This window comes from Azotobacter salinestris (assembly GCF_009363155.1).
Taxonomy (GTDB): domain Bacteria; phylum Pseudomonadota; class Gammaproteobacteria; order Pseudomonadales; family Pseudomonadaceae; genus Azotobacter; species Azotobacter salinestris.
On sequence record NZ_CP045302.1, the window covers coordinates 4,324,221 to 4,380,579 of the forward strand.

The 56,359-nt window shown below is 66.6% G+C and carries 49 protein-coding genes and 2 tRNA genes (2 of these 51 only partly in view); 38 read left to right on the forward strand and 13 right to left on the reverse strand.

Features of this window, described 5'->3' with window-relative positions:
• The 17 genes from leuC to GCU53_RS20400 form a co-directional block, all read left to right on the forward strand.
• Positions 1-1,161, forward strand: partial view of a 3-isopropylmalate dehydratase large subunit gene (gene leuC / locus GCU53_RS20320; protein ID WP_152389202.1) — the 3' portion only. Its footprint begins 264 nt before the window's first position; the window shows 1,161 of its 1,425 coding nt (coding positions 265-1,425); its start codon lies beyond the left edge, outside the window; the stop codon is at positions 1,159-1,161.
• Between the two features lie 11 nt (positions 1,162-1,172).
• On the forward strand, positions 1,173-1,820 hold the full coding sequence (gene leuD / locus GCU53_RS20325) for a 3-isopropylmalate dehydratase small subunit (RefSeq protein ID WP_152389203.1): 648 nt from the start codon (positions 1,173-1,175) through the stop codon (positions 1,818-1,820).
• Between the two features lie 60 nt (positions 1,821-1,880).
• Positions 1,881-2,963 (forward strand): 3-isopropylmalate dehydrogenase, encoded by a 1,083-nt coding sequence (gene leuB / locus GCU53_RS20330; protein ID WP_152389204.1) that lies wholly within the window; start codon positions 1,881-1,883, stop codon positions 2,961-2,963.
• A 49-nt stretch (positions 2,964-3,012) separates the two neighbouring features.
• On the forward strand, positions 3,013-4,125 hold the full coding sequence (gene asd, locus GCU53_RS20335) for an aspartate-semialdehyde dehydrogenase (protein ID WP_152389205.1): 1,113 nt from the start codon (positions 3,013-3,015) through the stop codon (positions 4,123-4,125).
• Between the two features lie 141 nt (positions 4,126-4,266).
• Complete coding sequence (locus GCU53_RS20340; protein WP_152389206.1) at positions 4,267-5,277, forward strand: aspartate-semialdehyde dehydrogenase; 1,011 nt, start codon at positions 4,267-4,269, stop codon at positions 5,275-5,277.
• A 142-nt stretch (positions 5,278-5,419) separates the two neighbouring features.
• Complete coding sequence (locus tag GCU53_RS20345) at positions 5,420-8,317, forward strand: motility hub landmark protein FimV (protein WP_152389207.1); 2,898 nt, start codon at positions 5,420-5,422, stop codon at positions 8,315-8,317.
• Positions 8,318-8,320: 3 nt separating this feature from the next.
• Positions 8,321-9,187 (forward strand): tRNA pseudouridine(38-40) synthase TruA, encoded by an 867-nt coding sequence (gene truA / locus GCU53_RS20350; RefSeq protein WP_152389208.1) that lies wholly within the window; start codon positions 8,321-8,323, stop codon positions 9,185-9,187.
• A gap of 80 nt (positions 9,188-9,267) precedes the next feature.
• Positions 9,268-9,888: a phosphoribosylanthranilate isomerase gene (locus tag GCU53_RS20355; RefSeq protein ID WP_152389989.1), complete on the forward strand. Its 621-nt coding sequence runs from the start codon at positions 9,268-9,270 to the stop codon at positions 9,886-9,888.
• Between the two features lie 335 nt (positions 9,889-10,223).
• The gene (gene accD / locus GCU53_RS20360; RefSeq protein WP_152389209.1) at positions 10,224-11,153 is read left to right on the forward strand and encodes an acetyl-CoA carboxylase, carboxyltransferase subunit beta; all 930 of its coding nucleotides are present in this window, start codon (positions 10,224-10,226) and stop codon (positions 11,151-11,153) included.
• On the forward strand, positions 11,150-12,451 hold the full coding sequence (folC, locus tag GCU53_RS20365; RefSeq protein WP_152389210.1) for a bifunctional tetrahydrofolate synthase/dihydrofolate synthase: 1,302 nt from the start codon (positions 11,150-11,152) through the stop codon (positions 12,449-12,451). Before accD ends, folC begins: the two co-directional genes overlap by 4 nt.
• Positions 12,435-13,049, forward strand: a complete 615-nt coding sequence (locus GCU53_RS20370; protein WP_208845344.1) for an SPOR domain-containing protein — start codon at positions 12,435-12,437, stop codon at positions 13,047-13,049. The genes folC and GCU53_RS20370 overlap by 17 nt, the downstream gene beginning before the upstream one ends.
• Positions 13,050-13,184: 135 nt before the next feature.
• Positions 13,185-13,697, forward strand: a complete 513-nt coding sequence (locus GCU53_RS20375; RefSeq protein ID WP_152389211.1) for a CvpA family protein — start codon at positions 13,185-13,187, stop codon at positions 13,695-13,697.
• Between the two features lie 77 nt (positions 13,698-13,774).
• On the forward strand, positions 13,775-15,280 hold the full coding sequence (purF, locus tag GCU53_RS20380) for an amidophosphoribosyltransferase (protein ID WP_152389212.1): 1,506 nt from the start codon (positions 13,775-13,777) through the stop codon (positions 15,278-15,280).
• A gap of 70 nt (positions 15,281-15,350) precedes the next feature.
• Positions 15,351-16,562, forward strand: coding sequence for an O-succinylhomoserine sulfhydrylase (locus GCU53_RS20385; protein ID WP_152389213.1), 1,212 nt, complete (start codon positions 15,351-15,353; stop codon positions 16,560-16,562).
• Between the two features lie 11 nt (positions 16,563-16,573).
• The gene (locus GCU53_RS20390; protein WP_208845531.1) at positions 16,574-17,341 is read left to right on the forward strand and encodes an SDR family oxidoreductase; all 768 of its coding nucleotides are present in this window, start codon (positions 16,574-16,576) and stop codon (positions 17,339-17,341) included.
• Positions 17,342-17,571: 230 nt separating this feature from the next.
• Positions 17,572-17,647: transfer RNA gene (locus tag GCU53_RS20395), tRNA-Val, on the forward strand.
• Between the two features lie 35 nt (positions 17,648-17,682).
• Positions 17,683-17,759 (forward strand) — tRNA-Asp (locus tag GCU53_RS20400).
• 254 nt (positions 17,760-18,013) lie between these two features.
• Here the strand turns inward: GCU53_RS20400 and GCU53_RS20405 are convergent.
• Positions 18,014-18,970 (reverse strand): hypothetical protein, encoded by a 957-nt coding sequence (locus tag GCU53_RS20405; protein ID WP_152389215.1) that lies wholly within the window; start codon positions 18,968-18,970, stop codon positions 18,014-18,016.
• 293 nt (positions 18,971-19,263) lie between these two features.
• Between GCU53_RS20405 and GCU53_RS20410 the strand changes: the two genes are divergently transcribed.
• Together GCU53_RS20410 and GCU53_RS20415 are read left to right on the forward strand one after the other, a co-directional pair.
• Positions 19,264-20,451: a chromosome partitioning protein ParA gene (locus GCU53_RS20410; protein ID WP_244306887.1), complete on the forward strand. Its 1,188-nt coding sequence runs from the start codon at positions 19,264-19,266 to the stop codon at positions 20,449-20,451.
• A 6-nt stretch (positions 20,452-20,457) separates the two neighbouring features.
• Positions 20,458-21,399, forward strand: a complete 942-nt coding sequence (locus GCU53_RS20415) for a 1-aminocyclopropane-1-carboxylate deaminase/D-cysteine desulfhydrase (protein ID WP_152389216.1) — start codon at positions 20,458-20,460, stop codon at positions 21,397-21,399.
• Between the two features lie 7 nt (positions 21,400-21,406).
• Here GCU53_RS20415 and GCU53_RS20420 read toward each other — a convergent pair whose 3' ends face one another.
• A complete protein-coding gene (locus GCU53_RS20420) occupies positions 21,407-22,402 on the reverse strand; it encodes a DUF1853 family protein (RefSeq protein WP_152389217.1) in 996 nt (331 codons plus the stop codon).
• 41 nt (positions 22,403-22,443) lie between these two features.
• Between GCU53_RS20420 and GCU53_RS20425 the strand changes: the two genes are divergently transcribed.
• The 3 genes from GCU53_RS20425 to GCU53_RS20435 are packed head-to-tail and all read left to right on the forward strand — an operon-like array spanning position 22,444 to position 25,155.
• The gene (locus GCU53_RS20425) at positions 22,444-23,331 is read left to right on the forward strand and encodes an NAD(+) kinase (protein ID WP_152389218.1); all 888 of its coding nucleotides are present in this window, start codon (positions 22,444-22,446) and stop codon (positions 23,329-23,331) included.
• Positions 23,332-23,333: 2 nt separating this feature from the next.
• Positions 23,334-24,311, forward strand: coding sequence for a metallophosphoesterase (locus tag GCU53_RS20430; RefSeq protein ID WP_208845532.1), 978 nt, complete (start codon positions 23,334-23,336; stop codon positions 24,309-24,311).
• Entirely contained in the window at positions 24,301-25,155 is an 855-nt protein-coding gene (locus tag GCU53_RS20435; protein ID WP_208845346.1) for a rhomboid family intramembrane serine protease, read from the forward strand. Before GCU53_RS20430 ends, GCU53_RS20435 begins: the two co-directional genes overlap by 11 nt.
• Positions 25,156-25,164: 9 nt before the next feature.
• On the opposite strand, the gene GCU53_RS26860 is transcribed toward GCU53_RS20435, so the two are convergent.
• On the reverse strand, positions 25,165-25,380 hold the full coding sequence (locus tag GCU53_RS26860) for an OprD family porin (RefSeq protein ID WP_244306889.1): 216 nt from the start codon (positions 25,378-25,380) through the stop codon (positions 25,165-25,167).
• A 231-nt stretch (positions 25,381-25,611) separates the two neighbouring features.
• Between GCU53_RS26860 and GCU53_RS20445 the strand changes: the two genes are divergently transcribed.
• From GCU53_RS20445 to GCU53_RS20485, 9 genes are all read left to right on the forward strand, one after another.
• The gene (locus tag GCU53_RS20445; protein ID WP_152389993.1) at positions 25,612-26,298 is read left to right on the forward strand and encodes a thermostable hemolysin; all 687 of its coding nucleotides are present in this window, start codon (positions 25,612-25,614) and stop codon (positions 26,296-26,298) included.
• Positions 26,282-27,742 carry an AMP-binding protein gene (locus tag GCU53_RS20450; protein WP_152389221.1) on the forward strand — a complete coding sequence of 487 codons (1,461 nt, stop codon included), beginning with the start codon at positions 26,282-26,284 and terminating at the stop codon, positions 27,740-27,742. Before GCU53_RS20445 ends, GCU53_RS20450 begins: the two co-directional genes overlap by 17 nt.
• A 10-nt stretch (positions 27,743-27,752) precedes the next feature.
• A complete protein-coding gene (locus tag GCU53_RS20455) occupies positions 27,753-28,406 on the forward strand; it encodes an iron-containing redox enzyme family protein (RefSeq protein WP_152389222.1) in 654 nt (217 codons plus the stop codon).
• 10 nt (positions 28,407-28,416) lie between these two features.
• Complete coding sequence (locus tag GCU53_RS20460; RefSeq protein ID WP_152389223.1) at positions 28,417-29,208, forward strand: SDR family oxidoreductase; 792 nt, start codon at positions 28,417-28,419, stop codon at positions 29,206-29,208.
• Between the two features lie 33 nt (positions 29,209-29,241).
• Complete coding sequence (locus GCU53_RS20465; RefSeq protein ID WP_152389224.1) at positions 29,242-29,898, forward strand: tetratricopeptide repeat protein; 657 nt, start codon at positions 29,242-29,244, stop codon at positions 29,896-29,898.
• Between the two features lie 21 nt (positions 29,899-29,919).
• The gene (locus tag GCU53_RS20470) at positions 29,920-30,579 is read left to right on the forward strand and encodes a response regulator (protein ID WP_152389225.1); all 660 of its coding nucleotides are present in this window, start codon (positions 29,920-29,922) and stop codon (positions 30,577-30,579) included.
• Positions 30,579-31,997 (forward strand): ATP-binding protein, encoded by a 1,419-nt coding sequence (locus GCU53_RS20475; RefSeq protein WP_152389226.1) that lies wholly within the window; start codon positions 30,579-30,581, stop codon positions 31,995-31,997. Before GCU53_RS20470 ends, GCU53_RS20475 begins: the two co-directional genes overlap by 1 nt.
• 117 nt (positions 31,998-32,114) lie before the next feature.
• Positions 32,115-32,540, forward strand: a complete 426-nt coding sequence (locus GCU53_RS20480) for an HIT family protein (RefSeq protein WP_152389227.1) — start codon at positions 32,115-32,117, stop codon at positions 32,538-32,540.
• A complete protein-coding gene (locus tag GCU53_RS20485; protein ID WP_208845533.1) occupies positions 32,537-32,752 on the forward strand; it encodes a SlyX family protein in 216 nt (71 codons plus the stop codon). The genes GCU53_RS20480 and GCU53_RS20485 overlap by 4 nt, the downstream gene beginning before the upstream one ends.
• A 41-nt stretch (positions 32,753-32,793) precedes the next feature.
• Here the strand turns inward: GCU53_RS20485 and GCU53_RS26610 are convergent, their stop codons facing one another.
• Complete coding sequence (locus GCU53_RS26610; RefSeq protein ID WP_152389229.1) at positions 32,794-33,411, reverse strand: cold-shock protein; 618 nt, start codon at positions 33,409-33,411, stop codon at positions 32,794-32,796.
• Positions 33,412-33,677: 266 nt separating this feature from the next.
• Here GCU53_RS26610 and GCU53_RS20495 point away from each other — a divergent pair, with 266 nt between their 5' ends.
• From GCU53_RS20495 to GCU53_RS20510, 4 genes are all read left to right on the forward strand, one after another.
• On the forward strand, positions 33,678-33,941 hold the full coding sequence (locus GCU53_RS20495; protein WP_152389230.1) for a YeaC family protein: 264 nt from the start codon (positions 33,678-33,680) through the stop codon (positions 33,939-33,941).
• Positions 33,941-34,768 (forward strand): DUF2797 domain-containing protein, encoded by an 828-nt coding sequence (locus GCU53_RS20500; protein WP_152389231.1) that lies wholly within the window; start codon positions 33,941-33,943, stop codon positions 34,766-34,768. The genes GCU53_RS20495 and GCU53_RS20500 overlap by 1 nt, the downstream gene beginning before the upstream one ends.
• A gap of 72 nt (positions 34,769-34,840) precedes the next feature.
• A complete protein-coding gene (gene pepN, locus GCU53_RS20505; protein WP_152389232.1) occupies positions 34,841-37,498 on the forward strand; it encodes an aminopeptidase N in 2,658 nt (885 codons plus the stop codon).
• A 179-nt stretch (positions 37,499-37,677) separates the two neighbouring features.
• Complete coding sequence (locus tag GCU53_RS20510) at positions 37,678-39,174, forward strand: acetyl-CoA hydrolase/transferase family protein (protein ID WP_152389233.1); 1,497 nt, start codon at positions 37,678-37,680, stop codon at positions 39,172-39,174.
• A 425-nt stretch (positions 39,175-39,599) separates the two neighbouring features.
• On the opposite strand, the gene GCU53_RS20515 is transcribed toward GCU53_RS20510, so the two are convergent.
• From GCU53_RS20515 to GCU53_RS20540, 6 genes are read right to left on the reverse strand one after another with little or no spacing between them, the layout of a single operon-like run.
• Positions 39,600-41,237 (reverse strand): BatD family protein, encoded by a 1,638-nt coding sequence (locus GCU53_RS20515; protein WP_152389234.1) that lies wholly within the window; start codon positions 41,235-41,237, stop codon positions 39,600-39,602.
• Positions 41,234-42,976 (reverse strand): VWA domain-containing protein, encoded by a 1,743-nt coding sequence (locus GCU53_RS20520; RefSeq protein WP_152389235.1) that lies wholly within the window; start codon positions 42,974-42,976, stop codon positions 41,234-41,236. The genes GCU53_RS20515 and GCU53_RS20520 overlap by 4 nt, the downstream gene beginning before the upstream one ends.
• Entirely contained in the window at positions 42,973-43,980 is a 1,008-nt protein-coding gene (locus tag GCU53_RS20525; protein ID WP_152389236.1) for a vWA domain-containing protein, read from the reverse strand. The genes GCU53_RS20520 and GCU53_RS20525 overlap by 4 nt, the downstream gene beginning before the upstream one ends.
• On the reverse strand, positions 43,973-44,467 hold the full coding sequence (locus tag GCU53_RS20530) for a DUF4381 domain-containing protein (protein ID WP_208845348.1): 495 nt from the start codon (positions 44,465-44,467) through the stop codon (positions 43,973-43,975). The genes GCU53_RS20525 and GCU53_RS20530 overlap by 8 nt, the downstream gene beginning before the upstream one ends.
• A gap of 5 nt (positions 44,468-44,472) precedes the next feature.
• The gene (locus tag GCU53_RS20535; RefSeq protein WP_152389238.1) at positions 44,473-45,426 is read right to left on the reverse strand and encodes a DUF58 domain-containing protein; all 954 of its coding nucleotides are present in this window, start codon (positions 45,424-45,426) and stop codon (positions 44,473-44,475) included.
• Positions 45,427-46,386, reverse strand: coding sequence for an AAA family ATPase (locus tag GCU53_RS20540; RefSeq protein ID WP_152389239.1), 960 nt, complete (start codon positions 46,384-46,386; stop codon positions 45,427-45,429). It lies immediately after the preceding gene.
• Positions 46,387-46,763: 377 nt separating this feature from the next.
• On the opposite strand from GCU53_RS20540, the gene GCU53_RS20545 reads away from it, so the two are divergent.
• Entirely contained in the window at positions 46,764-51,632 is a 4,869-nt protein-coding gene (locus GCU53_RS20545) for an NAD-glutamate dehydrogenase (protein ID WP_152389240.1), read from the forward strand.
• A gap of 33 nt (positions 51,633-51,665) precedes the next feature.
• Here GCU53_RS20545 and GCU53_RS20550 read toward each other — a convergent pair whose 3' ends face one another.
• The 3 genes from GCU53_RS20550 to GCU53_RS20560 form a co-directional block, all read right to left on the reverse strand.
• Positions 51,666-52,040: a hypothetical protein gene (locus tag GCU53_RS20550; RefSeq protein ID WP_152389241.1), complete on the reverse strand. Its 375-nt coding sequence runs from the start codon at positions 52,038-52,040 to the stop codon at positions 51,666-51,668.
• A gap of 249 nt (positions 52,041-52,289) precedes the next feature.
• Complete coding sequence (locus GCU53_RS20555; protein WP_152389242.1) at positions 52,290-53,315, reverse strand: alpha/beta fold hydrolase; 1,026 nt, start codon at positions 53,313-53,315, stop codon at positions 52,290-52,292.
• Between the two features lie 19 nt (positions 53,316-53,334).
• On the reverse strand, positions 53,335-54,225 hold the full coding sequence (locus tag GCU53_RS20560; RefSeq protein ID WP_244306890.1) for a DUF6685 family protein: 891 nt from the start codon (positions 54,223-54,225) through the stop codon (positions 53,335-53,337).
• Between the two features lie 205 nt (positions 54,226-54,430).
• Between GCU53_RS20560 and GCU53_RS20565 the strand changes: the two genes are divergently transcribed.
• Both GCU53_RS20565 and GCU53_RS20570 read left to right on the forward strand, forming a co-directional pair.
• Positions 54,431-55,576 (forward strand): aldo/keto reductase, encoded by a 1,146-nt coding sequence (locus tag GCU53_RS20565; RefSeq protein ID WP_152389244.1) that lies wholly within the window; start codon positions 54,431-54,433, stop codon positions 55,574-55,576.
• Positions 55,577-55,712: 136 nt separating this feature from the next.
• Positions 55,713-56,359: the 5' portion of a quinone-dependent dihydroorotate dehydrogenase gene (locus GCU53_RS20570; RefSeq protein ID WP_152389245.1), read on the forward strand. It continues 397 nt past the right edge of the window; 647 of the gene's 1,044 nt are visible here — the first part of the coding sequence; it begins with the start codon at positions 55,713-55,715; its stop codon lies beyond the right edge, outside the window.

A 56,359-nucleotide genomic window follows, 5' to 3' on the forward strand; every position in this document is an offset into this window, starting at 1 on the left:
CAGACCCTGGACGAGAACTGCGACGAGTTCGGCATCGTCGAATTCAAGATGAACGATCCACGCCAGGGTATCGTCCACGTGGTCGGCCCGGAGCAGGGCGCCACCCTGCCGGGCATGACCGTGGTCTGCGGCGACTCGCACACCTCCACCCACGGCGCCTTCGGCGCGCTGGCCCACGGCATCGGCACTTCCGAGGTGGAGCATGTGCTCGCCACCCAATGCCTGGTCGCCAAGAAAATGAAGAACATGCAGGTGCGGGTGGAGGGCAGGCTGCCCTTCGGCGTCAGCGCCAAGGACATCGTGCTCGCCGTGATCGGCAAGATCGGCACTGCCGGCGGCACCGGCCACGCCCTGGAGTTCGCCGGCAGCGCCATCCGCGAGCTATCCATGGAGGGCCGCATGACCCTCTGCAACATGGCCATCGAGGCCGGTGCCCGAGTCGGCATGGTGGCGGTCGACGAGAAGACCATCGAATACGTCAAGGACCGTCCCTATGCGCCGAAGGGTGCCGACTGGGACAAGGCGGTCGCCCAGTGGAGTGAGCTGGTGTCCGATGTCGACGCCAAGTTCGACACCATCGTCGAGCTGAAGGCCGAAGAGATCAAGCCGCAGGTCACCTGGGGCACCTCGCCGGAGATGGTTCTGCCAGTCGACGAGCGCGTGCCGGATCCGGCCCTCGAGAGCGATCCGGTCAAGCGCGACTCCATCGTCCGCGCCCTGAAATACATGGGGCTCTCGGCCAACCAGCCGATCGGCGAGATCAAGGTCGACCGCGTGTTCATCGGCTCCTGCACCAACTCGCGGATCGAGGACCTGCGTGCCGCCGCCGAGGTGGCCAAGGGCCGCAGGGTCGCTGCGAGCGTCAAGCAGGCACTGGTGGTGCCGGGCTCCGGACTGGTCAAGGAGCAGGCGGAGAAGGAAGGCCTGGACAAGATCTTCACCGAAGCCGGCTTCGAGTGGCGCGAACCGGGTTGCTCCATGTGCCTGGCGATGAACCCGGATCGCCTGGAGAGCGGCGAGCACTGCGCTTCCACCTCCAACCGCAACTTCGAGGGGCGTCAGGGCGCCGGCGGGCGTACCCATCTGGTCAGTCCGGCCATGGCTGCCGCCGCGGCGGTCGCCGGCCACTTCGTCGATGTGCGTGAAATGCTCCAGGCCTGAGGAAATAACCGATGAAAGCCTTTACTCAACACACCGGTCTGGTCGCGCCTCTCGATCGCGCGAATGTCGATACCGATCAAATCATTCCCAAGCAATTTCTCAAGTCGATCAAGCGCACCGGCTTCGGTCCCAACCTGTTCGACGAGTGGCGCTATCTGGACGTCGGTCAGCCGGGGCAGGATTGTTCGGGCCGTCCGCTGAACAAGGACTTTGTGCTGAACCTGCCGCGCTACCAGGGTGCCAGCGTGCTGCTGGCCCGCGAGAACTTCGGCTGCGGCTCGAGCCGCGAGCACGCCCCCTGGGCGCTGGAGGAGTACGGCTTCCGCACGGTGATCGCGCCGAGCTTCGCCGATATCTTCTTCAACAACAGCTTCAAGAATGGCCTCTTGCCGATCATCCTGCCGGAGGCGGAGGTGGACGAGCTGTTCAAGCAGTGCGAGGCGAGCGAGGGCTACCAGCTGACCGTTGATCTGGCCGCGCAGACCGTGACCCGTCCGGACGGCAAGGTGCTGTCCTTCGAGATCGATCCTTTCCGCAAGCACTGCCTGCTCAACGGCCTGGACGACATCGGCCTGACCCTGCAGGATGCCGATGCCATCCGCGCGTTCGAGGAAAAGCACAAACAGACCAGCCCCTGGCTGTTCGGCGCTATCAAGTAATCCCTTTCCACTGGGGGCGGCTTCGATCCGCTCCCAGGGTTCGACATTCAAGGACATGCAATGAGCAAGCAGATTCTGGTTCTTCCGGGCGACGGCATCGGCCCGGAAATCATGGCCGAAGCGGTCAAGGTCCTGCAGCTGGCCAACGAGAAGTACCAGCTGGGCTTCGTGCTGAGCTACGACGAGCTGGGTGGCGCTGCCGTCGACAAGTACGGTGTGCCGCTGGCCGACGAAACCCTGGAGCGTGCCCGTGCCGCCGATGCCATCCTGCTCGGCGCCGTCGGCGGTCCGAAGTGGGACACCATCGATCCGGCCATCCGTCCTGAGCGCGGCCTGCTGAAAATCCGCTCGCAGCTGGGCCTGTTCGGCAACCTGCGCCCGGCGCTGCTCTACCCGCAGTTGGCCGAGGCTTCCACCCTCAAGCCGGAAGTGGTCGCCGGCTTGGACATCCTCATCGTCCGCGAGCTGACCGGCGGCATCTACTTCGGCCAGCCGCGCGAAACCAAGGTGTTGGAGAGCGGCGAGCGCATGGCCTACGACACCCTGCCGTACAGCGAGAGCGAGATCCGGCGCATCGCCAGGGTCGGTTTCGACATGGCCCGCGTGCGCAACCGGAAACTGTGCTCGGTGGACAAGGCCAACGTGCTGGCCTCCAGCCAGCTGTGGCGCGCGGTGGTCGAGGAGGTTGCCAAGGACTACCCGGATGTCGAGCTGTCGCACATGTACGTCGACAACGCCGCCATGCAGCTGGTGCGTGCGCCCAAGCAGTTCGACGTGATCGTCACCGACAACATGTTCGGCGACATCCTGTCGGACGAAGCCTCCATGCTCACCGGCTCGATCGGCATGTTGCCGTCGGCCTCGCTGGATGCCAACAACAAGGGCATGTACGAGCCGTGCCACGGCAGTGCGCCGGACATCGCCGGCAAGGGTATCGCCAACCCGCTGGCCACCATCCTCTCGGTGTCGATGATGCTGCGGTACAGCTTCGGCCAGACCGAGGCGGTCAATGCCATCGAGCAGGCGGTCAGCAACGTGCTGGACCAGGGGCTGCGTACCGGCGACATCTGGTCGGAAGGCTGCCGGAAGGTCGGTACGACCGAGATGGGCGATGCGGTAGTCGCGGCGCTCGCCAAGTTGTAAGCTTTCGGCTCGCCTTTATGCGGGCCACTTCTATACAGGTGCAGTTGCAATGAAACGTGTAGGTCTGATCGGTTGGCGCGGCATGGTCGGTTCCGTGCTCATGCAGCGAATGCTGGAAGAGCGGGACTTCGACCTGATCGAGCCGGTGTTCTTCACCACCTCCAGCGTGGGCGGCCAAGGGCCGGCGATCGGCAAGGAAACCGCGCCGCTGAAGGATGCCTACAGCATCGAGGAGCTGAAGAGTCTCGATGCGATCATCACCTGCCAGGGCGGCGACTACACCAGCGAAGTCTTCCCCAAGCTGCGCGAGGCCGGCTGGCAGGGCTACTGGATCGACGCGGCCTCCAGCCTGCGCATGGCCGACGATGCAGTCATCGTGCTGGATCCGGTCAACCGTCGGGTGATTGACCAGTCGCTGGATGCCGGCGTCAAGAACTACATCGGCGGCAACTGTACCGTCAGCCTGATGCTGATGGCCTTGGGCGGTCTCTACGAGGCCGGCCTGGTCGAGTGGATGAGCGCCATGACCTATCAGGCCGCTTCCGGAGCCGGCGCGCAGAACATGCGTGAACTGATCCGTCAGATGGGGACCATCAATGCGGCGGTGGCCAACGAACTGGCCGATCCGGCCAGCGCCATCCTCGAGATCGACCGCAAGGTCGCCGAAGTTCAGCGCAGCGCCGAGTTTCCGGTGGATCACTTCGGTGTGCCGCTGGCCGGCAGCCTCATCCCCTACATCGACAAGGAGCTGCCCAACGGCCAGAGCCGTGAGGAGTGGAAAGGGCAGGCCGAGACCAACAAGATTCTCGGTCGCATCAAGAACCCGATCCCGGTCGACGGCATCTGCGTGCGGGTCGGCGCGATGCGCTGCCATAGCCAGGCGCTGACCATCAAGCTGAACAAGGACGTGCCGATCGCCGACATCGAGGGGCTGATCAGCCAGCACAATCCCTGGGTGAGGCTGGTGCCGAACCATCGCGAAGCCAGCATGCAGGAGCTGAGCCCGGCGGCGATCACCGGTACCCTGACGGTTCCCGTCGGGCGCCTGCGCAAGCTCAACATGGGCTCGCAGTACCTGGGGGCCTTCACTGTCGGCGACCAGTTGCTGTGGGGCGCGGCCGAGCCGCTGCGGCGCATGCTGCGTATCCTGCTGGAGCGTTGACGGCTTTCCGATCTTCGGGGCAGACGAAAAGCGCCGCGGCAATACCGCGGCGCTTTTCGTTATGCCCCCCTTTGTGGCGAGTCGCCGTCTGCCTGCTCTTGATCTACGCCTAGAGTGCGCTTCCGTTTCAGGAGAGTCCTTATGAGTTCAGTCATCGATATCGCCGTAGTCGGTGCCACGGGCACCGTCGGCACAGCGCTCGTCGAAATTCTCGAAGAGCGCGGCTTCCCGGTCGGCCAACTGCACCTGCTGGCCAGTGCGGCTTCCGCAGGCAAGTCGGTATCCTTCAGGGAGCGGAATCTGCGGGTCGGGAATGTCGAAGCCTTCGATTTCGGCCGGGTGCGCCTGGTCTTCTTCGCTGCCGGCGAGGCCGTGACCCGGCAATATGCGTCACAGGCCCGGGCCGCCGGCTGTGCGCTGATCGACCTGAGCGGTGGCCTGCCGCTGCGGCAGGCGCCTCGGGTGGTGGCAGAGATCAATCCCCATGTGCTGCAGGGGCTCGAGGCTCCTTGGCAGTTGAGCAGTCCGGCCTCCCCGGCGGTCGCTATGGTGCTGGCGCTGGCACCGTTGCGCCCGCTTGTACAGTGGCGGCATCTGGGGGTGACGGCCTGTCTGCCGGTGTCCAGCCTTGGTCGCGCGGGAGTGGCGGAGTTGGCCAGACAGACCACTGAATTGCTCAATGGGCGTCCGCTCGAGCCACGCCTCTTCGACCGGCAGATCGCTTTCAATCTGCTGGGCAGGGTCGGCGAGACCGATGCGGCAGGGCATGCCAGACTGGAGAGACGTTTGGTCGAGGAGCTGAGGCAGGTTCTGGAGGTGCCGGAGCTGAAGGTTGCCGTCACCTGCGTGATGGCGCCGGTATTCTTCGGTGACAGCCTGAGCCTTGCCGTTCAGGCGTCGCAGGCGATCGACCTGCCTGCCGTGCAGGCTGCTCTGCAGCAGGCACCGGGCCTTGAACTGATCGAGCCGGACGATTGTCCGACGGTGATCGGAGATGCGGTCGGACAGGATGTTGCCTATGTCGGTCGAGTGCGCACTGGAGTGGATGACGCATGCGAACTCAATTTGTGGATTACGTCAGATAACGTGCGGAAAGGCTCCGCACTTAATGCCGTGCAACTGGCCGAGTTATTGATAAAACAGGGTCTCTAAAAGATACTGACCCGCATTCGAAGACCTATTACTGCGTGGCACAACTGATGTAGCCGGCGTGCGGCCGGGCGCAATCAAGGTGCGCGGGGTATCAAGTATCAGGCTCCTTTCTCTGCTCGGGAAATCACTCAAGGGAAGCGTTATGGTTCGGGTTCGCAAACTGGCACTGGCAATCGCGGCGGCCTCGGCGCTGTCTTCGGGCGTAGCCCATGCATTGGGCCTTGGAGAGGTGACCCTGCGTTCTGCGCTGAATCAGCCCCTGGTTGCCGAAATCGAACTGCTGGAGGCGCGTGATATTGATTCAGAGGAAGTCATCCCGACCCTTGCCTCTCCCGAAGAGTTCAATAAGGCGGGTGTCGATCGTCAATATTTTCTGAGCGATCTGAAGTTCACGCCAATAATCAGACCCAATGGCAAGAGTGTCATTCGGGTGACCTCCACCAAGCCGGTGCGCGAACCCTATCTGAATTTCCTGGTGGAGGTTCTCTGGCCCAGCGGTCGGCTGTTGCGTGAATACACGCTGTTGCTCGATCCGCCGCTGTATTCATCGCAGACGGCCATGTCCGCCGCGCAGAAGCCCTTGACGGAGCAGCAGGCCGGTGTCGTCTCGCGTGCTCCGGCAGCCGCTACAGTACCTCCGGCCAAGGCCACCCGGCCGGCTTCTCCCAACCCGGAGGCTGCCGGCACGCCGGCCAAGGAGTACAGGACCGCCACTAACGATACGTTGTGGAAGGTCGCCGAGCGTGTGAAGACCTCGGGCACCATTCATCAGACCATGCTGGCAATCCAGGATCTGAATCCGCAGGCCTTTCTCGATGGCAACATCAACCGGCTGGTGAGCGGACAGGTATTGCGCCTGCCTGATGAACAGCAGATTCGTCGTCGTTCCCCAAGCCAGGCGCTGACCGAGGTTGCCGAGCAGAACGCAGCCTGGCGCGAGCGTCGCTCCCGTCCGTCCGTCGCCTCGGCTCGACAGTTGGATGCGACTCGCCGCACCGAGGCTGGTGCCGCGCCGGCGCGCGTGGAGACTGGCGACAGCTTGCGTCTGGTCGCTGCCGACAGCGGCAAGGCAGCTGCCGGCAGCGACCAAGGGGCAGATGGCAAGGCTGCTGCCGACAAGCTGGCACTGGCCAAGGAGAATCTCGATGCGACCCAGCGCGAGAATGTCGAGCTGAAGAGCCGCATGGATGATCTGCAGAGCCAGTTGGACAAGTTGCAGCGCCTGATAGCACTGAAGGATGAGCAGTTGGCCAAGCTGCAGGCGAATCTGGCTCAGCCGAGCAAGACTGGCGAAGCCGCTGCCGAGGCTGCTGTCAGTGCGTCCGCAATGCAGGGCGAGCCTGCTGCTGTTGTCGCACCGGCATCCAGGGAGCCCAGCCAGCCGGAAGCCGCGAGTGTCACCGCTCCTGCCCTGAAGCCGGCTGGATCCTCCAGCGAGGGCGCGTCCATTCCGGCAGAGCCGGTAGACTCCGTACCTGTCCAGCCCGAAACCGCCTCGACGGCTCCCGCCCAGACGGCGGCCGTCGTCGCATCCTCCATGCCGCCGGCAGCCGAATCGCTCGCCAATAAGCCGGCAGTGCAGTCTGTCCCGCTGCAGCCTGCACCGGCCAGGCCGGCGGCTCCGCAACCGCCGCGGCCGGCTGTCGTACCGGAGCCGATGGGCCTGGTCGACTCTATCCTGAGCAGTCCGCTGTTGCTCCCGTCGCTGGGGGGAAGTGCCGCGGCAGCGCTGCTGCTTGGCTTGCTGGTTGCTCGTCGGCGCGCCGCGAAGAAAACGGATCTCCAGGATGAGGATGACGAGGTGGCCATGGTCGATACCCGGCTGGATACCGGCTTGTCGCGGGCGCCCATCGAGCCCACTCTGCTGGATGAGATCCCCGGGGGGCGGGATCGGGATGTGCTGAGTGACGCCGAGGAGCATATTGCCTACGGCCGCTTCAGAGAGGCCGCCGAGTTGCTGGAGGCTGCCTGCGTCGCGGAGCCCAAGCGCAGCGACCTGCGCCTGAGGCTGATGGAGGTGCATGCCGAGCTTGGTGATCGTGAAGGTTTCACCCGTCAGGAAAAGGTGCTGCGCGAAATCACTGGCACCCAATCCCAAGTCGATCACCTAAGGATGAAGTACCCGGCCATGGCCGGTTTCGCCACCGCAGCCTTGTCAGGCGCAGCCCTGGCTGCCGGGCTGGAGGCGCTCGAGGAGAAGAAAGGCTTGCCCTCGGTAACGGAAGAGGCCGAGCCGAGTCCCCCCGTCTTTGCTGCCGATATCAATCTAAGCCTGGGTGATCTGGAAGCCGAATTGGAAAGGGATCTTCAGGGCTCCACCCAGAGCAATGCCGCCTTGAGCCTGGATGATCTGACGCTGGACGAAGCGTTACAGCCGCCTCTGCCGGCGGAGGAGCCTTTGGCCGAGGACTTCTCGTTCGATCTGGAGTTCTCCAGTGAGGCTACAGGCTTCGACCGGGAGGGCGATCTGAACCTGAAAGGGCTCGCCTTGGAGCTGGATATGCCGGACGGACCGGCCTCGGTTGGGGGCGAGGATCCTCTCTGCCTGGATCTGGGCAGTCTTGAGGCTCCCATCGCAGCATCGGGCGAGACGGCCTCTTCGGAGAGCGCGCTTCTGGAGGAGGGATTGTTCGACAGCTTCGAGCTGGCTGCTGATGGTGATTTCTCCATCGACTCGGATCTGGTCGCTCCAAAGCTCGAGTTGCCATCGACCGATGATGCATCGGCGGACGAGGAGGCGTCGGGCCTCATGGTCCAGTTGGACGAGCTGGGTGTCGAACTCGAACAACTGGCAGTAGGGCTGGGAGAGAGCGACGGCGACATGCAGCCGGCAACGCATGCGCTGGGCGGCCTGGAGGAGGGCGAAGACTTCGACTTCCTGGTCGATGCGGACGAGATCGCCACCAAGCTGGATCTGGCTCGCGCCTATATCGACATGGGCGACACCGAGGGTGCCCGGGATATTCTTGAAGAAGTATTGAGTGAAGGGAATGAAGCCCAGCGGCAGGAAGCGCGTGAAATGTCTGCCCGTTTAGCCTGATCGATGACCGAAGAAATTGTACAGCCAGCGGCAGCCGAAGTGGCTGCCGCTGGCTTTTGCAGGGTGGCTCTCGGGCTCGAGTACCGGGGCGCTCGCTATCATGGTTTCCAGCGCCAGAATCCCAGGGTACCCTCGATACAGTCGGCGCTCGAGTCGGCCTTGTCCACGGTTGCCGGTGGTGTTCCGCTGAGTGTGGTATGTGCCGGGCGTACCGATGCCCTGGTGCATGCCAGTGGACAGGTTGTGCATTTCGATACTCCCATCGAGCGCACCATGCACGCCTGGACCATGGGCGCCAACATGAACCTGCCTGCAGATATCAGCGTTACCTGGGCCCGGGAAATGCCGGCGCATTTCCATGCGCGCTTCAGCGCAAAGGCCCGGCGTTATCGCTATGTCATCTACAACGACCCGATCCGTCCGGCACACATGTCCGAGGAGGTCACCTGGAATCACCGGCCGCTCGATATCGAGCGCATGCGTCAGGCTGCCCGGGCGCTGGTCGGCTGCCATGATTTCAGCGCCTTTCGCGCCAGCCAATGCCAGGCCAAGTCGCCGATCAAGACGATTCATCACCTTCAGTTGATCCAGCATGGCCGCTTGATCGTGCTGGACATTCGGGCCAATGCCTTTCTGCATCACATGGTGCGCAACATCGCGGGCGTGCTGATGACCATAGGGGCCGGCGAGCGTCCCGTCGAATGGGGGCAGGAGGTGCTGGAGAGCCGCCAGCGTCGCAAGGGAGGAGTGACGGCGCATCCCTATGGCTTGTATCTGGTACAGGTCGACTATCCGGAGGAGTTCGAGCTGCCGCAGCGCTACCTGGGGCCGCATTTTCTATCGGGCCTGCCGGATTGTCGGCAAGGCTGACTTATTGTTCGGGGGCGATCGGGCTTGCAGCGGGAGCTTCTTTTGTTACCATTTGGAACCTTTCCTTGGGTGTAGACAAATTGGCAGCCGTTCGCAGCAAAATCTGTGGGATTACCCGGGTCGAGGATGCTCTCGTGGCCGCCGAGGCCGGCGCCGATGCCATCGGCCTGGTGTTCTATCCGAAAAGTCCGCGGGCAGTGACGCTGCAGCAGGCGAAGGCAATCGCTGCCGCCTTGCCGCCGTTCGTGACCACGGTCGGCCTTTTCGTCAATGCCAGTCGTTACGAAATCAGCGAAATTCTTGATGAGTTGCCACTTGATCTTCTGCAGTTTCATGGTGATGAAACGTCAGCCGACTGCGATGGCTATCGTCGTCCCTATATCAAGGCGCTGAGGGTCCGTCCAGGAGAGGATATCGCCGCTCGCTGCCTGGAGTACCGCAATGCCAGCGGGATTCTTCTAGATGCTTATGTTCCCGGAGTGCCGGGGGGAACCGGGGAGTCCTTCGACTGGTCACTGGTACCGCGAATCCTGTCCAAGCCGGTGATCCTGGCCGGTGGGTTGACCGTGCAGAACGTGCGTGCCGCAATCGCCCAGGTCGCTCCCTATGCGGTGGATGTCAGTGGCGGTGTCGAGGTGGAGAAGGGGGTGAAGGATGCCGAGAAGATTCGCGCTTTCATCCGCGAGGTACACAACGCCTGAAGGGAAGCAGGGACTGCGCTTTCCGGGCTGAGTAGGGGGTGGTTGAACTGCCATGTGACGGCAGACGATTCAACACCGTCCATTAGCGAGCTGCCGATGCGGCGAGACTGCCTTCCGCTGCGTATCGGTTCTGCTGTTCATGACGGCGCCATCTCGTCTGGTGCCCGTCGCTCAGGTAACTGCTGGCTGGCGCGGCAGTGGGTTTCGACCCGGCAAAAGACCGCCGGGATTCGGATCCCGTCGGCAGGCGGATACATTCGTGAATTTGCTCAAAACAGGCGTGGGGCCATGGGACGTTGTGCGTCGGGTCCCCAAAGCTGCGGAGAACGTAAAGCATGAGCAACTGGTTGGTAGACAAGCTGATCCCCTCGATCATGCGTTCCGAGGTGCGGAAAAGCTCGGTGCCGGAAGGCCTCTGGCACAAGTGTCCGTCCTGCGACGCAGTGCTGTACAAGCCCGAGCTGGAAAAGACCCTGGAGGTCTGCCCCAAGTGTGATCACCACATGCGTATCGGTGCGCGCACTCGGCTGAACATCTTCCTCGATGCCGAGGGGCGCGAGGAAATCGGTGCGGAGCTGGAGCCGGTGGATCGACTCAAGTTTCGCGACAGCAAGAAGTACAAGGACCGCCTTGCGGCAGCGCAGAAGCAGACAAACGAGAAGGATGCGCTGATCTCCATGAGCGGCACCCTGCAGGGCATGCCGGTGGTTGCCTGTGCCTTCGAGTTTTCCTTCATGGGCGGCTCCATGGGCGCCATTGTCGGCGAGCGCTTCGTGCAGGCGGCCAATGTGGCCCTCGAGCGGCGCTGTCCCTTCATCTGTTTCGCGGCATCCGGTGGAGCGCGCATGCAGGAGGCGCTGATCTCCCTGATGCAGATGGCCAAGACCTCGGCGGTTCTGGCGCGCCTGCGCGAAGAGGGGATTCCGTTCATCTCGGTGCTGACCGACCCCGTCTACGGCGGTGTCTCCGCCAGCCTGGCCATGCTCGGCGATGTCATCGTCGCGGAGCCCCAGGCACTGATCGGCTTCGCCGGCCCGCGGGTAATCGAGCAGACTGTGCGCGAGAAGCTGCCCGAGGGCTTCCAGCGCAGCGAGTTCCTGCTTGAGCACGGCGCCATTGACCTGATCATCCCTCGCCAGGAGCTGCGTCCGCGTCTGGCCCGTCTGCTCGCCCAGTTGACGCACTGGCGGGACTCCGTGACGGCCATTCCTGAGGCAGACAGGGACATCGCCGCCGACATGGCCATGGATACCGCCACGGCATGATCGAGCGCAGCCTCGCCGACTGGCTCGCCTATCTCGAGCGGTTGCACCCGGTGGCCATTGACATGGGGCTGGAGCGTTCGCGCGAGGTGGCGCGCCGGATGGGTCTCGGACGGCCGGCATCGCGGGTGGTGACGGTCACCGGGACCAACGGCAAGGGTTCCACCTGTGCATTTCTCGCCGCATTGATAGGTGCTCAGGGGCTCAGGGTCGGTGTCTACAACTCTCCCCACCTGCTGCGCTACAACGAGCGGGTGCGAATCGATGGTCGCGAGGTCGACGACGCCGCCCTGTGCCAGGCCTTTGCCGTGGTGGAGGCGGCGCGCGGCGAGATCTCCCTGACCTACTTCGAGATGGGCACCCTCGCAGCCTTCTGGTTGTTCGAGCGGGCCGGGCTGGATGCCGTCGTGCTGGAGGTGGGCCTTGGGGGTCGGCTGGATGCTGTCAATCTGGTTGACGCCGACGTGGCTGTGGTTACCAGTATCGCCCTGGATCATGCCGAGTGGCTGGGCAATACCCGCGATTCGGTGGCTTTCGAGAAGGCTGGGATCTTCCGTGCCGGGCGGCCGGCGGTCTGTGGCGAGCCGGACCCGCCGGCACCCCTGCTGGATCAGGCTGCGTCGCTGGGCGTGCCGCTCTACAGGCGAGGCCCGGATTATGAGCTGATTCTCGGGGAAGATACCTGGGGCTGGCGCGGCTGCAGTGCCACAGGCGACGGGCTTGAGTTGGAGGGTTTATCGCCACTCGATCTGCCGGTCGAGAGTGCCGCTCTGGCGCTGCAGGTCTATGCCTTGCTTGATCTGCCCTGGGAGGTCGGATCCATTGTGCAGGCTTTGAGCACTACGCATCTGAGCGGTCGTCTCGAGCGGCGCCAGATGTGCTGGCAGGGCAAGCATCTGTCGTTCCTGCTGGATGTCGGGCACAACCCCCATGCCGCCACCTATCTGGCCCGGCGCCTGGCCGCGCGGCCGCTCGAAGGGCAGCGGCTGGCGGTTTTCGGCCTGCTCGCCGACAAGGATCTGTCAGGCGTACTGGAGCCCCTGTTGCCACAGGTCCGGTATTGGGCGGTGGCGCCGCTGCCGACCCCGCGAAGCCTTCCGGCCGAGGGGCTGACGGTCGCCCTGCGGGGGCGTGGGGCGCTGGTTGTCGCGTGCGCCGATGTCGCCGAAGCGTTGCAGGTGCAATGCCGGCGAGCTGCCGAAGGTGATGAAATCCTGGTGTTCGGTTCTTTTTATTGTGTGGCCGAAGCGCTGGACTGGTTGCGTCGGCAGGAGGAAAAACGGGATGGCCTGGCTGGATAAGAGGCTCAAGCAGCGGATGATCGGTGCCCTGGTGTTGTTGGCACTGGCGGTGATCTTTCTGCCGATGCTGTTCACCCGCGAGGACGAGGTTCGGCAGGTGGTGGTCGAGGCGCCGCCCATGCCCAAGGCCCCGCCTGCGCCGCGTGTCGAGCTGGAGCCGGTTGCGGTTCCGGAGCCGGTGATTCTGCCTGAGGAGCCGCAGCCCTCCTCGGCGGTTGCCGATGCGCCGGCTGCTGCCGTGCCGAGTGCTCCCTCGGCTGCTGCCCATGCCGCTCCGGCTAAGCCCCAGGCGGCCAATCCCGCTCCGCCTCCGGCACAGGCCAAGGCAGCCGAGGCAAGCCGCCTGGATGCCAACACCTTGCCGGTCAGTTGGTCGATCCAACTGGCCAGCCTGTCCAACACTGCCAATGCCCAGGCCCTGCAGAAGACCCTGCGCAGCCAGGGCTACAACGCGTACATCCGTCATGTCGACGGGATGAATCGGGTATACGTCGGGCCGGTCATCGAGCGGAGCGAGGCCAACCGCCTGCGCGATCAGCTCAAGCGGCAGCACAATCTCAGCGGCTTTGTCGTGCGCTTCCAGCCTGAACGTGGCTGAGCACCCGATTGCCGGCCATGCTGCGGACGCCTTGGGTTGGGGCTGTATACCGAGGGCGGCCAGTGGATTCAGGTTCTTACTCGAACAGGAGGGGCTCTGCTAGAATGCAGGGCCTTTCCATTCATGGGTTGAACCGTGGCATTCACCTGGGTCGATTGGGCGATCATCGCGATCGTCGCCGTTTCCAGTCTGATCAGCTTGACGCGAGGCTTCGTCAAGGAAGCCCTGTCGCTGGTCACCTGGATCATCGCCGGCGTCATTGCCTGGATGTTTGGCGGAGCACTCTCGCAGCATCTGGTCGGCTATATTGCCACGCCCTCGCTGCAGGTCATTGCCGCCTGCGCGATTCTTTTCGTGGCGACCCTGCTGGTCGGTGCGCTGGTCAACTTCCTCATTGGCGAGCTGGTGCGCGTCACCGGCCTGTCCGGTACAGATCGCGTGCTCGGCATGGTCTTTGGTGCTGCCCGGGGTGGGCTGCTGGTGGTACTGCTGGTCGGCCTGCTCAGTCTGGCACCCGTGCAGCAGGATCCCTGGTGGCAACAGTCGGCCCTGCTGCCGCACTTCCTGATAGTCGCCGACTGGTCGAAAAATCTCATCCTGGGATTTTCCGGCCAATGGCTTGCCGGCGGGATAAGCGTGCCGCGCTGAGCTTCCAAGAGACAGATGGGGCCGGCCTCGGGCGGGCGCCCGGAATTAGCCTGAACTACTAGCAGGGGTTGCGTCACATGTGTGGCATCGTCGGTATTGTCGGTAAGTCCAACGTCAATCAAGCGCTGTATGACGCGCTTACCGTCCTTCAGCATCGCGGCCAGGACGCTGCCGGTATCGTCACCTGCCATGAGGGCCGCTTGTTCCTGCGCAAGGACAACGGTCTGGTGCGCGATGTGTTCCAGCAGCGGCACATGCAGCGCCTGGTCGGTCACATGGGCATCGGTCACGTGCGCTACCCCACGGCCGGCAGCTCCAGTTCGGCCGAGGCCCAGCCGTTCTACGTCAACTCTCCCTACGGGATCACCCTGGCGCACAATGGCAACCTGACCAACGTCGATCAGCTGTCCCGCGAAATCTACGAGTCCGACCTGCGTCATGTGAATACCAGCTCCGACTCCGAGGTGTTGCTCAACGTCTTCGCCCATGAGCTGGCGGTGCGCGGCAAGCTGCAGCCGACGGAGGAGGACGTGTTCGCCGCGGTTTCCGGCGTGCATCGCCGTTGTCGGGGCGGCTATGCCGTGGTGGCGATGATAACCGGCTACGGCATCGTCGGTTTTCGCGACCCCAATGCGATTCGCCCCATTGTCTTCGGCCAGCGTCAGACCGACGAGGGCGTGGAGTACATGATCGCCTCGGAAAGCGTCGCCCTCGACGTGCTCGGCTTCAGCCTGATCCGCGACCTGGCGCCGGGCGAGGCGGTCTACATCACCGAACACGGCAAGTTGTTCACCCGCCAGTGCGCGGAAAGTCCGAAATACTCGCCGTGCATCTTCGAGCATGTCTATCTGGCGCGTTCCGACTCCTTCATGGACGGCGTGTCGATCTACAAGGCGCGGCTGCGCATGGGCGAGAAGCTGGCCGAGAAGATTCTTCGCGAGTACCCCGCGCATGATATCGACGTGATCATTCCAATTCCCGACACCAGCCGTACTGCAGCCCTGGAGCTGGCCAACCATCTGGGTGTGAAGTTTCGCGAGGGCTTCGTCAAGAACCGCTATATCGGCCGCACCTTCATCATGCCAGGGCAGGCGGCGCGCAAGAAGTCCGTGCGCCAGAAGCTCAATGCCATCGATCTCGAGTTCCGCGGCAAGAACGTCATGCTGGTGGACGACTCCATCGTGCGCGGTACCACCTGCAAGCAGATCATCCAGATGGCTCGCGAGGCCGGCGCCAAGAAGGTCTATTTCTGCTCGGCGGCTCCGGCAGTGCGTTATCCCAATGTATACGGCATCGACATGCCCAGCGCCCACGAGCTGATCGCTCATGGACGCAGCACCGAGGAGGTTGCCGAGCTGATCGGTGCCGACTGGCTGGTCTATCAGGATCTGTCCGATCTGATCGATGCGGTGGGGGGTGGCAAGGTGAAGATCGACAACTTCGACTGCGCCGTCTTCGATGGCAGATATGTCACCGGCGATATCGACGAGGCTTATCTGGATCGCATCGAGAAAGCCCGCAACGATGCCAGCAAGGCCCGCAGCAATGCGGTCAGCGCAATCATCGATCTGTACAACAACTGAGCGGCAGGCGAGAAGGCCTGGGGCTTCGCTCCGAGCGGCAACGGCCGCTCTCATGCTAGGGGAAAGGATTATGACGATCGAGTGGGATGCTGGACGGCTGGACAGCGACCTGGAGGGGGCCGGTTTCGACACCCTGGCCGTGCGTGCCGGCCAGCACCGTACTCCCGAGGGTGAGCATGGCGAAGCCCTGTTCATGACCTCCAGCTACGTGTTCCGCAGCGCCGCCGATGCGGCTGCGCGTTTCGCCGGCGAGCAGCCGGGCAACGTGTATTCCCGCTATACCAATCCTACTGTGCGCATCTTCGAGGAACGCATCGCTGCGTTGGAGGGCGCCGAGCAGGCGGTCGCCGCGGCCTCCGGCATGGGCGCCATCCTGGCCATGGTGATGAGCCTGTGCAGCGCCGGCGATCATGTGCTGGTGTCGCGCAGCGTATTCGGCTCGACCATCAGCCTGTTCGACAAATACTTCAAGCGCTTTGGCATCGAGGTCGATTATCCGCCCCTGGCCGACCTGGACGCCTGGGCCGCGGCCTGCAAGTCGAACACCAAGCTGTTCATCGTCGAGTCGCCGTCCAATCCGCTGGCCGAGCTTGTGGACATTGCCGCCTTGGCCGACATCGCCCATGCCCGTGGCGCCCTGCTGGCGGTGGACAACTGCTTCTGCACGCCGGTGCTACAGAAGCCGCTGGCTCTTGGCGCCGATATCGTCATCCACTCGGCGACCAAATACATCGACGGCCAGGGGCGTTGCCTCGGCGGCGTGGTGGCTGGCAGTTCCAGGCTGATGCAGGAGGTGGTGGGTTTTCTGCGCACCGCAGGCCCGACTCTCAGCCCCTTCAATGCCTGGCTGTTCCTCAAGGGGCTGGAAACCCTCAGGGTTCGCATGCAGGCGCACTGTGCCAGCGCTCAGGCGCTGGCCGAGTGGCTGGAGCTGCAGCCGCAGGTCGCCAAGGTCTACTACGCCGGTCTGCCCAGCCATCCGCAGCATGAGTTGGCCAAGCGCCAGCAGAGCGGCTTCGGTGCGGTGGTCAGCTTCGAGATCAAAGGCGACCGGGCAGCTGCCTGGCGGGTCATCGACAACACCCGGATGATCTCCATCACCACCAATCTGGGCGACACCAAGACCACCATCGCCCACCCGGCCACCACCTCCCACGGTCGTCTGACTCCGGAGGCGCGGGCGGCGGCCGGGATCAGCGACAGTCTGATTCGCGTGGCGGTCGGTCTGGAGGACATCGAGGACATCAAGGCCGACCTGGCCCGTGGATTGGCCGCGCTGTGATCGACCTGAGCCTGGCGGCCGGCAAGCCGCAGAGCAACGGCAAGGTCGCCCTGGTCACCGGGGCGGTGCGTGGCATCGGACTGGGCATCTCCGCCTGGCTGATCGCCGAGGGCTGGCAGGTGGTGCTGGCCGACATCGACCGCAAGCGTGGCCCCAAGGTGGCCAAGGCGCTGGGCAGCAGTGCCTGGTTCGTCGGAATGGATGTCGCTCAGGAAAGCCAGGTGGCGATGGGAGTGGCCGAGGTGCTCGGCCAGTTCGGTCGCCTCGATGCCCTGGTCTGTAATGCCGCGATTGCCGATCCCCGCAATCGCCCGTTGGCCGAGCTGAAGCTCAGCCACTGGAGTCAGGTGCTGGGCGTGAACCTGACCGGTCCGCTGTTGCTGGCCAAGCACTGCTCGGCCTACCTGCAGGCGCATCGCGGCGCCATGGTCAACATCGCTTCGACCCGTGCGCACCAGTCCGAGCCGAATTCCGAAGCCTACGCGGCCAGCAAGGGAGGGCTGCTGGGACTTACCCACGCACTGGCGGTCAGTCTCGGGCCCGATGTCCGGGTAAACGCCGTCAGTCCCGGCTGGATCGATTCGCGCAGCCCTAGCGAGCGCCAACAGGCGCCGCTATCCGCCCAGAGTCATGCCCAGCATCCTGTCGGTCGCGTGGGGACGGTCGAGGATGTCGCCGCCCTGGTCGCCTGGCTGCTGTCGGAGCGCGCCGGCTTCGTGACCGGTCAGGAGTTCATCGTGGATGGCGGCATGGCGCGCAAGATGATTTATCTGGATTGATTGTCGTCCGGTCATCAGATTTCCGTTTCGCACGCAGGAGGCCATGCGCCGTTCTGGTGCCGTTCCGAGCTACCTTGCGCCATTGCGCATCTTTCTTTCATCGGAACATGAGACATGGCGCCTTGCCATGCTCCAGCGCTTCCCGATTTGCCAGCGTGAAGAAAAAATCAGGCTGGCTGTTGACTTAGCCCTGATTCGTGGGTAAATTGCGCGCCACCTCGCAAGGCGATGGCTGATTAGCTCAGCTGGGAGAGCACCTGCATCACACGCAGGGGGTCGGCGGTTCGATCCCGTCATCAGCCACCAGAGTTTGCGAAATTGGACGAAAGTCCAGCCGACATGCAGCGGTAGTTCAGTCGGTTAGAATACCGGCCTGTCACGCCGGGGGTCGCGGGTTCGAGTCCCGTCCGCTGCGCCACATTCGAAAGCCTCCAGGCAGCAATGCCCGGAGGCTTTTTTGTTGAACTTGCGTTTTAATTCAATGGTCATCTGATTCGTCTAGGCTTTTTGGCATGGACTTTGTTTATTGTCTTTCCAAATAACCAGCCGATCAGGAGCTTTTTCCTATGGATGACTATCAAGAAGAACTTCTCGAATTCCACGCTGCCGAGCGGGACCCTGCAGAGCCGGCGGAAGACGCCACCGAGATGTAAGTGCTCCGGCATGCGAAGGTTAGTGGTCCTCTGCCGGCAACTCTGCAAGGGGGGGCGAAGCTCCCTGGATGCTCAGCAGATGGCTGCCAGACCCGGTGCTTTCCTGAACGAAGGCCGATGCCCCGCAGCAGTCCGTCAGGTCTTCGAGCGGCCACAGGCGGCCCCGAAGAAACAGCGCCATTCCGCTCTGCATGCCGGCTGACTTCACTAAGCTGGGTGCTCGACATCCCTCGCGGCTGACCAGCACTTTCATGTTTTGTACGTGAATCTCCTGTACCGCAACCTGCCCGGCGACCCTTGCCGGGCAGGCCTGTGCCTGGGGATTGCCGAGCAGATTGCCATCCGGCCCAAAGACCGGGGCGAAGTTGTGCAACTGCCCTTTGCCTGTAAGCAGTCTGCCGTTCTCCACGCGTGGCTCGGGCAGGAGCAGGGAACCTGCCAGCAGGGTGATGCGGTATTCCCTGGCCAGGGAGCCAAACAACTGCTGATAGTCGCGGGCCATCTTTTCCGCCTTCATGCGCAGCAGGGTTTCCCCCACTCCGGGAAAGCCCTCGCTCTGCAGCCAGGTCCAGGCCATGCGGTGAGGATTGTCCAGAAGCAGCCATGCCTGTGCTTCGGAAAGACTCCGGGCGCCATAGAGCTCGCTCCTCTCGCCACCGAGCAGCAGCCAGGTGCCGATCTGATCGGGCAGGGCGACCACGCTGTGTTCGTTGAGCAGGCCGTTGTCATGCGCCCTGTCCAGAATGGCCGCGAGCTTCAGGCGTAGATGGTCCGGGCTCCGATAGTCGCTGGGAAACAGCTCGGGGCGCACGATCAGCAGATTGGCCCTGGCTTCCACCGTTCCCTCTGCGTGAATGAGTGTACTGCGCAGGTCGGCGAGATAATGTCCGCCCGCGCGTGGTGCGCGCCAATTCGCATGGATGCCGAGAAGCAGGGCGAGGATCAGCAGGACCGGGGTGAACTGGAGTTTGCGCATGACTTGGAGCGAAGACAGGAAAATTCGCTCAGCGTAGGGAGGGGCACCACGAATGCCAAGTCATCCGTGATGTTTGTGGAACCGGAAAGGCTATTTTGTGTCAAAACGCCACCACTGAACGTTTCACAGTTTTTCCCGGCAGCCATCGGATACGTATATGGCTCCGAGCGACTGCCGATTGTGTCACGTTGGCGCCTGGCTTCTTTTACCTAGACTTGGCCTGCCTTGTGAGGCGGCCGGTGCGGTGGGCCGCGGTCATGACTCAGGAAAAAATACGATAAGGGACCAGAGCCGTGCAGAAAAGACTGAAAATGGTTGAGGCCGTAATGTTCTTCAATGAGCAGGGCATCTGCCGGGAAATGCTCTTGCCGGAGTTCGAAGCCGTACTCGACGGGGTCGTCAGCCTGCCGGATCTGGCCGATCAGCAGGTGCGTCTTGCGTATCTGCTGATCTCCCCTCGGCTGGAGGTGCGCGCCGCGGTCTTCTTCTATCTGGATTTTGACGAGGATGGCGCAGCCGATCCTGGTTGGAATCTTCCCCTACGGCAACTATCCGAGCGCGCAGCTCCGGGGATCGATCTGGGCGCCGGGCCGATCCGTCTGGTCAGCCGCAGTCGGTGCCCGGCAGCTCGGCATCAGATGCACTTGTGGGATCCCGAATTGCAAGATCTCCTGGCGTTGCGTGATGCGGCCAAGCGCAACCAGCTTGGTCTGCTCTGCGAGGAGGAGGGAACGCCAGCAGTGGGCAGATCGTCGTCAGGCCTGCAGGCGGCCGATGGTCAGGAGCCTGCCAGTGCCGTGCGAAACAAGGACTGGAGTGACGGGCAGCGCCAGAAAACGGCCCACCTGATCAAGCGACAGCGGCTGCATATCCGCAATCTGAGCCGCTACCTGGAAGAGGCCCAGGGGAGGCTGAAGCAGGCTGCCGAGCTTCAGGCCAGAACCCTGCAGGCCGAAGTGCAGGGGCTGCGCGAACAACTGAACCGGTATCAGGCGCTGCATGCCAGCCTCGAGGCGCAATTGCAGACGCAGTCCGAGTCCCACGCGCACACGGAAGCCGAGCTGGCCGCTCGCGCAGAGCAAGAGAGGCTGGGGCGGGAAGAAATTCTCAGGCTCAGGAATGAGCATGAGCAACTGGCCGCGCAGAATATCGAGCAGGCACTCGAGGGGCTGGCCAGCCTGGGCTTGACTTTCGTGGTCTACCATCCCGGCGCGGGCCACCTGACCATTCCGTTGCAGGACATCGTCCGCTATCGGGAGAGTCCCATAGCCTATGCTGCGGCCAAGTGTTCGGTCAGTGAAGAGCAATACCGCCTGTGGTTGAGACACTTCCAGCAGCCGGTCTGTGAATGCGAGTTGCCCGGCGGCAGGCGCTGCGCGCTGCCGATCGACCGGATCGACAGCCCCCAACGTTTCGTGGCGGGGGAGTCCAACTGCTGTTCGCGGCACAAGTCGGGCAGCCGCCTGCGCAGCGCCAGCTGATTTCCGGTGCTGGACATCCACTGGGCGCCTCGGGCGCCACTTCAACCCCTCGTGCTCGGCTGGCTGGCTGCGGCCGGCATCGAGGTCGGCGTTTTGCGGCTCGATCTGGTCGATCCGCTGATTTCCGGCAACAAATGGTTCAAGCTGGCCCCCCATCTGATGGAGGCAGTGCGTCAGGGAGCCAGGGGGCTGATCAGCCTGGGCGGTCCGCACTCCAACCACCTGCATGCGCTGGCTGCGGCCGGGCGGCGCTTCGCCTTTCCCACGGTGGGGCTGCTGCGCGGCGAGCCCAGGGAAACCCCCACCGTACGCGATCTGCAGGCCTTCGGCATGCGCCTGCACTGGCTCGGCTACGGCGGTTACCGGGTGCGTCACCAGGCGGGCTTCTGGAACAGCTGGCGTGACTGCTATCCCGACCTGCATCCGGTGGCGGAAGGCGGCGGCGGCCTGACCGGTGCGCAGGGCTGCAGGGTGCTGCGGAAGATGCTGTTGTCCCAGTTGCCGACGCTCGGTTGGTCCGACTACCACGGCTGGTGGCTGGCCGCCGGTACTGGAGCCACGCTGGCCGGCCTGGTTCTTGCCGAAGGCGGTGAGCGTCCGGTGCATGGTGCCCTGGCTGTACCGGCCAGTCACGGCGTGGCGCCACAGGTACGGGCGATCCTCGCCGAAGCCGGAGTGGCCGATGTCGGCTATCGTCTGCTGGACGCCAGCCGCGGCGGGTTTGCCCGGCTCGACGCGGAGCTGGCGCGTTTCATCCTCGATAGCGAGCGCGAAGGGGGCATTCCCCTGGATCCCGTCTACACCGGCAAGGCCCTGCTGGCGTTGCACGAACAGGTCGCGTGTGGCGGCATTCCCCATGGCAGCCGGCTGATCTTCGTGCACACCGGTGGAATGCAGGGGCGGCGGGCACTGGCCGACCGTCTGCAGGAGCTGGGAGCGCGCGGCTGATTCCTGGCTAGAGAGGGAGCGGCCAGCTGTCGCCGACCAGGAATATCCGCTCTGCCTCGACCCATTCGCCCGCTTCGTTGGCTGTCAGCCGGACCAGCAGATGTGCCGGTGTGGCAGGTTCTAATCCTGCGTACCAGGCTTGCAGGACTCCCAGGGGCCACAGATCCGCAGCCTCGACGCGGGCCGGGGCCAGCCAGGCGTGGCGTGGCAAGGGCTGCCAGTGGCCGGCGGGAGCGCTGGCGAGAAACTCCGGCCAGTCGCGTCGGGCCAGCCAACGCCCGCGCAGGTGCGCCGGGTTGGCACCGGCTGGAGATGGACAGCCATTCGGCCAGGGATAGAACAGATAACCACCGAGCCAGTAGCCAGCCTGCAGCTCGGCCATGTCGAGCCCGAGTCGATCAAGAGCTGGCCGTGCCGCCGAGCTGCGCGATAGCGGCAATTGATGCCGCTCCAGTCGCTCCAGCTTGCCGTCGAGTCGGTCATGCCGCCCGGGGCCGATCCAGCGAGGTGGCTGCTGCCCGGAGCTGCCGGTCGATCCGAGGTAGAGCTTGACTGCCAGCTCCAGGTGATGAATCCCTTCGAGATCCTCCAGCAGCAGGTCCAACTCGCCCAGGGTACTGCTGCCCTGGCGGATCGGCAGGTTGGCGGCAAGCAGGCGAACGCCCGGGGCCTGGTGCAGGGCGAACTGCCAGAGCCGCTCGTAGTAGAGCCCCAGGCGGCGTGTCGGATGCTGCGCCAGCCAGGCATCCAGCGGGGTGCTGCAGGCATCCAGCGCCTGCAGCCAATCGGCCAGGCAGGTCGGCTCGTACGCCCAGTGGCTCGCTGCCAGCGGATGGCGCCGCGGCCAGGCTGTGCCGGCGAGCAGCGGGGGCGACAGCAGGGTCCAGGCGAGGTCGCGCACCTGGGGCCGGCGAAGACGCGCAGGGAGGCCGGCGAGGCTGCCAAAAGGGCCTGCTTCCCCCCCACAGGAGGTGGTTTGCCGCTCTGGCCGGCTTTCCCGCATAATCGCCTCTTGCCTGTAATCGCAGCCCCCGCAGGAGCCCCATGGAGCACTTTCGCAATATTGGCATCATCGGTCGCCTGGGTAGTACCCAGGTGGTGGACACCATCCGCCGACTGAAGAGGTTTCTTCTCGACCGACACCTCCATGTGATCCTCGACGAAAGCATCGCCGAGCTCTTGCCCGGGCATGGCCTGCAGGTGTCCTCGCGCAAGCAGCTGGGCGAGGTCTGCGACATGGTCATCGTCGTCGGCGGCGACGGCAGCATGCTCGGCGCGGCGCGTGCCCTGGCCCGCTACAAGGTGCCGGTGCTCGGCATCAACCGCGGCAGCCTGGGCTTTCTCACCGACATTCGTCCCGACGAGCTGGAAACCCGGGTCGCCGAGGTGCTCGACGGCCAGTACACCGTGGAGAGCCGTTTCCTGCTGGAAACCCAGGTGCGCCGCAAGCTGGAGCCGATCGGTCAGGGCGATGCGCTGAATGATGTAGTACTGCATCCGGGCAAGTCGACGCGGATGATCGAGTTCGAGCTGTACATCGACGGGCAGTTCGTCTGCAGCCAGAAATCCGACGGCCTGATCGTTTCCACGCCGACCGGCTCCACCGCCTACGCCCTGTCGGCCGGCGGGCCGATCATGCATCCCAAGCTGGATGCCATCGTCATCGTGCCCATGTATCCGCACACCCTGTCGAGCCGGCCGATCGTGGTTGCCGGCAACAGCGAGCTGAAGATCGTGGTATCGCCGAAGATGGACATCTATCCCCAGGTTTCCTGCGACGGGCAGAACCACTTCACCTGCTCGCCCGGCGATATCGTCACCATCAGCAAGAAGCCGCAGCGGCTGCAGTTGATCCATCCGCTGGACCACAACTACTACGAGGTGTGCCGGACCAAGCTGGGCTGGGGCAGTCGTCTGGGTGGTGGCAGCTGATGCTGGTCGATCCGCTGCGCAGCTATGACCTGATCGGCGACGTGCATGGCTGCGGCCATAGCCTGGAAGCTCTGCTCGAACGCCTCGGCTACCGGCGCCAGGGGGGCGTATGGCGCCATCCATGGCGAATGGCACTGTTCGTCGGCGATATCGTCGATCGCGGCCCGCGCATCCGTGAGGCCCTGCACCTGGTGCACGACATGGTCGAGGCTGGCCAGGCCCTGTGCGTCATGGGCAATCACGAGTACAACCTGCTGGGCTGGTCCACCGAGGCACCGCCTGAGAGCGGCCTGCAGTACGTACGCGAACACACGGCGCGCAACGAGCGGCTGATCCACGAAACCCTGACGCAGTTCGCCAATCATCCGGGCGACTGGCGGGCCTTTCTCGACTGGTTCTACGAGCTGCCGCTGTTCATCGACGCCGGTCGCTTCCGCGTCGTGCATGCCTGCTGGGATGCCAGCCTGATCGAGCCGTTGCGCCGGCAATATCCGGAGGGGCTGATCGACGAGCCCTTCCTGAAGGCTTCCGCGGCGCCCGATACCTTCGCCCACCAGGTCTTCGAACGAATGCTGCGCGGCATCAACATGCGCCTGCCCCACGGCATGACGCTGACCGGAAGGGACGGCCTCGTCCGCGAGACCTTCCGCAGCAAGTTCTGGGCGGACGAGCCGCAAACTTATGGCGACATCGTCTTTCAACCCGACGCTCTGCCCGAGCCCGTCGCGCGGATGCCCATCTCCCTGGCGCATCGGACCGAGCTGCCCTTCTACGATGCCGACCAGCCGCCGCTGTTCGTCGGGCACTACTGGCGCCAAGGGCAACCGTCACTGATCCGCCCCAATCTGGCCTGCCTCGACTACAGTGCGGTGATGTTCGGCAAGCTGGTGGCCTATCGGCTGGACCAGGAGACGGAGCTCGATCCGAACAAGTTCGCCTGGGTCGAGGTGGAGCGCCCGGAGGCTCCCCATGAAAATTGAGGCGCTGCGCCTGCCGCTGGGGACTGACCTCAGCGGCTTCATTGCCCTGTTGCGGCGTCTGGGTGTGCCTCACCGGGTCAGCGAGGAGGGGGGCGAGCAGGTGCTCTGGGTACCCGATCCCCGGCTGGCCCAGGAAGTGAACCTGCTCTATGTGCGCTTTCCCGAGGGCGATCCGCTGGGCGCGCATCCGGCGGCGGCGCAACGCACCTCCGGCATTTTCAGCCAGCTGCGCCACAGCCCGCTGACCTCCCTGGTGCTGCTGGCAACCTTGCTGGTGGCGGCGCTGACCCTGCTCGGGGAAAACCTCGCCGCCGTCGGCTGGCTGACCTTTCAGGAGTTCCATATCCAGGGTGACTACCTGTATTTCGTCCCCCTGTCCGAGAGCCTGTCCGCCGGGCAGTGGTGGCGCCTGCTGACGCCGATGCTGATCCACTTCGGCTGGCTGCACCTGGCGATGAACGGGCTCTGGTACTGGGAGCTGGGGCGGCGCATCGAGGCACGCCAGGGCGCTCTGATGCTGCTGCTCCTGACCCTGCTGTTCGGCCTGGCATCCAATGCCGCGCAATACCTGTTCGGCGGCCCGGCGCTGTTCGGCGGCCTGTCCGGCGTGCTCTACGGCCTGCTCGGCCACTGCTGGATCTTCCACCGGATCGCGCCCGCCGCCGCCTATCGCCTGCCGCCGGGCGTGGTGGTGATGATGCTGATCTGGCTGCTGGTCTGCCTGTCCGGCCTGGTCACCGCCCTGGGGCTGGGCGCCATCGCCAACGCCGCGCACGTCGCCGGACTGGTCGCCGGCTGCCTGACCGGAGCCATCGGCGGCGCCTGGGCGCGCCGCCGCAGCTGAGTTCAGGGTTCAGAGCAGATCCAGCGGATATTCGACGAACAGCCGAATTTCGTTCAAGTCGCATCTGGTGCGGTAGATTGAGCCATAGAGGTTGCTCGACAGGTCCCTGGCTGCATCTGCCGGCCCCCGGTTCCGCGGCTGGTCGTGAAACTCCCGCTCGTTCGTCATGCCGCTCCGGCCGGTGTCGATCCGATTGCTATGCACGAAGCCGGCCTTCCAGCTCAACCCGGGCACCCGGTAGTCGATGAGGTCCAGCTCGAGCCGAGCTGCCTGGAGCGTTCGTCCTGGCGTTTGAGGTTGCCGGCGGAGCGCTGCCAGGCGATGACCATGGAGTAGCCGAGGCGGGCAGACGAGCGACCAGATATATCTTCAGGGGCAGACCCAGCCGCTTAAGCCTTTGTTAAGGGTGGGAGCACGAGAATGTTCCCAATCTCCCCACCCGCCGAGGTCTGCAAGATGGAGCTGTCATGGGAACAGCATGAGCCGCTGGCGCTGATCGGGCGTCAGCGGGCGCTGAGTGTACGCCTGGTCAGGCCCTGTTCGGGCTCGACCCGCCGCCACGCGCTGGAGGCCTTCATTCACGCCCGCTTCGCCGACTACTATGCGGCGCGCATCCATCACTTCATGCCTTGCCTGCTGGGCTTCGAGGACGAGGACGGCAAGGTGCAGGCGGCCGCCGGCCTGCGCCCCGCCAGGGAAGCGCAGGCGCTGTTTCTCGAGCGTTATCTGGACGCGCCCATCGAGCGCGTGGTCAGCGATCGGGCAGGCCTGCCGGTCGCCCGCAAGGACATCGTCGAGGTGGGCAACTTCGCCGCCCAGGGGCCCGGCGGCGCGCGCTTGCTGATCACCGCCCTGACCGACCTGGTCGGCGCCCAGGGCTTTCGCTGGGTCGTGTTCACCGGGACGGCGATGCTGCTGAACAGCTTCCAGCGCCTGGGGCTGCCGCTGATCGAACTGGGGGCGGCGGACCCGGCCCGCATGGGCGCGGATCTGGCCGACTGGGGACGCTACTACGATACCCATCCCCAGGTCATGGCGGCGAACGTCGCCGAAACCCATAAGCGCCTGCAGGGTTCCGGCGTCTATCAGCGCCTGGGCTACCGACCGCTGTATCGGGAGGTCGCCGATGTCGCTTGCGGTTGAGTCCTTCTGGCAGGCCCTGGCGGCCCATGGCGAGCGGCCGGCCTTGCAGGAGGGCGAGCATCGACTGAGTTACCGTCAACTGCTTGACGAAGTCGGGATACGGGCCGGATACCTGCGGCGGATCGGCGTCCGGCGCCTGGCGCTGGAACTGGACAACGGCATCGAGTGGGTCCTGTGGGATCTGGCGGCGCTGCGAGCCGGCATCGTCTGCATTCCGCTGCCGGGATTCTTTTCCGCCGATCAGCAGCGTCATGTGCTGGACAGTGCCGGCGTCGACACGCTGATCGCCGCCGATCTTTCCCGGCATGCGTACCTGGGTTTCGCGCCGCTGGCCGGGCACGTCGCGCAGCGCCGGCCGGCACAGACCGCGGAGCTGCCGGCAGGAACCCTGAAGATCACCTACACCTCCGGCACCACCGGCCAGCCGAAGGGCGTCTGCCTGGATGCCGGCCTGCAGCTGCGGGTGGCATCCAGCATCTGGCAGGCCTGCGGGCCGAGCGGGATCGAGCGTCACCTGTGCGTGCTGCCGCTGGCGGTCCTGCTCGAGAACGTCGCCGGTCTCTATGCGCTGCTGCTCGGCGGAGCGCTGGTCGAGCTGGCGCCTTTGGCCCAGGTGGGCCTCGAAGGGGCCAGCCGCTTCGATCTGCCGCGCTTTCTCGGAACCTTGCAGCGCAGCCGTCCGAACAGCCTGATCCTTCTGCCGCAACTGCTCCTGGCCTGGGTGGCGGCCCTGGAAAGCGGCCAGGCGCTACCCGATTCCCTGCGCTTCGTCGCGGTCGGCGGCGGGCGGGTCGCACCGCAGCTGCTCGAGCGCGCCGAGGCCCTTGGTCTGCCGGTGTTCGAGGGCTACGGGCTGTCGGAATGTGCCTCGGTGGTCTGCCTGAATACGCCCGGTCAGCACCGCATCGGTACCGTGGGCCGGCCCCTGCCGCACCTGGAACTGCGCCTGGCCGACGACGGCGAGGTCGAGGTGCGCGGTGCGCAGATGCTCGGCTACCTCGGCGAACCGGCGCCGGACGGCGATTGGCTGGGCACCGGCGATCTCGGCCACTTCGAGGGCGATTTCCTGGTCCTGCACGGGCGCAAGAAGCACCAGTTCGTCACCGCCTTCGGACGCAACGTCAATCCGGAGTGGGTGGAGGCCGAGCTGGTGCAGCAGTTGCCGATTGCCCAGGCCTGGCTGCACGGCGAGGCCATCGCCGCCAACGTGGCGGTGCTGCAACCACGCTCGGCCGAAGTCACCGACGAGGCGCTGGGGCAGGCCGTGGCACGGGTCAACGCCGGCCTGCCGGACTATGCGCGCGTCCACCACTGGCTGCGCGCCGAACAACCGTTCAGCGTCGCCAACGGTCTGGCCACCACCAACGGCCGGCTGCGCCGGGCGGCACTGCTCCAGCACTACCGGGCGGCCATCGAGCGTGTGCTGGCCACCCATATTCCCTGAAGGAGACATCATGGATTTCCATACAAGGCTGCAAGAGCAGACCTCGGCCGAACGCGATTACCTGCTGGCGGCGCCGCTCATCGGGCAGGCGCTGCAGGGGCAGCTGAGTCTGAACAGCTATCTGGCGTTTCTCGGTCAGGCCTATCACCACGTCAAGCACACCGTACCGCTGCTGATGGTCTGCGGCGCGCGCCTGCCCGAGCGGCTGGAGTGGCTGCGCGAGGCGATCGCCGAATACATCGAGGAGGAGTACGGCCACCAGGAGTGGATTCTCAACGACATCCGCGCCTGCGGCGGCGATGCCGAGGCGGTGCGCCGCGCCACGCCCAACCTGCCCACCGAGCTGATGGTCAGCTACGTCTACGACCGCATCAGTCGCGGCAATCCGGTCAGCTTCTTCGGCATGGTCCAGGTGCTCGAGGGCACCAGCGTGGCCGTCGCCAGCCGCGCCGCCGATTCCCTCCAGGCGGCCCTGGGGCTGCCACCGCAGGCGTTCAGCTACCTGACTTCGCACGGCAGTCTCGATCTCGAGCACATCGAGCTGTTCAAGGGGCTGATGAATCGTCTGGAGGATGGTGAGGATCGGGCCGCGGTGGTACATACCGCGAAGGTGGTCTATCGCCTGTACGGCGACATGTTCCGCAGCCTGCCGTTGAACGCCTGAGGAGGGGGATATGCAGTTGTCCGATTGTCGAGGATTGATTACCGGAGCCAGTGGCGGCATCGGTCAGGCACTGGTGGTCCGGCTTTGCGAGGGGGGGGGCCGGCTGCTGCTGGTCGGTCGCCACCTCGAGCCCCTGCAGGCGCTGCAGCAACGCTATCCGGCACAGCTGGAAATCGTCCAGGCGGACATCGCCGAGGCGGAGGGGCGTCAGGCGGTGCTGGCCGCGGCCAGGCGTTTCGGTGGACTGAACACCCTGATCAACGCCGCCGGGGTCAACCGCTTCAGCCTGCTGGAGGATCACGACGAGGAGGGGATCGCCGAGCTGATCGGCCTCAATGTCACCGCCACCCTGCAACTCACCCACCGCCTGCTGCCGCTGCTACGCCTGCAACCGCGCGCCCTGGTGGTCAACATCGGTTCGACCTTCGGCTCCCTCGGCTATCCCGGCTTCAGCGCCTACTGCGCCAGCAAGTTCGCCGTGCGCGGCTTCTCCGAGGCCCTGCGCCGCGAGCTCGCCGATACCCAGGTCAAGGTGCTCTACGTGGCGCCGCGGGCGACCCATACGGGCATGAACGCCGACAACGTGGTGGCGATGAACGACGAGTTGAAGGTGGCCATGGACGATCCGCAGACGGTGGCGGCGGCGCTCGCCGAGGCGATCCTGCGCGAGCAGGAGGAGCTTTACCTGGGCTGGCCGGAAAAGCTCTTCGTGCGCCTCAACAGCCTGCTGCCGCGGCTCGTCGACCAGGCCCTGCGCAAGCAGTTGCCGGTCATCCAGCGTTTCGCCCGCGGCAAGTCCTGAGCGAAAATCCAACTGCATCGAATGGAGGCACCCATGAGCAAATCCATCCTGCGCGGCCTGCTGCTGGGCAGCATGCTGGCCTGCAGCCTGCCCGGCTTCGCCCTCACCGAGGCCGGCAAGCTGAGCCTGCAGCATCTGCAGAGCCGCTGGAGCGAGATCAACTACCAACTGCCCGAGGCGCAGCGCGAGGCGGCCTTCGAGCGGCTTGCCGGCGAAGCCGAGGCGGCGCTCAAGGGCGAGCCGGATTCGGCCGAGCTGCTGATCTGGCGCGGCATCATCCTCAGCACCTGGGCCGGCGCCAAGGGCGGCCTGGGCGCGCTGGAGCTGGCCAAGCAGGCCCGGGCGAGCTTCGAGCAGGCCCTGGCGATCGACCCCAAGGCCCTTGACGGCTCGGCCTACACCAGCCTGGGCGTCCTCTACTACCAGGTGCCGGGCTGGCCGATCGGCTTCGGCGACGACGAGCGCGCCGAGGGGCTGCTCAAGCAGGCTCTGCGCCTGAACCCGGACGGCGTCGATCCCAATTACTTCTACGGCGAGTTCCTGTATCGCGAGAAGCGCTACCCCGAGGCACTCGAAGCGCTGCAGAAGGCGCTGGCCGCGCCGCTGCGGCCTGGGCGCGAAGTCGCCGACGCCGAACGCCATCGGGAGGTCGAGGTGCTGCTCGGCAAGGTTCGCGCCGAGTTGAAATGACTGGAGGAGACGGGACAGAGCATGCGCATTCTGCTGGTGGAAGACGATGTGGCGCTGGGCGAGGGTATCCGCACCGCGCTCAAGCCCGAGGGTTACACGGTCGACTGGCTGCGCGACGGCGCCAGCGCGCTGCATGCTCTGGGCTGCGAGAGCTTCGATCTCTGCGTGCTCGATCTCGGCCTGCCGCGGCTGGATGGCCTGGAGGTGCTCCGGCGTTTGCGGGCCGCGGGCAATCCGCTGCCGGTGCTGGTGCTGACCGCGCGCGATGCCACCAGCGAGCGTATCGCCGGGCTGGATGCCGGCGCCGATGACTATCTGGTCAAGCCCTTCGATGTCGCCGAGCTGAAGGCACGGCTGCGTGCGCTGCTGCGGCGCAGCTTCAACCGCCCGCAGCCGGCTCTGGAATACCGGGGCATCCGTCTCGATCCGCAGAGCCAGGCGGTCAGTTATCGGGGGCAGGACATTGCCCTGGCGCGCAAGGAGTTTTTGCTGCTGCACGAGCTGCTGGCGCAGCCGGGACGGGTGCTGACCCGCGACCGGCTGCAGCAGGCGCTCTACGGCTGGGACGAGGAGGTGGAGAGCAACGCCCTGGAGGTGCATGTCCACCACCTGCGCCGCAAGTTCTTCCCCGAGCTGATCCGCACGGTACGTGGCGTCGGCTACATGGTGGACAAGGCCTGATGCGCTCGATCCGTGCCCGCACCCTGTACCTCGTCCTCGGCGTACTGACCCTTTCCCTGTCGCTGATCTCCTACCGGAGCTACCGGGATGCCCAGCACGAGGTCGAAGAACTGTTCGATGCGCAACTGGCGCAGACCGCCCGGCTGCTCGCCGGGCTGGTCGGGCGCGAGATGGCCGAGCGTGAGCGCGGGGTGGTGCAGACCATGCTCGACGAGGCGCTGGCGATGCAGACCCTGCCGGGCGGGCACGCGGCGCTGTCGCTGGGGCACCGCTACGAAGGCAAGCTGGCCTTCCAGGTGTTCGACGAGCAGGGCGAACTGATGCTGCATTCGGCAAGCGCCCCGCACAGCCTGTTCTCCAGCCTGCTGGCGGAGGCGCCGCTTGCCCTGGGGGACGAGCGCTTGATCGGCTATCACCTGCTGGAGCTGGAGCCGCTTCGCTGGCGGGTGTTCGTTCTCCACGACCGGGTCGACCGGCGCTGGATTCTGGTGGGCGAGCGCGAAGACGTGCGCGGCGAGCTGGCGGGCAAGATTGCCAAGCGCAGTCTGATGCCGGATCTGTTCGGCCTGCCGCTGCTGGCGCTGCTGGTCTGGATGGCGGTCGGCTGGGGACTGCGCCCGCTGGAGCGCATGGTCGGCCTGATCAAGGCGCGCGATCCGAACAACCTGGCGCCGCTTGTGCTCGCGCCCCTGCCGCGCGAGCTGGAGCCGGTGGTGGCGGCGCTCAACCGCCTGCTGCTGCAGCTCACCCAGCTGCTGGAGCGCGAGCGCCAGCTGCTGGCCGCCGCCGCCCATGAGCTGCGCACGCCCCTGGCAGTGCTGCGCATCCATGCGCAGAATGCCCTCGAGGCGCCGGAGCCGGCCGACCGCGACGAGGCGCTGCGCCAGCTGGGGCCGGGCGTCGAGCGGGCGACCCGGGTGGTCGGGCAACTGCTGGCGCTGGCCCGTCTGGAGCCGGCGGCGGTGCAGCCGAACATGACCCGTCTCGATCTGGCCGCTTTCCTGCGCAACGAGCTGGCCGAGCTGACGCCGCTGGCGCTGGCCAAGGGGCAGGAGCTGACTCTGGAGACCTGCGGCGAGGGCGGTTACGAACTGTGCGGCGATGCGCCCGGCCTGGCAATCCTGGTGCAGAACCTGGTCGCCAATGCCGTGCAGTACACCCCGAAGGATGGCTGCATTCGGCTGCTGCTCGAGGCCGATGCTGACAACCTCTGGCTGCGGGTGCAGGACAGCGGTCCGGGCATTCCGCCGGCGCTGCGCAAGAAGGTGTTCGAGCGCTTCTTCCGGGGGGGAGACGGTCAAGGCGCCGGACTCGGCCTGTCCATCGTGCAACGGGCGGTGGAGCTGCACGGCGGCGAGATCGCCCTGGGCGATTCGCCCCTCGGCGGGCTGGAGGTTTCCGTCCGTCTGCCCCGTTAGCTATGCTGCGCAGCTGGCGGGCTGCCACCCATCCCATGATGAACGGGCGCGTTAATTCCCAAGCGGCTTGCCAGGGCGCGCCCTAAAATACTCGGAATCCGAACAAGGAGACAGGTCATGTTCGCTCTGGATTCACGTTTGCAACAGGACACCCTGCCCATCGGCGATTTCCCGCTGTGCCGTCTGCTGCTGATGAAGGATGCCCACTATCCCTGGTTCATCCTGGTGCCGCGGCGGGAGGAGGTCGTCGAGCTGTTCCAGCTCGACGCCGAGGACCAGCGGGCCCTCTGGCAGGAAACCAGCGAGCTGGCGGAAATCCTCAAGGACACCTTCGGCGCCGACAAGATGAACGTGGCCGCTCTGGGCAACGTGGTTTCCCAGCTGCACATGCACGTCATCGTGCGCCGGCGCGACGACGCCGCCTGGCCGGCGCCGGTGTGGGGGCGGCATCCGGCGCAGCCCTACACGGACGAGCAGATCACCGCCATCCGCGACAAGCTGCGTCTGGTGCTGACCGGGGATTTCCGCTTCATCGAGGACTGAACATGAGCCTGGAAACACGCATCAACGATCTGGAAACCCGCCTGGCCTTCCAGGACGACACCATTCAGGCGCTGAACGATGTGCTGGTCGCCCAGCAGCGGGTAGTCGAGCGGCTGCAGATGCAACTGGAGGCGCTGGCCAAGCGCCAGCAGGAACTGATCGACGAACTCGGCTCGGTGGACGACGACGGCACGCCGCCACCGCATTATTGATTCAGGACCGCGTCGCGCCCATTCGGGCGCGGGCCCTTTTCTCAGCGCCGGGTGCGTGGCCGGGCGACCACGTCCTCGGCCTGTAGTCCGCGATCCCGACGGATCACGCTGAACTCCACCTGCTGCCCCTCGACCAGCACCCGGTGCCTCTCGCCGCGAATGGCGCGAAAGTGCACGAATACATCCTCCCCCGTGTCGCGGGCGATGAAGCCGAAGCCCTTGGTGGTGTTGAACCACTTCACCGTGCCGACTTCACGGTCGTTCCACACCGATTCGGCCTTCTCCTCGCGGTTCTGCAACCGTTCCTGCCTTGGCACGGTGCGCCGCCCCAGGTTGAGGCCCAGGTGCAGGAGCACGGCGGCGGCAGCGCAGGACAGGCTGAGCAGCACGGCCGGCTGTCCGCCGATGTACTCCAGCGGCATCAGCAGGATCAGCGCCTGAAGCAGCACGCTCAGTACCAGCAGGGCCGAGACCAGGCGCTGTGCCGGGTGCGCGACGGGCTCGGCGCCGGGCGCGTGGAGCAGGTTGAGCAGGCCGAACAGGTTCAGGCAGAGGGCATTGGCCTGCTGCAGAAAGGGCAGGGCGTCGCTGCCGAAGGCGGGAACGAGCGACATTGGCAGAGCCACGCTCCCTGCCGCGAGATGGAGGATCTTCAGCATGTTCGATGACTCACGATAACGATGGAAAAAGTCAGGGCCGGTAAATACATAGACAATGGAGAGCCGGGCGCTACCCGGTCCGGCCGGTGAGATCGCAAAAAGACCGCGTGCAGCGCGGCAGGCGATTATCGATCCGCCGCGAGTCGCGTTTCATGCGCTGGGACACAGAGGCCGTGCAGTTTTCGGCAATCTTTCGGACAGCGCCACGCGGGGCAGTCCGCACGCCTCTGGGTTAGAATGCAGGCAGATTCCTGCAGGAGCTTGCCATGTCGTCCTTCAAAGAAATGATCGAGAACATCACCCCGGAGATCTACCAGAACCTCAAGCTGGCGGTGGAGATCGGCAAATGGCCCGATGGCCGCAAGCTGACCCAGGAGCAGAAGGAGCTGAGTCTGCAGGCGATGATCGCCTGGGAGGTCCAGAACCTGCCGGAAGAAGAGCGCACCGGATACATGGGCGAGCAGAAGTGCAAGTCGAGTGGCGAGCCGATCCCCAACCTGCTGTTCAAGTCCTCGGACACCCTGCACTGATGGCCGAACTCGCACGCGGTGCGCTGGACAAGATGGCGACGCGCCTCGACACCCCGGTGCAGTATGCCCTGCGCCTGGGCGAAGCCCAGGTGCCGGTCAATCCGCTGCTCGGCAGGCCCCTGCGCCTGGAGTACCTGGGCGCCATCCATTGCAGCCATTGCGGGCGCCGGACCGCCAAGAGCTTCGGTCAGGGCTACTGCTATCCCTGCTTCAAGAAGCTGCCGCAGTGCGACACTTGCATCGTCAGTCCGGAGAGGTGCCACCATGCCCTCGGCACTTGTCGCGATCCGGCCTGGGGCGAGCGCTTCTGCATGACCGAGCACGTCGTCTACCTGGCCAATTCCTCCGGTATCAAGGTCGGCATCACCCGTGCCAGCCAGGTGCCGACCCGCTGGCTCGACCAGGGGGCGACCCAGGCGCTGCCGATCCTGCGCGTCGCTACCCGCCAGCAGTCGGGGCTGGTGGAGGACCTCCTGCGCAGCCGGATCGCCGACCGCACCAACTGGCGCGCCCTGCTCAAGGGCGAGGCCGCGCCGGCCGATCTGCCGGCTGTGCGCGAGCAACTTTTCGAAACCTGCCGGGAGGGGCTGGAGCGCCTGCAGGCGCGCTTCGGTCTGCAGGCGCTCCAGCCCCTGACCGACGCCGAGCCCGTGGAGATCCGCTACCCGGTGCAACACTACCCGGGGAAGCTCGTCAGCCTCGACCTGGACAAGACGCCGGTAGTGGAAGGAATTCTGCAAGGCATCAAGGGCCAGTACCTGATCTTCGACGTCGGGGTGATCAACATCCGCAAGTACACGGCGTACCAGCTGGCCGTCTCGGCCTGAGCCGAGCCCGGTTTTTATCCCTTCACCCCATTCCGCCGTCCCCAGGAGGGCGGGTATCGATGGAGCCGAACGATGCGTACCGAACAGCCGAAAACCGTTTATCTCAAGGACTATCAGGCGCCCGACTACCTGATCGACGAGACCCACCTGAGCTTCGAGCTGCATGAGGACCGCACCCTGGTGCATGCGCGCCTGACGATGCGCCGCAACCCGGCTCATGGCGCCGGCCTGCCGCCGCTGGTGCTGGACGGGCAGCAGCTGGAACTCCTGTCGGTCGTCCTCGACGAGCGCGAGCTGGGCGCCCATGAATACCAGGTGGACGACAGCCACCTGACCCTGCAGCCCGAGCGCGCCGGGTTCGTCGTCGAAACCCGCGTATGCATCCACCCGGAAAGCAACACCGCGCTCGAGGGGCTCTACAAGTCCGGCAAGATGTTCTGCACCCAGTGCGAGGCCGAGGGCTTCCGCAAGATCACCTACTACCTCGACCGCCCGGACGTGATGAGCACCTTTACCACCACGCTCACCGCCGAGCAGCAGCGCTACCCGGTACTGCTTTCCAATGGCAACCCGGTGGCCAGCGGCAGCGCGGACAACGGCCGGCACTGGGCGACCTGGGAAGACCCCTTCAGGAAGCCCGCCTACCTGTTCGCCCTGGTCGCCGGCGACCTGTGGTGCGTGGAGGACGAATTCACCACCATGAGCGGCCGCGAGGTGGCCCTGCGCATCTATGTCGAGCCGGAGAACATCGACAAGTGCCAGCACGCCATGGACAGCCTCAAGCGCGCCATGCGCTGGGACGAGGAAGCCTACGGTCGCGAGTACGACCTCGACATCTTCATGATCGTCGCGGTCAACGACTTCAACATGGGCGCCATGGAGAACAAGGGGCTCAACATCTTCAACTCCAGCGCCGTGCTGGCCAAGGCCGAGACCGCCACCGACGCCGCCCATCAGCGGGTCGAGGCGATCGTCGCCCACGAATATTTCCACAACTGGTCGGGCAACCGGGTGACCTGCCGCGACTGGTTCCAGCTGTCGCTCAAGGAAGGCTTCACCGTGTTCCGCGACGCCGGCTTTTCCGCCGACATGAATTCCGCCACGGTCAAGCGCATCGAGGACGTCGCCTACCTGCGCACCCACCAGTTCGCCGAGGATGCCGGCCCCATGGCCCACTCGGTGCGCCCGGACTCCTACATGGAGATCTCCAACTTCTATACCCTGACCGTCTACGAGAAGGGTTCCGAAGTGGTGGGCATGCTGCGCACCCTGCTCGGTGCCGAGGGCTTTCGCAAGGGCAGCGACCTGTACTTCCAGCGTCATGACGGCCAGGCGGTGACCTGCGACGACTTCGTCAAGGCCATGGAGGACGCCAACGGCGTCGAGCTGACCCAGTTCAAGCGCTGGTACGGCCAGGCCGGCACGCCGCGCCTGGAGGTCGCCGAGCAGTACGATGCGAAGACCGGGACCTGCACCCTGACCTTTCGCCAGAGTTGCCCGCCGACCCCCGGCCAGGCGCACAAGGAGCCTCTGGTGATTCCCGTGGCGCTGGCGCTGCTCGACGGCCAGGGCCGCGAGCTGCCGCTGCGCCTGATCGACGAGGCCGAGGCATGCGGTACCAGCCGGGTGCTGGCGGTAACCGCCGCCGAGCAGTCGTTCACCTTCACCGATCTGCCCGAGCGGCCGCTGCCGTCGCTGCTGCGCGGTTTCTCCGCGCCGGTCAAGCTGGTCTATCCCTACAGCCGCGACCAGCTGATGTTCCTCATGCAGCACGACTCCGACGGCTTCAACCGCTGGGAGGCCGGTCAGCAGCTCGCCGTGCAGGTGCTGCAGGAGCTGGTCGGCCAGCAGCAGCGCGGCGAATCCATGGTGCTCGACCGGCGCCTGCTCGTGGCGCTGAAGAGCGTGCTGGAGAACGAAACCCTGGATCAGGCCATGGTCGCCGAGATGCTCTCCCTGCCGGGCGAGGCCTATCTCATCGAGATCAGCGAGGTGGCCGACGTCTATGCCATCCATGCGGCCCGGGAGTTCGCCCGCCGCGAGATCGCCAGTGCGCTGTACGAGCCGCTCTGGCAGCGCTACCAGGCCAACCGCGAAATCTCGCGCAGCAGCGCCTATGTCGCTTCGGCCGAGCACTTCGCCCGCCGCGCCCTGCAGAACATCGCGCTGTCCTACCTGATGCTCAGCGAGAGGCCGGAAGTGCTGGCGGCCTGCCAGGACCAGTACCAGGCGACCGACAACATGACCGAGCGCCTCGCCGCCCTGGCGGTACTGGTCAACTCGCCGTTCGAGGAGGAAAAGGCCAAGGCGCTGGCCCTGTTCGCCGACTACTTCCAGGACGATCCGCTGGTCATGGACCAGTGGCTCGGCGTGCAGGCCGGCTGCCCGCTGCCCGGCGGCCTGGAGCGCGTGCAGGCGCTGATGGAGCACCCGGCGTTCACCTTGAAGAACCCGAACAAGGTGCGTGCGCTGATCGGCGCCTTCGCCAACCAGAACCATGTCAACTTCCACCGCGCCGACGGCCTGGGTTATCGCTTCCTCGCCGATCAGGTGATCATGCTCAACGCCCTCAACCCGCAGATCGCCGCCCGCCAGCTGGCGCCGTTGACTCGCTGGCGCAAGTACGACGAGGCCCGTCAGGCACTGATGAGGGCCGAGCTGGAGCGCATCCTCGCCTCCGGCGAGCTGTCCAGCGACGTCTACGAAGTGGTCAGCAAGAGCCTGCTCTGAGTAGCAGAGCCCCTGCCTTTCCCGGGAGCGGAAAGGCAGGGCGCGGAATGGCTTTGCGGACAACGTCGGCGAATTTCGTCCATTCGACCTTGGTATGGCTTCGACTTTCGTCTGGAAGCCAAATTGTCGCAAATGGATAAGACTCGGGCTCGTCGTCAACCTGACTCCGGGAAGCTCCCATGTATTCTGATCGTATTCGCCTGCCCTCCCTGCTTGAAAAAATCATGAGCGCCGACGAAGCCGCAGCGCTGATCCAGGACGGCATGACCGTCGGCATGAGCGGATTCACCCGTGCCGGCGAAGCCAAGGCTGTGCCCCTGGCACTGGCCAAGCTGGCCGCCAGCTCGCCGCGCAAGATCTCCCTGGTCACCGGCGCCAGCCTGGGCAACGATCTGGACAAGAAGCTGACCGAGGCCGGGGCCCTGGCTCGCCGCATGCCCTTCCAGGTGGACAATACCCTGCGCAAGGCGATCAACGAAGGCAAGGTGCTGTTCGTCGACCAGCACCTGTCGGAAACCGTCGAGCAGATGCGCTCCAAGCAGATCAAGGCTCCGGACATCGCCGTGATCGAAGCCGTCGCCATCACCGAGGAAGGTCACATCGTGCCGACCACCTCCGTGGGCAACTCCGCCAGCTTCGTCGCCGAGGCCAAGCAGGTGATCGTCGAGGTCAACCTGGCCCACAACCTGAATCTCGAAGGTCTGCACGACATCTATATCCCGGTCGCTCGTCCGGGCCGGGGTCCGGTACCGCTGGTCAAGGTTGACGACCGCATCGGTACCAAGGCCATTCCGGTCGATCCGGCCAAGATCGTCGCCGTGGTCATCTGCGACACCCCGGACTCGCCGTCCACCGTCACTCCGCCGGACGACGAGACCCAGGCCATCGCCGACCACCTGATCGCCTTCCTGGAGCGCGAAGTGGCCGCCGGTCGCCTGACCAAGAGCCTGCTGCCGCTGCAGGCCGGCATCGGCTCCATCGCCAACGCCGTGATGTGCGGTCTGCTGAAGTCCGACTTCAGTGGCCTGACCATGTACTCCGAAGTGCTGCAGGACTCCACCTTCGAGCTGATCGATGCCGGCAAGATGGACTTCGCTTCGGGCTGCTCCATGACCCTCTCCGAAGAGTGCGGCAAGCGCGTGTTCGGCAACATGGAGAAGTACAAGGACAAGCTGGTGCTGCGTCCGCAGGAAATCTCCAACCTGCCGGAAATCGCCCGCCGTCTCGGCATCATCGGCATTAACACCGCGCTGGAATTCGACATCTACGGCAACGTCAACTCCACCCACGTTGGCGGCACCAAGATGATGAACGGCATCGGTGGTTCCGGCGACTTCGCCCGTAACGCCCATACCTCGATCTTCGTCACCAAGTCCATTGCCAAGGGCGGCGCGATCTCCAGCGTGGTGCCGATGGTCGGCCACGTCGACCATTGCGAACACGACGTGGACGTCGTGGTGACCGAGCAGGGCCTGGCCGACCTGCGTGGCCTGGCGCCGCGCGAGCGCGCCCGTGCCATCATCGACAACTGCGTGCATCCGGACTACCGCGCTGCGCTGAACGACTACTTCGAGCGCGCCTGCGCCAAGGGCGGTCAGACCCCGCACATCCTGCGCGAAGCCCTGGAGTGGCACATCAACCTGGAAGAGCGTGGCAGCATGCTGGCCAAAGGCTAACGCCCGAGGTTCGCTCGACCCTGAAAACCGCGGCCCTCGGGCCGCGGTTTTCGTTTGGGCGCCAGATGGGCCGGGTGCGAAGGGTGGCTGGCCCGGGCGGCATTGCGCTCCTACTTGCACGACTTGCGCCGTGCACCCTCCGACCGCGCTCCATGAACTCTTCCGGCAGGGGCGCTGAAGCGCTCTTGCGCCATGTCTTCCGCCGGAACTGCCAGACAGCGCTAAAGGTTCCTGCTCCAGGAGGGCAGGCAGAGTCGTCGTGGTGACCTGGCTCGTCCAGCCCGTCGCCCGTCACCTTCAGTATTGCTGGGGTGGAGCGGATCGGTGCGACTGGCGAAGGCGGTCTGCCATGAAAACGGCAGCTGTCGGCGGAATTGCCTCCCTATGCGGGCTTCAGACCCGCCGCCATCCTGCCCACACCTTTCTCAGCGCGGATAGAGCGGCGGCAAATGGCTCTGTCCTGGGGCTGTGCCCGTCTCCTCGGCCGGCGGCAGATCGCGGATCGCCTGCCAGAGATCCTCGCCCTGCCAGCGCTGGCCGCTCTCGCTGTAGAGCGCGCCGTTCAACCCGTCGAGGGCGTCCGACAGGGGCACGAAGCGTGCCGCCATCGCGGCCAGGGTTTCCGGTTGCTGGCGGGCCCAGGCGTCGAGGGCCTGGCGGGTCGCCTGGGTGTCGTTGGCCTGGCAGGCGCGGCGCAGGTCGTCGAGCAGGCTGCGTGGACTCGGCCCGACGATGGCACTGCGCAGCACCGCCGGCTGGCGGCGGGCGCGCCACCAGAGGCCGAAGCCGAGCAGGGTGGTACAGAACAGCAGGGCGCTGGCCAGTTGCCAGATCCAGAGCTTCTGCCCCGGCAGGGGGCGGGAAGCAGTGCCGGGCTGCGATGGCTCCTCGGCCAGCGCCGGATTCTCCGCCACCATCAGGGTACGCGCCGGCAGGCGGGTGTGCTCCAGACGGTCGTGAACGGTGTTCCACCAAACCACCTCCTGCGCCGGCAGTTCGATGCGACCATCGCGGGTCGGCACCAGGGCCTCGCGCTCCTCGCGGCTGCCGATCAGGCCGCGCTCGCCTGCCTGGCTGGCAAGTTGCGGCTGGTCGGGGTAGCGGCGCAGGCCGTCGACCGTCGGGCTGACCAGCGGCGGCAACTGAGCGCCGCTCAGCCCGTCGGCCTTGAGAGTCAGCTGGCGGGTCAGCGACTCGCCGGCCCGCGCCTGTTCCGGCGCGGGACTCCAGTTCTCGCTCAGGATGAGCGCGCGGGCCGGCAGCCAGGGCGCGTCGGCAGGGTATTCGGCCGGTCTGGCCTTGACGATCAGGGGGATGGCCGGCGACTCGACGCGGATCTGCCGGCCGCTGTGCGGGCCGAAAGGCAGCAGGCCGTTGCGGTCCGGGGTACGGCTGACCTCGGTGGCGGTGAAGGCCTGGGCGGGGATCAGCAGTTCGCCGCTGTGCTGGGGAAAGAGCGCGTAGCGCACTTCGATCACTCCGTGGCGCACGCCGTTGACGGTGGTCTCGTAGGTGCGTGGCGCACCGAGCGCCTCGACGCGGGCGTCGGTCATCTGCAGCGGACTCAGGCTGCTGTCGTCGTAGAGCGACACCGAGTGGTAGATGCGCAGGGTGAGCACGACCTGGGCCTGCACGTAGACACTTTCCCGGTCAAGGGTGGCGTCGATGAACACCGACGCCAGTCTGGCCGGGGCGGTCTCGACCGCGCTTTGCTGCACGTGCAGGACGATCGCCTGGGTCTGGCGGTCGCCCAGGCGCAGGGGCGGGATCGTCAGCTGGCCGGGACGCCTGGGCTGCAGGGTGACGATCCAGTGGGTAGCGTTGCGGAAGTCCCCGGTCGTACTGCTCGGACGGTTGACCTGGCGGGTGCCGAGCACCTCGAAGTGCTCCTCGAGGGGGCTCAGGTCCGGTTTGCCGAGAGGCGCGGGATCACTGCTTTCCAGGGTCAGCTCGAGGGTTTCGCCGGTACCGAGGCGAGTGCGGTCGACCCGGGCGGTGAATTCCTCGCCCAGGGCCGTCCAGGCCAGCAGGCAGAGCAGAAGGATGCAGAACGGGCGGATCATGGACTGGCTTCCCGGTGCTGTTGCTGTTCATACCAGAATTTGCGCCGCAGCAGCTCTCCGGGATTGTCCGGAATCTGGCGCAGCCACTGTTCCAGAGCCTGGCGGTGCTCGTCGGCGAAGGGCTCGGGCGCGGCCGTGGCGATCGGGTCGGACTCCGGCGCTGCGTCACCCGTGGCCTGCGCTTCGCCTTGCGCCGATCCGCGGGCGCCCGGTTGTGCCGTCGCGTCATTCGGGCCGGCATCCTCGGACGCCTGCGGCGCCGGTGCGTCGGCCTGGCTGTCGTTCTGCCCGCCGCTCTGCCCGGACGGACCGTCCTGGCCTGACTGCGCCTGCTGCTGTTCGCCAGTACCCTCGGCCCCGGGCTGCTGACCCTGCTGCTGGCGCTGACGCAGCAACTCCTCGACCAGGGCCCTGTTGTGCAGCGCCGGCTCCAGGGCCGGCTGCAGTTCCAGCGCGCGCTCGTAGGCGTCCAGCGCGGCCTCCAGCTCGCCGGCCCGGGCCAGGGCGTTGCCACGGTTGTAGTGGGCGGCGGCACCCCGGCCCAGGGCGAAGCGCTCGGCGGCGGCGGCGTAGTCGCCGGCCTGGTAGAGGGCCAGGCCCTGCCACTGGCTGTCTTCGAAGCGTCGTGCGGCGTCCTCCGGCCGGCCGGCCTGGAGCAGGACGCGGCCCTGCTGGTCGGGGCGCAGCCACAGGTCGGTGAACTCGAAGGCCTGGCCGGGCTGGGGCAGACCTAGCAGCAGGGGCAGGGCCAGCAGCCAGCCGCGCCGGCCGGCGCAGGCCGCCAGCAGGAGCAGTGGCAGCAGCAGCCAGTGGCCCTGATCGGCCCAGGCATCGAGGCGCGCCGTCTCTTCGCCCTCGCGCAGCAGCTGCGGCCCCTGGAGCAGGCCGAGCCGATGAAGGTCGCGGTCGTCCAGGCTGACGCTCTGGTAGCGCCCGCCGAGGCTTTCGGAAAAGCGCGCAAGCCCGGCACTGTCCAGCTGGGCGAGGAGGATGGCGCCCTGTTCGTCCTTGAGGAAGCTGCCGTCTTCCTGGGCGATGGGCGCTCCGCCGGGGCTGCCGATGCCGAGGATGGCGAGGCGTTCGCCGTCGCCGCCGAGCGCCCGGGCGATGCCCTGGCGTTCCCGCTCGTCCAGCTCGCTGCCGATCAAGAGCAGTTGGCCGCGGCCCCGGGCGCCCTGTTCGAGCAGGGCCAGGCCGCGGGCCACGGCGAGGTCGGCGCGCCGCCCGGCGACCGGCATGATCGGCGGGGCGAGGGCATCCAGCAGGTTGCGGGTGGTCTCCAGGTCGTCGGACAGCGGCACCAGGGTGTGCGCGCTGCCGGCGTAGACGACCACCGCGGTCTGCGCCTCCTGGCGCGCCTCCAGCAGGTCGAGCAGCTTGTGCCTGGCCAGCGCCAGGCGGTTCGGCGCGAGGTCGCCGGCGAGCATGCTCGGGGTCAGCTCGAGCAGCACCACCAGCGGATCGGCACGCTTCAGGGGGAGCTGCTCGATGCGCTGCCAACTCGGGCCGAGCAGGGCGACGAGGGCGAGCAGCCAGGCCAGGCCGAGGGCGATCCACGGCAGGCGGTTGCCGCGTCCGGCGCGTGCACCGAGCAACGCCGCATGGAAGGCCGGCGGCAGCAGCAGCTCCCAGCGTCCGGCGCGTCGTTCGCGGTGCCAGAGCCGCCAGAGCAGCCAGGCGAGCAGGGGCAGCAGGAGCAGCCATTCGGGGCGCAGCCAGTGCGGCCAGAGGACGTTCATCGGCGTGATCCTCCCGGACGGGCGCGCGGCGGCCAGAGGGTGCGCGCTACCGACAGCAGGCTGAGCAGCAGCGCCGTGGCCAGCGGCCAGGCATACAGCGGACGCGCGGGGCGCGCCTGGGTCGGCGTCTGGGCGACCGGCTCAAGGCGGTCGAGGGTTTCCTCGATGGCGTTCAGCTCCTCGGTACTGCGGGCGCGGAAGTAGGTGCCGCCGGTCTCTGCGGCGATGGTGCGCAGGCTCGGCTCGTCGAGGTCCAGCCCGGGCGTCAGGCCGAGCAGGCCGGGCAGGCCGTCCTGCTGGGGATCGGCGCCGATGCCGATGGTGTGGATGCGTACGCCTTCCCCGGCGGCCAGGCGGGCTGCGACCTGCGGGTCGATCTCCCCGGCGGTGTTGGCGCCGTCGGTGACCAGTATCAGCACGCGGCTCTGCGCCGGTCGCTGGCGCAGGCGCTTGAGCGCCAAGCCGATGGCATCGCCCAGAGCGGTGTTCTTGCCGGCGATGCCGATCATGGCCTCCTCCAGCCAAATGCGCACGGTCTGGCGGTCGAAGGTCAGCGGGGCCTGCAGGTAGGCCTGGCTGCCGAACAGGATCAGCCCGACACGGTCGCCCTGACGGTCCTCGATGAACTGGCCGAGCAGGCGCTTGACCAGTTCCAGGCGGCTGATGGTTTCGCCCTGCCACTGCATGTCGGCGTATTCCATGGAGCCGGAGACGTCCACCGCCAGCAGCAGGTCGCGGCCGCTGGTCGGCAGCGGCCGGGGCTCGCCGACCCATTCGGGGCGGGCGGCAGCCGAGAGCAGCAGCAGCCAGAGCAGGACGAACGGCGCCTGTTGCCGCCAGCCCGGCAGGCGCAGGCGGGCACGGCGGCCGCTGAGGCTTTCCAGCTCGGCGAGGAAGGTCACCCGGAGCGCCGCCTCGCCGCTGTCGGCCGGCGGCAGCAGCAGGCGCAGCAGCCAGGGCAGCGGGGCGAGCAGGAAGACCCAGGGCCAGGCGAATTCAAACATGCCGGCGGATCCAGGTTTCCACGGCCTGGTAGAGGCCGTCGATGGCCTTGTCGTCGAGCCGGCATTCGGCGCGGTAGCCGCCCTCCACGAGAATCATCCAGCGGGTCAGGCCGGCAGCCGGGCAGCGGCTGTCGAGATAGGCCAGCCAGGCGCGGCCGCTCAGAGTATGGCTGTGGCTGTCCGGGTAGTGGGCGCGGCACAGGCGCTTGAGCAGTGCGTTAAGCTGCTGCAGCCAGGGCCCGGCAGGCATGTCGTAGGGCTTGCGCAGTTGCGCCAGCTCTTCCAGGGCGGCGACGCGCAGCGGATCGAGGGCCTGCGGCGGCGCCGCCGGTTCGCTGCGCCGCCGCGGGCGCTGCCACTGCAGCCAGCAGAAGGCCCCGAGCGAGGCCAGGGCGACCAGCGCCAGCAGCCACCAGCCGGGGGCCGGCGGCCACCAGGGCACGGTCGGCGGGGAAATCAGCGGCTGCAGCCGGTCGAGCGGGTTCATGGTTGTCATACCGGGCGCGGCTGCAGCCGCTCGCGCAGCTGCTCGATCAGTTCGAACTGGGTGCTGAGTGGCAGCAGCAGGCTGCCGAGGCGCTCGGCGAGGCGCTCCCAGCGTGCCTGGCGCACCTGGCCGAGGGCCCGGTAGGCCTGGCGCAGCTCGCTGTCGTGGGTGTCCAGCTCCAGCTGCGCGCCGTCCTGGTCGAAGCGCAGCAGGCCGGCGGCGGGCAGGGCGTGGTCAAGGGGATCGGAGAGCGGCAGCAGCAGCAGTTCGCTGTGCCGGCCGAGCAGCAGCAGCTGGCGCTCGGCGGTGTCGGACAGCGCCCGCTCGTCGCACAGCACCACCACCAGACTGCCCGGGCGCAGCACCTCGCGGGCGCGGCGCAGGGCCAGGCCGAAGCTGTCCGGCTCGTCCGGCAGTTCGCCGTGCAGGGCATGGTTGGCGCGTACCAGGCGGTTGAGCAGCTGCAGCAGGCTCTGCTTGCTGCGCCGCGGCTTGATCTCGTGGGGGGCGCTGCTGCCGAACACCAGCCCGCCGACCCGGTCGTTGTGCTCCAGGGCGGCCCAGCCGATCAGCGCCGCGGCCTGGGCGGCGAGCACCGACTTGAACTGTCGCGAGGAGCCGAAGAACAACTGCCGGCTCTGCTCGACGAGGATGAAGATCGGCCGCTCGCGCTCTTCGTGGAACAGCTTGGTGTGCGGTTCCTGGCTGCGCGCGGTGACCCGCCAGTCGATGTTGCGCACGTCGTCGCCGGCCTGGTAGACGCGCACCTGGTCGAAGTCCACGCCGCGTCCGCGCAGCCTCGAGTGGTGCGCACCGAGCAGCACGCTGCGGCGGACCGTGCTGGAGAACAGCTGCAGCTCGCGCACCCGGTGGCGGGTCTCGATCAGTTCGCCCAGGCTCACCCGGATGCCGTCCGGAGCCGCCGCCGGGCGCGGCCCGCCTGCCGCCTGCGGGTGCATTCAGGCCACCGCCACCACGTCGAGGATGCGCTGGATGGCCCGGTCCTGGTCGACTCCGGCGGCCTCGGCCTCGAAGGAGAGGATCAGGCGGTGGCGCAACACGTCGAACAGTACCGTCTGGATGTCCTCCGGGCTGACGAAGTCGCGCCCGGCCAGCCAGGCATGGGCGCGCGCGCAGCGGTCGAGGGCGATGGAGCCGCGCGGACTGGCGCCGTAGGTCAGCCACTCGCCCAGCTCGGCGTCGAAGCGCGCCGGCGTGCGCGAGGCCATCACCAACTGCACCAGGTATTCCTCCACCGCATCGGCCATGTACAGGCCGAGGATTTCCTTGCGTGCGGCGAAGATCGCCTGCTGGCTGAGCCGGTGCTCGGGCTTGGTCTCGCCGTGCAGGGCCTCGCCGCGGGCCTGCTGGAGGATCTTGCGTTCCACCGCGGCGTCCGGGAAGCCGATCTTCACGTGCATGAGGAAGCGGTCGAGCTGGGCCTCGGGCAGCGGGTAGGTGCCTTCCTGCTCGATCGGGTTCTGGGTGGCCATCACCAGGAACAGCGGCGACAGCTCGTAGGTGCGCCGGCCGATGGACACCTGGCGCTCGGCCATCGCCTCGAGCAGCGCCGATTGGACCTTGGCCGGGGCGCGGTTGATCTCGTCGGCGAGCACCAGGTTGTGGAAGATCGGCCCCTGCTGGAAGACGAAGCTCCCGGTTTCCGGGCGGTAGATCTCGGTGCCGGTGATGTCCGCCGGCAGCAGGTCGGGGGTGAACTGGATGCGATGGAACTCCGCCTCGATGCCCTCGGCCAGGTCCTTGATCGCCTTGGTCTTGGCCAGGCCGGGAGCGCCCTCGACCAGCAGGTGGCCATCGGCGAGCAGGGCGACGAGCAGACGGTCGATCAGCTTTTCCTGGCCGAGGATCTGGCCGGCCAGGTATTGCCGCAGTGCCATTAGCGCTTCTCGGTGATCCATCTCTCTACTTCCGCAAAAGGACCGCAGGTCTTGGCTGCCGCGGGGCAGCGGGCGCCACTTTAAAACAAAACATGGCGTTGCGCTGCCGTACTGATGGCCAGGCCGGCCGGTGGTCGTGCAGGCCGCCTGCGCTGCCCGCCCCGGCGCCTCCCGGTCCGCTGCGACGAGGGGGGCACCTTCGTGGCCGCGATATCGATTGCCGGGGACGTGGCCGGCTCGGACGCATCGAGGCGATTGTAGATGAGCACGGCGGCGCCGAAGGTGCGGCCGATCGGCACGAGGCACCCGGCACGGACGGCCGGGCACCCTGCAGTGCCGGCATGCGGGAAGCGGGGCCGCCTATGCTGCATGCAGGGACATTGCAAGGAGTACGAGCCATGGCGTTTTTCACGGCCGACAGCAAGGCCGACTTCCTGGTGCAGTTGCAGGCAGCCCTGGGGGCGCATCTGGACGAGCGGCTGATGCCCCAGGTGATGCTGTTCGCCGAGCGGTTCTTCGCCATGACCGCCCTCGACGAGCTGACCGAGCGGCGGCTGTCCGACCTGGTCGGCTGCACCCTGTCGGCCTGGCGGCTGCTCGAGCGCTTCGATCCGGCGCGGCCCGAGGTGAGGGTCTTCAACCCCGACTACGAGAAGCATGGCTGGCTGTCCAGCCACAGCGTGGTCGAGGTGCTGCATCCGGACATGCCCTTTCTGGTCGACTCGCTGCGCATCGAGCTGAACCGCCATGGCCATGGTATCCACAGCTTGCAGGGCGGAGTGTTCTGCGTGCGCCGCAACACCGTCGGCGAGCTGCTGGAGATCCTGCCGCCTGGCAGCCAGGGCGAGGGCACGCGCCGGGAGGCCCTGGTTTCCGCCGAGATCGACCGCTGCGCCAGCCCGGGCGAGCAGCGCGCGCTGGAGCGGGCGCTACAGGAGGTGTTCGGCGAGGTGCGTCTGGCGGTCGCCGATTTCGAGCCGATGACCTCCTGCGTACGGGGACTGCTGGACTGGCTGGGGCGGGCGCGGCTGACGGTGGACGCCGAGGAGCTGGCGGAGATCAAGGTGTTCCTGTGCTGGCTGCTGGAGGACCATTTCACCTTCCTCGGCTACGAGGAGTTCACCGTGGCCGACACCCCGGACGGTGGTGGCCGCGTCGTCTACGACGAGCGTTCCCTGCTGGGCCTGAGCAAGCTTTTGCGCACGGGGCTGGATCCTGCCTGGCTGCAAATCGAGCCGGATGCCCTCAGCTACCTGCGCGAGCCGCTGCTGCTGTCCTTCGCCAAGGCCTCGCAGCCGGCGCGGGTGCACCGCCCGGCCTATCCCAACTATATCTCCCTGCGCGAGCTGGACGAGGCCGGCCGGGTGATCCGGGAGTACCGCTTCATGGGCCTGTACACCGCTTCGGTGTACAACGAGAGCGTCCGCCACATCCCCTATATCCGCCGCAAGGCCGCGGAGATCGAGCGGCGCGCCGGCTTCGACAGCAGCAGCCATCTGGCCCGCGAACTCAGCCAGGTGCTCGAGGTGCTGCCGCGCGACGACCTGTTCCAGACGCCTCTGGACGAGCTGTTGCGCACCGCGATCAGTATCGTGCAGATCCAGGAGCGCAACCGCCTGCGCCTGTTCCTGCGCAAGGACCCCTACGGGCGCTTCGTCTACGGCCTGGCCTACGTGCCGCGGGACATCTACTCCACGGAGATCCGCCAGAAGATGCAGCAGCTGCTGATGGAGCGCCTGAAGGCCAGCGACTGCGAGTTCTGGGTGTATTTCTCCGAATCCATCCTGGCGCGGGTGCAGTTCATCCTGCGCGTCGACCCCAAGGTGCGGCTGGATTTCGACCCGCAGCGCCTGGAGCAGGAGATGATCCGGGCCTGCCGCTCCTGGCGGGACGAATACGCCAGCCTGATGGTGGAGAGCTTCGGCGAGGCCCAGGGCACCGGCCTTTTGGCGGACTTTCCGCAGGGCTTTCCGGCCGGCTACCGGGAGCGCTTCGCCCCCCACTCGGCGGTGGTCGACATGCAGCACCTGCTGTCCCTGGGCGACGAGCAGTCCTTGGTGATGAGCTTCTACCAGCCGCTGCGCCAGGGCGACCAGCAGCTGCACGGCAAGATCTACCATCCGGATACCCCGCTGCCGCTGTCCGACGTGCTGCCGATCCTCGAGAACCTCGGCCTGCGCGTGCTCGGCGAGTTTCCCTTCCAGCTGCGCCGGCGCGACGGCCGCGAGTTCTGGATTCACGACTTCTCCTTCACCTGTGCCGCTGGGGTGGAGGTGGACCTCCAGCAGCTCAACGACACCCTGCAGGACGCCTTCATCCACATCGTGAGCGGCGACGCCGAGAACGATGCCTTCAACCGCCTGGTGCTGAAGGCCGCCATGCCCTGGCGCGAGGTCGCCCTGCTGCGTGCCTACGCCCGCTATCTCAAGCAGGTCCGCCTGGGCTTCGATCTCGGCTACGTCGCCGCCACCCTGCTCAACCACAGCGACATCGCCCGCGAACTGGTGAGGCTGTTCCGTACCCGCTTCTACCTGGCGCGGCGCATCGCCGGCGAGGACCTGGAGGACAAGCAGCAGCGCCTGGAGCAGGCCATCCTCGGCGCCCTCGACAAGGTCGAGGTGCTCAACGAGGACCGCATCCTGCGCCGCTACCTGGAGCTGATCAAGGCCACCCTGCGCACCAACTTCTACCAACCCGACGCCGCTGGCCGGGCCAAGGGCCACTTCAGCCTCAAGCTCGACCCGCGAGCCCTTTCCGAGCTGCCGCGGCCGGTGCCGCGCTTCGAGATCTTCGTCTACTCGCCGCGCGTCGAGGGCGTTCACCTGCGGGGTGGTAAAGTGGCCCGCGGCGGCCTGCGCTGGTCGGACCGCGAGGAGGACTACCGCACCGAAGTGCTCGGCCTGGTCAAGGCCCAGCAGGTGAAGAACGCGGTGATCGTGCCGGTGGGCGCCAAGGGCGGCTTCGTGCCGCGGCGCCTGCCGGTCGGCGGCAGCCGGGACGAGACCCAGGCCGAGGCGATCGCCTGCTACCGGATCTTCGTCTCGGCCCTGCTGGACGTCACCGACAACCTCAAGGAGGACGAGGTGGTGCCGCCGGGCAGCGTGCTGCGCTACGACGGCGACGATCCCTACCTGGTGGTGGCCGCCGACAAGGGTACGGCGAGCTTCTCCGACATCGCCAACGGCATCGCCGCCGACTACGGTTTCTGGCTGGGCGACGCCTTCGCCTCCGGTGGCTCCAGCGGCTACGACCACAAGAAGATGGGCATCACCGCCCGCGGCGCCTGGGTCGCCGTGCAGCGCCACTTCCGCGAGCGCGGCATCGACGTGCAGAAGGACCCGATCAGCGTGATCGGCATCGGCGACATGTCCGGCGACGTGTTCGGCAACGGCCTGCTGCAGTCGCAGAGCGTGCGCCTGCTGGCGGCCTTCGACCACCGCCACGTGTTCGTCGACCCCGACCCGGACCCGGCGCAGAGCTTTGCCGAGCGGCGCCGGCTGTTCGAGCTGCCGCGCTCGACCTGGGCCGACTACGACCCGGCGCTGATCTCGCCCGGCGGCGGGGTGTTCCCGCGCAGTGCCAAGAGCATCCGGATCAGCCCGCAGATGCGCGAGCGCTTCGCCATCGCCGCCGAGCGGCTGACCCCCAGCGAGCTGATCAGTGCCCTGCTCAGGGCGCGGGTCGACCTGCTGTGGAACGGCGGCATCGGCACCTACGTGAAATCCAGTCAGGAGAGTCACGCGGACATCGGCGACAAGGCCAACGACGCGGTGCGGATCAATGGCAGCGAGCTGCGCGCCAAGGTGGTGGGCGAGGGTGGCAACCTGGGCTTCAGCCAGCTCGGCCGGGTCGAGTACTGCCTGAACGGTGGTGCCGGCAACACCGACTTCATCGACAACGCCGGCGGGGTCGACTGCTCCGACCATGAGGTGAACATCAAGATCCTGCTCGGCCAGGTGCTCGCCGCCGGTGACATGACCGGCAAGCAGCGCGACCGGCTGCTCCACGAGATGACCGATGCGGTGGCCGAGCTGGTGCTGAACAACATCTACAAGCAGACCCAGGCACTGTCCCTGGCCGAGCGCCGCGCGCGCCTGCATCCGGGCGAATACCGCCGGCTGATCGACGCCTTGGAGCACGCCGGGCGGCTGGACCGCGCCCTGGAGTTCCTGCCGAGCGACGAGCAGCTCGCCGAGCGCCTCGCCGACGGCACCAGCCTGACCCGCCCGGAGCTGGCGGTGCTGATCTCCTACAGCAAGATCGACCTCAAGGAGTCGCTGCTGGACTCCACGGTGCCGGACGACGACTACCTGATCCGCGACATGGAGGGCGCCTTCCCGGCGCTGCTGGTGGAGCGCTTCGGGCAGCGGATGCGCAGCCACCGGCTGCGCCGGGAGATCGTCGCCACGCAGATCGCCAACGACCTGGTCAACCACATGGGCATCACCTTCGTGCAGCGCCTCAAGGAGTCCACCGGCATGGACGCCGCGGCGGTGGCCGAGGCCTATGTGATCGTCCGCGACATCTTTCATCTGTCGCACTGGTTCCGGCAGATCGAGGCGCTGGACCATCAGGTCCCCGCCGAGCTGCAGCTGACCCTGATGGACGAGCTGACCCGCCTGGGCCGGCGCGCCACCCGCTGGTTCCTGCGCAACCGCCGCGGCGAGCTGGACGCCGCCCGCGACGTGGCGCACTTTGGGCCGCGGATCGTTGCCCTGGGTCTCAAGCTCGGCGAGTTGCTCGAAGGCAGTACCCACAAGCAATGGCAACTGCGCTACCGCGCCTATGCCGAGGCCGGGGTGCCCGAGCTACTGGCGCGGCTGGTCGCCGGCACCGGCTACCTCTACACCCTGCTGCCGATCCTCGAGGCGGCCGACGTCACCGGGCGCGAGCCGGCGGTGGTGGCGGCTGCGCACTTCGCCGTCGGCGGTGCCCTGGAGCTGCCTTGGTACCTGCAGCAGATCACCAACCTGCCGGTCGAGAACCAGTGGCAGGCGTTGGCGCGGGAGGCGTTCCGCGACGACATGGACGGGCAGCAGCGCGCCATTACCATTGCCCTGCTGCAGATGGTCGGCGGCCCGGAAGACGTCGAGGCACGGGTGGCGCTCTGGCTGGAGCAGAGCCAGCCGGCGGTCGAGCGCTGGCGGACGACGCTGGGCGAATTGCGCGCGGTGGGCGGCACGGACTACGCAATGTTCGCGGTCGCCAATCGCGAGCTGGCGGACCTGGCGCAGAACGGCGCACGTGGTGGAGGAGACGGGGCCTGATGCGGCCCCGCTGCCCGGGCCAGCGAGAGGGGCTCAGTGGTTCCGGGTGGGCGGCTCCCGCCGCGGACGGAAGCGCTGGCCGTGCTCGGGCAGCCAGCGGTAGAAGAAATAGAACTCGAAGAGCGTGGGGTGCGAGCAGTGGCAGAGGACGTGGGTGGTGGAGTCCTGAAAGCCGCTGTCGCACTGCAGATAACCCAGGTCGATCATCGGGGACAGCGCCTCCCGCTCCTCCGGGCTCACCCATACCCGCTTGCCGCGCGTTAAATCGACCACCAGGGCGCACAGCTTGGCGAGGGTGGCGCTTTCCCTGGGGGCTCCGTCGCCTGCCGGGGCGGGCGGAGCGTCCATGATCCGGTTGGCCGGCCTGAATCTGAAGGGCAGGCCGGTCTGTCGCCATTTTCTGACCATTGCAAACATCTCCTTGTCGTGCTCAGTCCATTTCGGAGCTTCCGACGGACAGCGGCCGCGTTCAGGTGATCGGACGCGGCCGGTGTCCGCATTCCGCCAAGCAGCTCGTGGCGGACGTATCTACGACCGGGAGACGAGCAAAAGGTTTGACCAATCTCTCGGGAAACTATTGCCTGCAGCTGGACCAGGGCCGGGTTTGCGTTATGGAGCAGGACCGGGCCGCCCGCATGGCAGCCTCTGCAGCGGCTCCTATTCGACGGGCTTGGCCAGTTGTTGCAGCAGGGCCTCGTGGAAGCGCTCCGGCGCCTGGATCTGCGGAGAATGGCCGAGGTCGGGGAAGGTCTCCAGGGTGGCGCCGGGAATGCGCTTGGCCGCCTCCCAGGACAGCCGCCGGTAGTCGCCGAGCAGCGGACGCAGCTCCGCCGATACCGCGTCCTTGCCGATGGCGGTGTTGTCCTTCTCGCCGATCAGCAGCAGGGTCGGCACCTTCAGCTGCTCGAACTCGTAGTACACCGGCTGGGTGTAGATCATGTCGTAGGTCAGGGCCGAGTTCCACGCCACGCGCTGCTTGCCCGGCCCCTGGAACAGGCCGGCCTGCATCTCCACCCAGCGGTCGAACTCGGGACGCCACTGGCCGGCGTAATAGGTGCTGAGCTGGTAGTTGCGGATGCCCTCGGCGCTGGTCTCGAGTTCGCGGGCGTACCACTGGTCCACCGTGCGGTAGGGCACGCCGACCGCCTTCCAGTCCTCCAGGCCGATCGGGTTGACCAGTATCAGGCGCTCCACCTGCTGCGGATGGAGCAGGGCGAAGCGGGTGGCGAGCATGCCGCCCATGGAATGGCCCATGAGGCTGTAGCGCGCAAGGCCCAGGGATTCCAGCAGCGCCCGGGTGTTGGCCGCCAGTTGCTGAAAACTGTACTGGTAGTGCGCAGGCTTGCTGGATTTGCAGAAGCCGATCTGGTCCGGCGCCACCACCCGGTAGCCGGCCTTGGTCAGGGCGGCGATGCTGCCTTCCCAGGTCGCCGCACAGAAGTTCTTGCCGTGCAGCAGGACCAGGGTGTGGCCGTTGGGCTCGGCCGGTTGCACGTCCATGTAGGCCATCTTCAGCGACTGGCCCTGGGACTCGAGGGTGAAGTAGTGGACCGGGTGGGGATAGTCGAAGCCTTCCAGCTCGGGGCCGTAGAGCGCAGGCTCGGCCGCCATGGCGGCGGGCAGGCCCAGGGACAGCAGGACGGGGTAGAACCGGCGGGACGGGGACAGCTCCTTCATGGACATCTCCTTGGGGCGGTGGGGCTCAGGCTCTGCCGGGAGCGCGCTCCACGGCCGCCGGCAGGCCGGCGAGAAAGTCGCTCACGTCCGGGGCGCCGGCCTGGCGGAGTCCTTCGCCGAGGGCGTTGGCCGCCGGGTGGCGGCGGGGCAGCAGGAGGAATTCGGGGGCACCGCTGCGGCGCAGCAGGGCGAGGCGGGCATAGGGCATGCCCTGGTCGAGCAGCAGGCCCATGAAGGCCGGATCGCTCCAGGCCTGCGCCGGCATGGCCAGCACGTGGTAGCGCCGGCGCAGGCCGGCCAGGCCGCTTTCGCTCAAGCGGTAGCAGGTCAGCTCGGCGGGCAGGACGATCTCCAGGCCGCGCCGCCGGGCATAGGCGACGGCGGCGGCGAAGGCCGGCAGGTGCTGCGGCTCGCCGGCCCAGAACAGCCGCTCGCCGCGCCACTCGGCCTGGCGCAGCTGCAGGCGCCCGGCTTCGGGAAAGCCGGGCACGGCCTGGCCGAGGGTGCGCACGAAGTCGTTGTAGCTGATGATCCGCACGGCGCGGCATTCGGGCGTCGCGCTGTAGGCTTCGAGGCCGTCGTACAGCGGGGCCTGCAGGTCCTTGCCGACCAGCCCGTCGACCTGGCGCAGGTCGATGCCGTCCAGGCTGCGCTGCTCCTGCTCGACCAGATGCATCAGCACGTCGCGGGCAGCTGCCTTGTCCTCCTGGACCGGGCCGGACAGGGCGTCGCGCGGCAGCTCGACCAGCCGGTGCAGGGGCGGATCGGCCTGCCACCAGATGCTTTCCTGAAGCGGCGGCAACGGCTGGAAAGGCAGGCGCAGCGCGCGGGCCTTCTGCAGCAGCTGACGCGGCGTGCGCCTCCCCAGACCCAGACGCTGGACAAGTGCGACGAGGCTTGGTGGCAGGAAAGACATGCTGGGACGATCCATTGACAGGCTGGCAAGACAGGCAGTGTGGCAGATGACTGTGCAGGTGCCTACCCTGAGCGACGGCATCGAATCCTGCAACCGCGCCTTTCCCCGGAGGAGACGGCGCCGACGAATTTTTCGCGGTTTTGCTGTCGGAAGACGCAGGGATTTTCATATCGATCGACAGTTCGGCTTCCGGGGGAGAATTCGCATGAGCACACGCCGCCAACTTCTTTCCGCCGCCGCGGCCGGAGCCGCCGTGCTGGCGGCTTCGCCCCTGCTCGCGACGGCGCAGGACAGTGGCTCGCTGATGCCGACCCGGGGCAAGCCGGGCAGCGGGCCGCTACCGACCAATGCGCCGGTCGCCGGCGGCAGGTTCCGGCCGCTCTCGCGCATCGGCCTGGGTGGCGTGGCCATCGGCAATGGCTTCGCGCCGGCCAGCGACGAGCAGAGCCGGGCCACGCTGCAGGCCGCCTTCGCGGCCGGAGTCCGCTACTTCGACACCTCGCCCTGGTATGGCCTGGGCCTCAGCGAGCGCCGCTTCGGGCATTTCCTGCACAACCTGAGGCCCGAGGAATACGTGCTGTCGACCAAGGTGGGCCGTCTGCTGACCGCAACCGACAGCCCGCCGAAAACCATGTGGGCAGAGCCTTCGCCGTTCACCTACCGTTACGACTACAGCGCGGACGGGGTGCGCCGCTCGATCGAGGACAGCCTGCAGCGGTTGGGCGTCTCGCAGATCGACATCGTGTTCATCCACGACCTGTCGCCCGACAACCAGGACATGGGCGAGCGCTGGGCCGAATACTTCGAGCAGGCAGCCAGGGGGGCGATCCCGGAGCTGACCCGGATGCGCGAGGAGGGGCTGATCAAGGCCTGGGGCTTCGGCGTCAACCATCCCGCGCCGGCGCTGCGGGCACTGGAGGTCGGCGACCCGGACATCTTCCTGCTGGCCTGCCAGTACTCGCTGCTCGATCATCAGGAAGCCCTGGACAACACCTTTCCGCAGCTCGCCAAGCGCGATATCTCGGTGGTGGTGGGCGCGCCGCTGCTCGCCGGCTATCTGGCCGGGCGCGACCGCTACCTGTATTCCGGCAGCGTTCCGGCCTGGGCGCCGGAGAAGCGCGAACGGATCACGGCGGTCGCCGACCGCTACGGCATCGACCTGCGCACCGCCGCCCTGCAGTTCGCCGCCGCCCATCCGCTGGTATCGGCCGTCATTCCTGGGGCGCGCACGCCCGAGCAGGCGCAGGCCAACGTGCAGTCGATGCAGGTCGCGATCCCCAACGAGTTCTGGGAAACCCTCAGGCGCGAGCAACTGATCGCGCAGAACGCGCCGGTACCCAGCCTGGCCTGAGATGCCGCCCGGCCAGCCGGGCCGGAAGGGCGCGGCCTGCGCGAAATCGGTCCGGCGAAGCGAGCAGACAGGCCCCGGATGCGCGCGGCGTGGCTATAATCGCCGCCCCACGCCAATCGCCGAGTCAAGCCTGCCCATGTACAACCTGGCCCGCCAGCTGCTGTTCAAACTGTCCCCGGAAACCGCCCACGAACTGACCATCGACCTGCTCGGAACCGGCGGCCGGCTGAGCCTCAACGGCCTGCTGTGCCGCAAGCCGGCGAGCCTGCCGGTGCGGGTGATGGGCCTGGAGTTTCCCAATCCGGTCGGTCTCGCCGCCGGGCTGGACAAGAACGGCGACGCCATCGACGGCCTCGCCCAACTGGGCTTCGGCTTTATCGAGATCGGCACCGTGACGCCACGGCCGCAGCCAGGCAATCCCAGGCCGCGGCTGTTCCGCCTGCCGGAGGCCGAGGCGATCATCAACCGCATGGGCTTCAACAACCAGGGCGTCGACCACCTGCTGGCGCGGGTCCAGGCCGCGCGTTACAGCGGCGTGCTCGGCATCAACATCGGCAAGAACTTCGACACCCCGGTGGAGCGGGCGGTCGACGACTACCTGATCTGTCTGGACAAGGTCTACCCGCATGCCAGCTACGTAACGGTCAATGTCAGCTCGCCGAACACCCCCGGCCTGCGCAGCCTGCAGTTCGGCGATTCGCTCAGGCAACTGCTCGAGGCCCTGCGCCATCGCCAGGAGGAGCTGGCCGGGCGCCACGGCCGGCGCGTGCCTCTGGCGATCAA

Excerpts from the sequence above, each read along its gene's own strand:
- leuD (WP_152389203.1), top strand. The coding sequence starts at position 1,173 with ATGAAAGCCTTTACTCAACACACCGGTCTGGTCGCGCCTCTCGATCGC.
- leuB (WP_152389204.1), top strand. The coding sequence starts at position 1,881 with ATGAGCAAGCAGATTCTGGTTCTTCCGGGCGACGGCATCGGCCCGGAA.
- asd (WP_152389205.1), top strand. The coding sequence starts at position 3,013 with ATGAAACGTGTAGGTCTGATCGGTTGGCGCGGCATGGTCGGTTCCGTG.
- GCU53_RS20340 (WP_152389206.1), top strand. The coding sequence starts at position 4,267 with ATGAGTTCAGTCATCGATATCGCCGTAGTCGGTGCCACGGGCACCGTC.
- GCU53_RS20345 (WP_152389207.1), top strand. The coding sequence starts at position 5,420 with ATGGTTCGGGTTCGCAAACTGGCACTGGCAATCGCGGCGGCCTCGGCG.
- truA (WP_152389208.1), top strand. The coding sequence starts at position 8,321 with ATGACCGAAGAAATTGTACAGCCAGCGGCAGCCGAAGTGGCTGCCGCT.
- accD (WP_152389209.1), top strand. The coding sequence starts at position 10,224 with ATGAGCAACTGGTTGGTAGACAAGCTGATCCCCTCGATCATGCGTTCC.
- folC (WP_152389210.1), top strand. The coding sequence starts at position 11,150 with ATGATCGAGCGCAGCCTCGCCGACTGGCTCGCCTATCTCGAGCGGTTG.
- GCU53_RS20370 (WP_208845344.1), top strand. The coding sequence starts at position 12,435 with ATGGCCTGGCTGGATAAGAGGCTCAAGCAGCGGATGATCGGTGCCCTG.
- purF (WP_152389212.1), top strand. The coding sequence starts at position 13,775 with ATGTGTGGCATCGTCGGTATTGTCGGTAAGTCCAACGTCAATCAAGCG.
- GCU53_RS20385 (WP_152389213.1), top strand. The coding sequence starts at position 15,351 with ATGACGATCGAGTGGGATGCTGGACGGCTGGACAGCGACCTGGAGGGG.
- GCU53_RS20405 (WP_152389215.1), bottom strand. The coding sequence starts at position 18,970 with ATGCGCAAACTCCAGTTCACCCCGGTCCTGCTGATCCTCGCCCTGCTT.
- GCU53_RS20420 (WP_152389217.1), bottom strand. The coding sequence starts at position 22,402 with ATGCGGGAAAGCCGGCCAGAGCGGCAAACCACCTCCTGTGGGGGGGAA.
- GCU53_RS20425 (WP_152389218.1), top strand. The coding sequence starts at position 22,444 with ATGGAGCACTTTCGCAATATTGGCATCATCGGTCGCCTGGGTAGTACC.
- GCU53_RS20435 (WP_208845346.1), top strand. The coding sequence starts at position 24,301 with ATGAAAATTGAGGCGCTGCGCCTGCCGCTGGGGACTGACCTCAGCGGC.
- GCU53_RS20445 (WP_152389993.1), top strand. The coding sequence starts at position 25,612 with ATGGAGCTGTCATGGGAACAGCATGAGCCGCTGGCGCTGATCGGGCGT.
- GCU53_RS20450 (WP_152389221.1), top strand. The coding sequence starts at position 26,282 with ATGTCGCTTGCGGTTGAGTCCTTCTGGCAGGCCCTGGCGGCCCATGGC.
- GCU53_RS20455 (WP_152389222.1), top strand. The coding sequence starts at position 27,753 with ATGGATTTCCATACAAGGCTGCAAGAGCAGACCTCGGCCGAACGCGAT.
- GCU53_RS20460 (WP_152389223.1), top strand. The coding sequence starts at position 28,417 with ATGCAGTTGTCCGATTGTCGAGGATTGATTACCGGAGCCAGTGGCGGC.
- GCU53_RS20465 (WP_152389224.1), top strand. The coding sequence starts at position 29,242 with ATGAGCAAATCCATCCTGCGCGGCCTGCTGCTGGGCAGCATGCTGGCC.
- GCU53_RS20470 (WP_152389225.1), top strand. The coding sequence starts at position 29,920 with ATGCGCATTCTGCTGGTGGAAGACGATGTGGCGCTGGGCGAGGGTATC.
- GCU53_RS20475 (WP_152389226.1), top strand. The coding sequence starts at position 30,579 with ATGCGCTCGATCCGTGCCCGCACCCTGTACCTCGTCCTCGGCGTACTG.
- GCU53_RS20480 (WP_152389227.1), top strand. The coding sequence starts at position 32,115 with ATGTTCGCTCTGGATTCACGTTTGCAACAGGACACCCTGCCCATCGGC.
- GCU53_RS26610 (WP_152389229.1), bottom strand. The coding sequence starts at position 33,411 with ATGCTGAAGATCCTCCATCTCGCGGCAGGGAGCGTGGCTCTGCCAATG.
- GCU53_RS20495 (WP_152389230.1), top strand. The coding sequence starts at position 33,678 with ATGTCGTCCTTCAAAGAAATGATCGAGAACATCACCCCGGAGATCTAC.
- GCU53_RS20500 (WP_152389231.1), top strand. The coding sequence starts at position 33,941 with ATGGCCGAACTCGCACGCGGTGCGCTGGACAAGATGGCGACGCGCCTC.
- pepN (WP_152389232.1), top strand. The coding sequence starts at position 34,841 with ATGCGTACCGAACAGCCGAAAACCGTTTATCTCAAGGACTATCAGGCG.
- GCU53_RS20510 (WP_152389233.1), top strand. The coding sequence starts at position 37,678 with ATGTATTCTGATCGTATTCGCCTGCCCTCCCTGCTTGAAAAAATCATG.
- GCU53_RS20515 (WP_152389234.1), bottom strand. The coding sequence starts at position 41,237 with ATGATCCGCCCGTTCTGCATCCTTCTGCTCTGCCTGCTGGCCTGGACG.
- GCU53_RS20520 (WP_152389235.1), bottom strand. The coding sequence starts at position 42,976 with ATGAACGTCCTCTGGCCGCACTGGCTGCGCCCCGAATGGCTGCTCCTG.
- GCU53_RS20525 (WP_152389236.1), bottom strand. The coding sequence starts at position 43,980 with ATGTTTGAATTCGCCTGGCCCTGGGTCTTCCTGCTCGCCCCGCTGCCC.
- GCU53_RS20530 (WP_208845348.1), bottom strand. The coding sequence starts at position 44,467 with ATGAACCCGCTCGACCGGCTGCAGCCGCTGATTTCCCCGCCGACCGTG.
- GCU53_RS20535 (WP_152389238.1), bottom strand. The coding sequence starts at position 45,426 with ATGCACCCGCAGGCGGCAGGCGGGCCGCGCCCGGCGGCGGCTCCGGAC.
- GCU53_RS20540 (WP_152389239.1), bottom strand. The coding sequence starts at position 46,386 with ATGGATCACCGAGAAGCGCTAATGGCACTGCGGCAATACCTGGCCGGC.
- GCU53_RS20545 (WP_152389240.1), top strand. The coding sequence starts at position 46,764 with ATGGCGTTTTTCACGGCCGACAGCAAGGCCGACTTCCTGGTGCAGTTG.
- GCU53_RS20550 (WP_152389241.1), bottom strand. The coding sequence starts at position 52,040 with ATGGTCAGAAAATGGCGACAGACCGGCCTGCCCTTCAGATTCAGGCCG.
- GCU53_RS20555 (WP_152389242.1), bottom strand. The coding sequence starts at position 53,315 with ATGTCCATGAAGGAGCTGTCCCCGTCCCGCCGGTTCTACCCCGTCCTG.
- GCU53_RS20560 (WP_244306890.1), bottom strand. The coding sequence starts at position 54,225 with ATGTCTTTCCTGCCACCAAGCCTCGTCGCACTTGTCCAGCGTCTGGGT.
- GCU53_RS20565 (WP_152389244.1), top strand. The coding sequence starts at position 54,431 with ATGAGCACACGCCGCCAACTTCTTTCCGCCGCCGCGGCCGGAGCCGCC.